Source organism: Curtobacterium sp. BH-2-1-1, from assembly GCF_001806325.1.
Classification (GTDB): Bacteria; Actinomycetota; Actinomycetes; order Actinomycetales; family Microbacteriaceae; genus Curtobacterium.
The window spans coordinates 3,168,171-3,224,252 of sequence record NZ_CP017580.1; the positions used below are offsets into that span (position 1 = coordinate 3,168,171).

At 70.1% G+C, this 56,082-nt stretch carries 54 protein-coding genes (2 of these 54 running past the window's edge); 20 read left to right on the forward strand and 34 right to left on the reverse strand.

The genetic code is table 11. The features are described 5' to 3' along the window. The 3 genes in view from BJK06_RS18330 to BJK06_RS18705 are tightly spaced (at most 28 nt apart) and all read right to left on the reverse strand, a layout consistent with a single transcriptional unit that may run on beyond the window. On the reverse strand, positions 1-806 hold the 5' portion of the coding sequence (locus BJK06_RS18330; RefSeq protein WP_181015103.1) for a DUF3883 domain-containing protein. 112 nt of this gene lie to the left of the window's left edge; the window shows 806 of its 918 coding nt (coding positions 1-806); the start codon lies at positions 804-806; its stop codon lies beyond the left edge, outside the window. A gap of 28 nt (positions 807-834) precedes the next feature. Continuing rightward, entirely contained in the window at positions 835-2,709 is a 1,875-nt protein-coding gene (locus tag BJK06_RS18335; protein ID WP_083295305.1) for a DEAD/DEAH box helicase, read from the reverse strand. Next, entirely contained in the window at positions 2,706-4,016 is a 1,311-nt protein-coding gene (locus tag BJK06_RS18705; RefSeq protein ID WP_156794878.1) for a hypothetical protein, read from the reverse strand. The genes BJK06_RS18335 and BJK06_RS18705 overlap by 4 nt, the downstream gene beginning before the upstream one ends. A gap of 1,093 nt (positions 4,017-5,109) precedes the next feature. On the opposite strand from BJK06_RS18705, the gene BJK06_RS18340 reads away from it, so the two are divergent. After that, positions 5,110-6,213 carry a DNA cytosine methyltransferase gene (locus BJK06_RS18340; protein ID WP_083295306.1) on the forward strand — a complete coding sequence of 368 codons (1,104 nt, stop codon included), beginning with the start codon at positions 5,110-5,112 and terminating at the stop codon, positions 6,211-6,213. A 229-nt stretch (positions 6,214-6,442) separates the two neighbouring features. Here BJK06_RS18340 and BJK06_RS15060 read toward each other — a convergent pair whose 3' ends face one another. The 4 genes from BJK06_RS15060 to BJK06_RS15075 all read right to left on the reverse strand — a co-directional run bounded on the left by BJK06_RS15060 (position 6,443) and on the right by BJK06_RS15075 (position 10,594). Beyond that, positions 6,443-7,951, reverse strand: coding sequence for a PTS transporter subunit EIIC (locus tag BJK06_RS15060; RefSeq protein WP_070418561.1), 1,509 nt, complete (start codon positions 7,949-7,951; stop codon positions 6,443-6,445). A 41-nt stretch (positions 7,952-7,992) separates the two neighbouring features. Next, complete coding sequence (gene murQ, locus BJK06_RS15065) at positions 7,993-8,907, reverse strand: N-acetylmuramic acid 6-phosphate etherase (RefSeq protein ID WP_070418562.1); 915 nt, start codon at positions 8,905-8,907, stop codon at positions 7,993-7,995. 10 nt (positions 8,908-8,917) lie between these two features. After that, positions 8,918-9,805, reverse strand: a complete 888-nt coding sequence (locus tag BJK06_RS15070; RefSeq protein WP_181015104.1) for a MurR/RpiR family transcriptional regulator — start codon at positions 9,803-9,805, stop codon at positions 8,918-8,920. Between the two features lie 138 nt (positions 9,806-9,943). Then, complete coding sequence (locus BJK06_RS15075) at positions 9,944-10,594, reverse strand: NUDIX domain-containing protein (RefSeq protein WP_070418563.1); 651 nt, start codon at positions 10,592-10,594, stop codon at positions 9,944-9,946. 88 nt (positions 10,595-10,682) lie between these two features. On the opposite strand from BJK06_RS15075, the gene BJK06_RS15080 reads away from it, so the two are divergent. Continuing rightward, complete coding sequence (locus BJK06_RS15080) at positions 10,683-11,627, forward strand: ADP-ribosylglycohydrolase family protein (protein ID WP_070418564.1); 945 nt, start codon at positions 10,683-10,685, stop codon at positions 11,625-11,627. Positions 11,628-11,726: 99 nt separating this feature from the next. Here the strand turns inward: BJK06_RS15080 and BJK06_RS15085 are convergent, their stop codons facing one another. From BJK06_RS15085 to BJK06_RS15100, 4 genes are all read right to left on the reverse strand, one after another. Further along, on the reverse strand, positions 11,727-12,095 hold the full coding sequence (locus BJK06_RS15085; protein WP_070418565.1) for a hypothetical protein: 369 nt from the start codon (positions 12,093-12,095) through the stop codon (positions 11,727-11,729). A 100-nt stretch (positions 12,096-12,195) separates the two neighbouring features. Further along, positions 12,196-12,672 (reverse strand): DUF4395 domain-containing protein, encoded by a 477-nt coding sequence (locus tag BJK06_RS15090; protein WP_070418566.1) that lies wholly within the window; start codon positions 12,670-12,672, stop codon positions 12,196-12,198. Next, on the reverse strand, positions 12,669-13,160 hold the full coding sequence (locus BJK06_RS15095; RefSeq protein WP_070418567.1) for a thioredoxin family protein: 492 nt from the start codon (positions 13,158-13,160) through the stop codon (positions 12,669-12,671). Before BJK06_RS15095 ends, BJK06_RS15090 begins: the two co-directional genes overlap by 4 nt. 91 nt (positions 13,161-13,251) lie before the next feature. Continuing rightward, positions 13,252-13,857 (reverse strand): TMEM175 family protein, encoded by a 606-nt coding sequence (locus BJK06_RS15100; protein ID WP_070418568.1) that lies wholly within the window; start codon positions 13,855-13,857, stop codon positions 13,252-13,254. 42 nt (positions 13,858-13,899) lie between these two features. On the opposite strand from BJK06_RS15100, the gene BJK06_RS15105 reads away from it, so the two are divergent. Together BJK06_RS15105 and BJK06_RS15110 are read left to right on the forward strand one after the other, a co-directional pair. Beyond that, positions 13,900-14,133: a DUF1653 domain-containing protein gene (locus BJK06_RS15105; protein WP_070418569.1), complete on the forward strand. Its 234-nt coding sequence runs from the start codon at positions 13,900-13,902 to the stop codon at positions 14,131-14,133. A gap of 33 nt (positions 14,134-14,166) precedes the next feature. Further along, positions 14,167-17,685, forward strand: a complete 3,519-nt coding sequence (locus tag BJK06_RS15110) for a TM0106 family RecB-like putative nuclease (protein ID WP_070418570.1) — start codon at positions 14,167-14,169, stop codon at positions 17,683-17,685. Positions 17,686-17,694: 9 nt separating this feature from the next. Here BJK06_RS15110 and BJK06_RS15115 read toward each other — a convergent pair whose 3' ends face one another. From BJK06_RS15115 to BJK06_RS15130, 4 genes are all read right to left on the reverse strand, one after another. Further along, positions 17,695-18,123, reverse strand: coding sequence for an SseB family protein (locus tag BJK06_RS15115; RefSeq protein WP_070418571.1), 429 nt, complete (start codon positions 18,121-18,123; stop codon positions 17,695-17,697). 86 nt (positions 18,124-18,209) lie between these two features. After that, on the reverse strand, positions 18,210-18,878 hold the full coding sequence (locus BJK06_RS15120; protein WP_070418572.1) for a GPP34 family phosphoprotein: 669 nt from the start codon (positions 18,876-18,878) through the stop codon (positions 18,210-18,212). 92 nt (positions 18,879-18,970) lie between these two features. Next, positions 18,971-19,774, reverse strand: a complete 804-nt coding sequence (locus tag BJK06_RS15125; protein ID WP_070418573.1) for an SDR family oxidoreductase — start codon at positions 19,772-19,774, stop codon at positions 18,971-18,973. Positions 19,775-19,895: 121 nt separating this feature from the next. Next, on the reverse strand, positions 19,896-20,717 hold the full coding sequence (locus tag BJK06_RS15130; protein WP_070418574.1) for an HNH endonuclease family protein: 822 nt from the start codon (positions 20,715-20,717) through the stop codon (positions 19,896-19,898). A 125-nt stretch (positions 20,718-20,842) separates the two neighbouring features. Here BJK06_RS15130 and BJK06_RS15135 point away from each other — a divergent pair, with 125 nt between their 5' ends. Together BJK06_RS15135 and BJK06_RS15140 are read left to right on the forward strand one after the other, a co-directional pair. Then, positions 20,843-21,388, forward strand: a complete 546-nt coding sequence (locus BJK06_RS15135) for a cysteine hydrolase family protein (protein WP_070418575.1) — start codon at positions 20,843-20,845, stop codon at positions 21,386-21,388. Between the two features lie 33 nt (positions 21,389-21,421). Further along, the gene (locus tag BJK06_RS15140) at positions 21,422-22,201 is read left to right on the forward strand and encodes an aldo/keto reductase (protein ID WP_070418576.1); all 780 of its coding nucleotides are present in this window, start codon (positions 21,422-21,424) and stop codon (positions 22,199-22,201) included. Positions 22,202-22,213: 12 nt separating this feature from the next. On the opposite strand, the gene BJK06_RS15145 is transcribed toward BJK06_RS15140, so the two are convergent. Next, positions 22,214-25,504, reverse strand: coding sequence for a DEAD/DEAH box helicase (locus BJK06_RS15145; RefSeq protein WP_156794879.1), 3,291 nt, complete (start codon positions 25,502-25,504; stop codon positions 22,214-22,216). 44 nt (positions 25,505-25,548) lie between these two features. Further along, positions 25,549-26,229, reverse strand: a complete 681-nt coding sequence (locus BJK06_RS15150) for a hypothetical protein (RefSeq protein ID WP_070418578.1) — start codon at positions 26,227-26,229, stop codon at positions 25,549-25,551. Positions 26,230-26,315: 86 nt separating this feature from the next. Between BJK06_RS15150 and BJK06_RS15155 the strand changes: the two genes are divergently transcribed. Then, positions 26,316-26,621: a hypothetical protein gene (locus BJK06_RS15155; protein WP_070418579.1), complete on the forward strand. Its 306-nt coding sequence runs from the start codon at positions 26,316-26,318 to the stop codon at positions 26,619-26,621. Positions 26,622-26,682: 61 nt separating this feature from the next. Next, the gene (locus BJK06_RS15160; protein ID WP_070418580.1) at positions 26,683-27,132 is read left to right on the forward strand and encodes a BLUF domain-containing protein; all 450 of its coding nucleotides are present in this window, start codon (positions 26,683-26,685) and stop codon (positions 27,130-27,132) included. Between the two features lie 9 nt (positions 27,133-27,141). On the opposite strand, the gene BJK06_RS15165 is transcribed toward BJK06_RS15160, so the two are convergent. Beyond that, entirely contained in the window at positions 27,142-28,569 is a 1,428-nt protein-coding gene (locus tag BJK06_RS15165) for an amino acid permease (RefSeq protein ID WP_070418581.1), read from the reverse strand. 143 nt (positions 28,570-28,712) lie between these two features. On the opposite strand from BJK06_RS15165, the gene BJK06_RS15170 reads away from it, so the two are divergent. Continuing rightward, positions 28,713-29,201: a DUF427 domain-containing protein gene (locus BJK06_RS15170; protein WP_070418582.1), complete on the forward strand. Its 489-nt coding sequence runs from the start codon at positions 28,713-28,715 to the stop codon at positions 29,199-29,201. 9 nt (positions 29,202-29,210) lie between these two features. On the opposite strand, the gene BJK06_RS15175 is transcribed toward BJK06_RS15170, so the two are convergent. Next, complete coding sequence (locus tag BJK06_RS15175; protein ID WP_156794880.1) at positions 29,211-29,546, reverse strand: hypothetical protein; 336 nt, start codon at positions 29,544-29,546, stop codon at positions 29,211-29,213. Positions 29,547-29,629: 83 nt separating this feature from the next. On the opposite strand from BJK06_RS15175, the gene BJK06_RS15180 reads away from it, so the two are divergent. The 3 genes from BJK06_RS15180 (at position 29,630) to BJK06_RS15190 (ending at position 30,977) form a co-directional block, all read left to right on the forward strand. Beyond that, positions 29,630-30,010 (forward strand): hypothetical protein, encoded by a 381-nt coding sequence (locus BJK06_RS15180; protein ID WP_070418584.1) that lies wholly within the window; start codon positions 29,630-29,632, stop codon positions 30,008-30,010. 98 nt (positions 30,011-30,108) lie between these two features. Continuing rightward, positions 30,109-30,429 carry a hypothetical protein gene (locus BJK06_RS15185; RefSeq protein ID WP_139219841.1) on the forward strand — a complete coding sequence of 107 codons (321 nt, stop codon included), beginning with the start codon at positions 30,109-30,111 and terminating at the stop codon, positions 30,427-30,429. A gap of 95 nt (positions 30,430-30,524) precedes the next feature. Then, complete coding sequence (locus tag BJK06_RS15190) at positions 30,525-30,977, forward strand: hypothetical protein (protein ID WP_156794881.1); 453 nt, start codon at positions 30,525-30,527, stop codon at positions 30,975-30,977. Between the two features lie 8 nt (positions 30,978-30,985). Here BJK06_RS15190 and BJK06_RS15195 read toward each other — a convergent pair whose 3' ends face one another. Together BJK06_RS15195 and BJK06_RS15200 are read right to left on the reverse strand one after the other, a co-directional pair. Then, the gene (locus BJK06_RS15195) at positions 30,986-31,606 is read right to left on the reverse strand and encodes a hypothetical protein (protein WP_070418587.1); all 621 of its coding nucleotides are present in this window, start codon (positions 31,604-31,606) and stop codon (positions 30,986-30,988) included. A gap of 116 nt (positions 31,607-31,722) precedes the next feature. Further along, complete coding sequence (locus BJK06_RS15200; RefSeq protein ID WP_070418588.1) at positions 31,723-33,198, reverse strand: APC family permease; 1,476 nt, start codon at positions 33,196-33,198, stop codon at positions 31,723-31,725. Positions 33,199-33,336: 138 nt separating this feature from the next. Between BJK06_RS15200 and BJK06_RS15205 the strand changes: the two genes are divergently transcribed. Next, complete coding sequence (locus BJK06_RS15205; RefSeq protein WP_070418589.1) at positions 33,337-33,762, forward strand: DUF6892 domain-containing protein; 426 nt, start codon at positions 33,337-33,339, stop codon at positions 33,760-33,762. A gap of 133 nt (positions 33,763-33,895) precedes the next feature. On the opposite strand, the gene BJK06_RS15210 is transcribed toward BJK06_RS15205, so the two are convergent. Genes BJK06_RS15210 through BJK06_RS15220 form a run of 3 tightly spaced genes read right to left on the reverse strand, consistent with a single transcriptional unit; the run spans position 33,896 to position 36,558 of the window. Continuing rightward, positions 33,896-34,513: a uracil-DNA glycosylase gene (locus tag BJK06_RS15210; protein WP_070418590.1), complete on the reverse strand. Its 618-nt coding sequence runs from the start codon at positions 34,511-34,513 to the stop codon at positions 33,896-33,898. Beyond that, on the reverse strand, positions 34,510-35,712 hold the full coding sequence (locus tag BJK06_RS15215; RefSeq protein WP_070418591.1) for a glycosyltransferase: 1,203 nt from the start codon (positions 35,710-35,712) through the stop codon (positions 34,510-34,512). The genes BJK06_RS15210 and BJK06_RS15215 overlap by 4 nt, the downstream gene beginning before the upstream one ends. A 9-nt stretch (positions 35,713-35,721) precedes the next feature. Continuing rightward, positions 35,722-36,558 carry a DUF429 domain-containing protein gene (locus BJK06_RS15220; RefSeq protein ID WP_070418592.1) on the reverse strand — a complete coding sequence of 279 codons (837 nt, stop codon included), beginning with the start codon at positions 36,556-36,558 and terminating at the stop codon, positions 35,722-35,724. 122 nt (positions 36,559-36,680) lie between these two features. Here BJK06_RS15220 and BJK06_RS15225 point away from each other — a divergent pair, with 122 nt between their 5' ends. Further along, positions 36,681-37,358 carry a G5 domain-containing protein gene (locus BJK06_RS15225; protein WP_258027646.1) on the forward strand — a complete coding sequence of 226 codons (678 nt, stop codon included), beginning with the start codon at positions 36,681-36,683 and terminating at the stop codon, positions 37,356-37,358. 45 nt (positions 37,359-37,403) lie between these two features. Further along, positions 37,404-38,423, forward strand: a complete 1,020-nt coding sequence (gene ligD / locus BJK06_RS15230) for a non-homologous end-joining DNA ligase (protein WP_070418594.1) — start codon at positions 37,404-37,406, stop codon at positions 38,421-38,423. Between the two features lie 5 nt (positions 38,424-38,428). Here the strand turns inward: ligD and BJK06_RS18710 are convergent, their stop codons facing one another. Further along, positions 38,429-38,572, reverse strand: a complete 144-nt coding sequence (locus tag BJK06_RS18710; protein ID WP_156794882.1) for a hypothetical protein — start codon at positions 38,570-38,572, stop codon at positions 38,429-38,431. Between the two features lie 82 nt (positions 38,573-38,654). Beyond that, entirely contained in the window at positions 38,655-39,704 is a 1,050-nt protein-coding gene (locus tag BJK06_RS15235) for an ATP-dependent DNA ligase (RefSeq protein WP_070418595.1), read from the reverse strand. Positions 39,705-39,824: 120 nt separating this feature from the next. Here BJK06_RS15235 and BJK06_RS15240 point away from each other — a divergent pair, with 120 nt between their 5' ends. Then, positions 39,825-40,868: an MBL fold metallo-hydrolase gene (locus BJK06_RS15240; protein ID WP_070418596.1), complete on the forward strand. Its 1,044-nt coding sequence runs from the start codon at positions 39,825-39,827 to the stop codon at positions 40,866-40,868. A gap of 155 nt (positions 40,869-41,023) precedes the next feature. On the opposite strand, the gene BJK06_RS15245 is transcribed toward BJK06_RS15240, so the two are convergent. The 5 genes from BJK06_RS15245 to BJK06_RS15265 form a co-directional block, all read right to left on the reverse strand. After that, positions 41,024-41,656: an FMN-dependent NADH-azoreductase gene (locus BJK06_RS15245; RefSeq protein WP_070418597.1), complete on the reverse strand. Its 633-nt coding sequence runs from the start codon at positions 41,654-41,656 to the stop codon at positions 41,024-41,026. 133 nt (positions 41,657-41,789) lie between these two features. Then, complete coding sequence (locus BJK06_RS15250) at positions 41,790-43,421, reverse strand: putative Ig domain-containing protein (protein ID WP_070418598.1); 1,632 nt, start codon at positions 43,419-43,421, stop codon at positions 41,790-41,792. Positions 43,422-43,621: 200 nt separating this feature from the next. Further along, the gene (locus BJK06_RS15255) at positions 43,622-44,455 is read right to left on the reverse strand and encodes a hypothetical protein (protein ID WP_070418599.1); all 834 of its coding nucleotides are present in this window, start codon (positions 44,453-44,455) and stop codon (positions 43,622-43,624) included. A 167-nt stretch (positions 44,456-44,622) separates the two neighbouring features. Continuing rightward, the gene (locus BJK06_RS15260) at positions 44,623-46,521 is read right to left on the reverse strand and encodes a hypothetical protein (protein ID WP_070418600.1); all 1,899 of its coding nucleotides are present in this window, start codon (positions 46,519-46,521) and stop codon (positions 44,623-44,625) included. A 209-nt stretch (positions 46,522-46,730) separates the two neighbouring features. Continuing rightward, on the reverse strand, positions 46,731-47,633 hold the full coding sequence (locus BJK06_RS15265; protein WP_070418601.1) for a LysR family transcriptional regulator: 903 nt from the start codon (positions 47,631-47,633) through the stop codon (positions 46,731-46,733). Positions 47,634-47,714: 81 nt separating this feature from the next. Between BJK06_RS15265 and BJK06_RS15270 the strand changes: the two genes are divergently transcribed. The 3 genes from BJK06_RS15270 (at position 47,715) to BJK06_RS18715 (ending at position 52,021) form a co-directional block, all read left to right on the forward strand. Continuing rightward, entirely contained in the window at positions 47,715-51,173 is a 3,459-nt protein-coding gene (locus BJK06_RS15270; protein ID WP_070418602.1) for a proline dehydrogenase family protein, read from the forward strand. A gap of 238 nt (positions 51,174-51,411) precedes the next feature. After that, on the forward strand, positions 51,412-51,852 hold the full coding sequence (locus tag BJK06_RS15275; protein WP_070418603.1) for a VOC family protein: 441 nt from the start codon (positions 51,412-51,414) through the stop codon (positions 51,850-51,852). A 19-nt stretch (positions 51,853-51,871) separates the two neighbouring features. Further along, positions 51,872-52,021 (forward strand): hypothetical protein, encoded by a 150-nt coding sequence (locus BJK06_RS18715; RefSeq protein WP_156794883.1) that lies wholly within the window; start codon positions 51,872-51,874, stop codon positions 52,019-52,021. Here the strand turns inward: BJK06_RS18715 and BJK06_RS15280 are convergent. After that, a complete protein-coding gene (locus BJK06_RS15280) occupies positions 52,009-52,467 on the reverse strand; it encodes a thioesterase family protein (RefSeq protein ID WP_070418604.1) in 459 nt (152 codons plus the stop codon). The two genes, BJK06_RS18715 and BJK06_RS15280, sit on opposite strands and share 13 nt — an antisense overlap. Beyond that, positions 52,464-53,039, reverse strand: coding sequence for a QsdR family transcriptional regulator (locus tag BJK06_RS15285; RefSeq protein ID WP_070418605.1), 576 nt, complete (start codon positions 53,037-53,039; stop codon positions 52,464-52,466). Before BJK06_RS15285 ends, BJK06_RS15280 begins: the two co-directional genes overlap by 4 nt. Positions 53,040-53,085: 46 nt before the next feature. Between BJK06_RS15285 and BJK06_RS15290 the strand changes: the two genes are divergently transcribed. Then, positions 53,086-54,279, forward strand: a complete 1,194-nt coding sequence (locus BJK06_RS15290) for an acyl-CoA dehydrogenase family protein (RefSeq protein WP_070418606.1) — start codon at positions 53,086-53,088, stop codon at positions 54,277-54,279. A gap of 289 nt (positions 54,280-54,568) precedes the next feature. Here BJK06_RS15290 and BJK06_RS15295 read toward each other — a convergent pair whose 3' ends face one another. After that, a protein-coding gene (locus BJK06_RS15295; RefSeq protein WP_070418607.1) for an alpha/beta fold hydrolase crosses the window boundary here: on the reverse strand, positions 54,569-56,082 show its 3' portion. It continues 598 nt past the right edge of the window; the window shows 1,514 of its 2,112 coding nt (coding positions 599-2,112); the start codon falls outside the window, past its right edge — the gene reads right to left on this strand; the stop codon is at positions 54,569-54,571.

Sequence of the window (56,082 nt, forward strand, 5' to 3'; positions counted from 1 at the left end):
TGAAAACGTGCGCTCTCTTCCCATCGGAACATCCCCGCCTCCTTGGGAGCGATTCGTTCGATATCGACGGCCATCAACACCCAAAGACCGGCGACATCGGCGCCGGTGATTGTGTCCGACATTAGAATTGAGGATCGAAACTCCACCTGGAGAAGCTTCCACTCATCGTGATTATGGCACGCAACGTCGTATTCGTTACGTGACAAGTGAAACTCTCCGCGAGTCTTAGAAGTGCACCCCTTGATCTCCCAAAAGCGGGTGTCGCCTTGGTCGCATGCAATATCGTATCCAGCAAAACCAGCTGAATCGGCGACCAGCGTAGGCATACGATGCTCAATCCGGAGGGCTTCCATTGCGACCAACTCCGCAGCGCGCCCAATCCCTAGCTCCCGCGCGCGATCTCCTTCGGTTTGAAGCCGGCGATAAGCGCCAATCAGAATCAGATCGAGATGCGGCTCCATCCAGGATAGCTGTCGGAGGTCTGCATGGGGAATTAGCTCGCGACTCACAGTCACGCCCCGTACAGCCGCCCACAACCAACTAGGTGGTTCTGCTTCAATCAGAATGGCAGCGAGTTGTAGCAGGGTGCCTTTGTCTGCCCGCTTGCCAACAGAAGCAAGCTTTGAGCTGGGGATAAACTCCCCAGCTTCCATCACAAGATTACTTCTCAACAGGTGCATGGCGACAGGGTGATGACTAATTGCGCTGGAGAGGAAAGCACTGGCTTCACTCGCGCGCCGAACCCAGTCGGCCCTGTCGATGATCCTGGAATAGCGCAGAGACGACAGAAGCAGAAACGCACTCATCGTGGCGCCGTGTGTCGGCAGCACTAGCTTAGACCGCCATGATGTGTTGGGACACAGCAGACCTGTCGTCGAGCTCGGCAGGCAGATTGTAGGTGCTTTCATCCGGAAGCGCCACCTGGACGAGCCCGTCGTCGTTCATCAGTACACTAAGGGCCTTCACCTTTTCTGTCATGCGCTCAGATACAACCTCGTCAATCGTACCTTTAGACACTAGGACGGTGAAATTCGTGGTCGTCGAAGACGCCAAGCCTAAGCGATGGATTCGATCCTGGCTTTGAAGGAATTGCCCTGCATTGAAGGTGCGATCCAGGTAGATTGCGTAATGGCACCAATGATGCAAGCTTATTCCCTCGCCGGCCGCCGCGGGATTCGCTAATAGAACCGAGCAAGAATCGTCGAACCGGAATCGCTCGAGCTCGTCGTCTCGGTTCTGCTCACCACTTTGAGCGCCTTCTCTCGTCGGAACGCCGCCGTGGACGATTGCGGGATTGTATTCTGCTAGAAGTTGCTGCAGAAGGCGGATATTGCGTACAAAAGCGGACCAAACAAGCACCTTCCTTCCATCACGAGCGGCTTGGCGCACTTCATTGAGAACGTACTCGTACTTCCACGGCAACTCATACCGAGCGTAACTCGCAAGTAGCTGTTTGAGGGACTCGTTTCCCGCCAGCTCGAGCGGGCCGTGAGACACGCCGCTCTCGTCTGCCTCGTCCGACCCTGCTGTCAGAAGTGAAGGGTTGGTGGCCGCCTCGAGTAGATACATGGTTATTCGGCCAAGTCGACGTAAGTCTCGCTCGGACTGTCGCTCTAGCTGGAAGCTCCCCCGGTACTCACCGAGCAGGGATGCGTAAATCGCTGCCTGAATCGGCCCCGGATCACGACGTTCGACGTGCCATTCTGGATCAGGGATTTCCAGTGCCGCTTTGGTCGTGCGTACGAAGAATTGACGAACGGCCATGCTAGTGTCGCGAACCACATCTTCGTCTCGCGACCTCGCTTCTTCGTAGGCCGCAGGCGGGAGAATCTGATGATCCTGTCCGGGATACAAGAACCGAATCGGAGCGATCAAGTCAGATGCGCCTTGTGGCGCCGGAGTTCCCGTCAGAACATCCCGACGATGAGCGGTATAGGCAAGGTCTATGACGGCGCGGCCGTGGACACCGCTAGACCCTCGCTTGATCCGGTGTGCTTCGTCGAGGATAACTTGAGTGCGAGTCGAGCCGACGAAACTTCTAATTCTCTCGTAGTCGGAAGCTACCCGATTGTAGTTGCTCAGAAGTAGATCGGTGTCGACAGGGATGATTCCGGAGGTGCCCTGGTGAATCTCGATTTTTGGCGCAGGGAACATTGAGTCAGCACTATCCATTCGCCAAGCCTCAAAAGAAGATAGTGGCCCGATAACGAGGAGCTTAGCGACTGTTCCGCGAGCCCGCTGAATAGCGAAATTCGCGAGAGCCACTGTGGTCTTACCGGCTCCGGGCACAGAAAAATCCGCCCCGTGAGGAAGGGAAAGAAGCTTCGCGAGGTTGTCCAGTTGGAAGGATTTCAGCTTCCGCCTGAACCCTGCTGCCTCAAGCTCAAGCGTGAGGCTTTCGACGTTCTCCTTGATCGCCCCCTGCCCAACGGCTTCTCGCGCCCGACGATCAATAGACAGTCGTCGCAGATGAATCGCGAGCTGGTCATCAAACTCGAGCTCTTCCTTGTAAAGGCGCTTAGCATCACGTACACCCGCCAGTCTGTCGAAGAAGACCTCAGCAAGGACCTCCATATTCAGACTATCGCCAGCCACGACGCCGCGGGAGAGTTCGGATTGGAGATGCGCCCACGCACCCCTGTTCGCGTGTTCGCGTTGTCTCACTGCAACGATGGGGCGCGATCCGTTGAGTAGACTGAAGCTGATCATTCTTTGCCAGTGTAGTAGGAAGCTATCAGTTTTTTCAAAGTGCTAACTCGTTGCTCCATCGCTGGCTCGTCAAAACCTTCGAATGCGCGGGCCCTCCGAAGCGCTGACAACGCTCGTTCAAATTCTGTAATAGCTTTGTCCGCCCGCGCGATGGGGTCCATCTGGGTGCGTTGATCGCGCGCGTCTTCCTCGGCTTCGGCGGCAGCAGCATCGACTGCCCCCCGGACCGTTTCCAGTAGCTGTCGCACCTCGATAGTTTCCCCGGTAGGAAGGGAGATTACGTCCTCCGATGAGCGAGTTGCGAGCGTGCGGAGCATCGTCTCGATTGGTCGAGGCGCTTGTGATTCGCCAAGAACATCGTCGAGGGGGTCAGTTCCTATGGTCTCGTCGGCGGCATCATCGACCATCAACGCTGCGATTTCCGGAGTCCGGCTCAGTTCGTTTTCCACTAAGGACTCTGCGTCCGCACGACGCAGGTGTCGCAGGCGCCGATACTGAACATTTGCGAGTGTTCCGAGGAAGTATACGGATCGGACGGCCTCGGCCTCGGCATTCTGCTTACCACGAATATGTTTTGTTAGCTCGTCAAAAGCGGACTCATTCTCATTGAATTCAAGCAGCTGTTTCGAGCCACCAGAGATTGCAACGAGCTGATGAACTTGTTGAAGCTTCTCATATTGGGTCCGCACATCGTTCAACTCGCGATGCATTCGATTTGCTACTCGTGCGAAATCTCGATTTTCGCGTTCATAAAGCTCCTCGATGAGAAGAGCCTCGTTGATCCATCCGTACCCCTGCTTGAAATCCCTGGCAATCTGGAGCTCGGTCTCGAGGTCGACGAGCTCATCGTTTGTTGCGTCACTGGGCAGCAATAGGCATTTCACATACTTTGCAGGAAGATGGTTATCCTGGAGGAAGAGGCTTCGAAGAGCTGCAGCTCGACGATTCCCATTAATCAGGATACCGTCAGCAGTGATTACGGCGGGTTCTTGCTGGCCACGGGCCGCAAGGTCGGATTTCAGTTCTTGGAAACCGTCTTGCGTTGAGAGGATTTCGAATTGGGCTTCTTGAGCTACGGGGCCAAGGGGATCTGTTCCGAACAGGTCCTCGTCGATCCTTGCGACGCGAGCCCGTTGCTCGGCTCTAGTCCGATGGTTAAGAGTCGAGAACCTAACCCATTCGACGTCGAGTTCTACAACATCGAGCCTCTTCTGAGCCCTCGGCCAGGCGGGGAGTTCTGCGTCCCCGACCCGCACCCGTGCCTGCAGGAAGTCAAATCGTTGTCCGTCGAGATATGCGTTTATCAATTTCAGGTCCGATGTGTACTGGATAGGGCCGGGCCGGCGTTGTTTGAAATGACGGTGCTTATAGTTCCGTCGCTTCGTTGACGGAAGCCTATCTGGCTGGTGAATGAGGGTGTCGATGTCGCCTCAATAGAGAAGGCCGCTAGGAGCACGCGTGGGAAGTTTGGTCTCGCATTGCGCTCCCAGTTCCAGGATGCGGATTCTGCTTTCCTCGACGTGGGCATGGCCCAGACGCACGGGGGAGGAACCATTTGACCATCGATATCGATCGCTTGGGCCTGTTTTGGGCAAAGGCGCTCTTGAGTGCCACAAAGATCATTGTGGAATACCACGCCCGACAGGGTGCCCGGAGAATCGCTAAAAAACCGGCGGCGTAAACGACTCACTCCACGAGCAACGTGTTCTCCGGGATGTGCTTTTTTGCTTGAGCAAAGCCACCAGAGGTAGGTCTCAATTGCCCACGAGGGCTCCTGCCAGAGAACACTGCTGTGTACGCCGTCAGGACAACCCTTTTGGATGATCGCCACGCTTCCAAGCTGAGGAACCTCCAGGCGGTAGACCGTATCATTCCCGTACTGGGGGATTGTGAACGAATCTATGAGTCCCCGGCGCTGCAGTTCATAAAAGATGCTTGCCAAGAAATTTCTGCGGCGGCCATTATCTGCGCTCGTTCGGCCTCGTAGGGTTTCAATCGCTGCAGGAAGTGCCCGAGCGTATTCGTCGGACGACAGGCCCGCTCGCGCGAGAGTCTCTTGATCTGTAGCCAACGTCTGCACGAGCTCGGCGACTCTGTCCACTACTGAGGCGGGTACATCTGATGCATGCCTGCACGGTGCGGCTTCCGCAGCTTCGGTCATTCGGTCACTTCCCGGTACCTTGATGCCATGTGTCCCCCAAGCTGGGCACAAGTCGAGTGATGCGTGCAGGCTTGATTACCTCGATGACCATACTTGCGGACGGATGCTTCGCGCGCAAGGCGCGCGAAGTGCTTCAACTCCGTGTAGCTCCGGGCGGAGGGTGGATGCTAGAGCGGAGGGGCACTGCGACCCGCCGTTTGTTGGCGTAGCGCGTCGGCGGCGTGGCGTAGGGTGGTTGGGTGGCGTCAGATCAGGAGAACTCCCCGCAAGCGCTTGAGTTTTTCGCCGGCATTGGGCTTGCGCGCATTGGGCTTCAGCAAGCAGGGATCGGTGTTTCATGGGCGAATGATTATGAGCCTGCCAAACGTCAGATGTATGAGCGGCAGTTTGGAGCGGGCCACTTTCATTTAGGTGATGTCGGTAAGGTTGCCGCGGCTTCATTGCCGAAAAACACGGCACTTGCTTGGAGTTCTTCGCCGTGTACCGATCTTTCCTTGGCAGGTTCGCGGGGAGGCTTGTCATCCGGGGAGTCAAACGCGTTTTGGCAATTCATTCGCGTATTAACCGACTTGGGCGTTGATCGTCCTGGAATGGTAGTTCTCGAGAATGTTGTCGGTCTCGGGACTTCCCATGGCGGTGATGACATTGCCGCTGCTATCCGCGCTTTCAACAACCTTGGGTATTCCGTTGACGTCCTTATGATCGACGCTAGAAGGTTCTTGCCCCATTCGCGACCGCGCCTGTTTATAGTTGGTTCAGTATCGGTGCCCGTTTGTGTTGAAGAAGGAGAATCGGTCCTCCGGCCGAGCTGGTTGAATTGGATATACGCTGACCCTACTCTGCGTACGCATAGGATGCCACTTCCGACTGTCCCCGACTTGCTATCTACCGGCTTTTCCGAACTAGTGAGCTCTTCGGCGGGTGCTGTGGTCGATTGGTGGAACCAGGAACGCATCTCGGCATTCGAGGACTCGCTATCTGCGATTCAACTTGAACGGATGATTCTTCTGCGCCAGCGTGAAGAAGTGGTTTATCGTACGGCGTATAGGAGGACACGCGGTGGTGTTGCAACCTGGGAGATGCGACCTGACGACATCGCTGGGTGCCTTCGGACGGCGCGTGGGGGGTCTTCGAAGCAGGCGGTCGTTGAGCTCGGCCGCGGAAGGATGAGAGTTCGTTGGATGACTCCGAAGGAATGCGCCGCTCTCATGGGGGCCTCGGAGTTCAACTTGGGTGATGCGCGAGTTAATCAGGCATTGTTCGCGTTTGGCGATGCGGTTGCGGTCCCGGTGGTTCGCTGGCTAGCTGAAAACTATCTCCGTCCCTTGATGACTAGTAATTGAATGGTATCCGGCTTAGCCGGCCGACTGTCGTGTTCCTCACTGGAGAACCGGTGCGGGCGAGCGGAGCTGCGGTCGAGCTTGCTCCCCATCGGCGTCGCGGCTTCCGCAGTACCTTCTCGCTTCCGCGAGCGCCGTCGCTCCGATTCCGGTCCGATTGTTGCCCGGCCCGGGAACGGAGGTGATTACGTGAGTCGGTCCTCGGGACACGACGGTGCGGCGGAACAGCGGATCAGCGTAGATTCGTTCCCGTCCGTCCAGGCGGCATAAAGGCAACATCGAGAGATGCTCGCAGGGCCACGGTGTCATCGGTCGACGTCGCCGCCTGCGCCTCGAGATCAGCCCGCACCGACGCCGACACGCCAAAGAACATCGTCGCCACGAACCCCACGACGTACGCCACCACGAGCCCCGACCCGTACCCGAGCAACGCCCAGCCGTAGCCGGAGGACCCGTTCAACAGCGGGATGAGCGACAGATCCGACGCCCCGATGGCGATCGCCCCCACGGAGTGCCCGAGCTGGTCGAACAGCCCGACGACCCCGCCACCGAACGCCCCACCGATGCACGCCGTGATGAACGGCCGCCCGAGGGGGAGCGTCACACCGTAGATCAGCGGCTCGCCGACCCCGAGGAACCCTGCCGGCAGCGCCCCGCGGATCGTCCGCACGAGCGGGGCGTTCGACCGGAACCGCACCCACAGTGCGATGCACGCACCGATCTGCCCGGCACCGCCCATCGCCAGCACGGGCAGCAGCACGGTCCACCCGGTCTGCTCGATGAGCGTGGCGTGGATCGGGATGAGCCCCTGGTGCATCCCGGTCATGACGAGCGGCAGGAAGAGCCCGCCGAGGATGAACCCGGCGAAGGCCCCGCCGTTCGCGAGCAGCCACGTGGCAGCCGTACCGATGGCGACCGAGACGACGCCGGCGACGGACATCAGGATGCCGAGCGTCACGGAGCCGGCGACGAGGATGGTGACGGTCGGCACGACGATGAGCGCGATGACGTCGGGCGTGACCTTCCGCATGAAGCGCTCGACGTAGGCCGCGAGGATGCCGCCCGCCAGCGCTCCGAGCACACCGCCCTGCCCGGGCGCCAGGGTCTCACCGAACACGGTGACGTTCGCGACCCCGGCCGCGACGATGATGCCGCCGACGGCACCACCGAGGATGGGCGTCCCGCCGAACTCCTTCGCGGCGTTCATCCCGACGAACACGGCGAGCAGGGACAGGAACCCGGAGGACAGCACGCCGAGGAACGGCGTCGCCCCGGGCAGCCACCCGAGGTTCGTCAGGATGCCGTTGATCCCGGCGATGAGCCCACAGGCGATCAGCGCGGGGATGAGCGGGATGAAGATGGCCGAGATGCGACGGATGGCACGCATGGTGCGGCCGTCGGAACGGGCACGGGCGGATGCCTTGATCGACGCGCCCCGCGCCGCCAGCTCCTCGGGCGACACCGAAGCCGAGGACGCACCCGGAACAGGAGCATCACGCAAGGACTCGAGCGAATCAGCCACCCGGTCCACCAACCCCGGCCCGAGCACGATCTGCAGGTTCGAGCCGGCCGCGATGGCGGCCATGACGCCCTCGGTGGCCTGGAGAGCGGGCAGATCCACAGAGGAAGGAGAAGCCACCTCGACCCGCAGCCGGGTCATGCAGTTCTCCACGTCGGCGATGTTCGAGGACCCGCCGACGGTGTCGAGGATCTGTTGTGCGAGTTGCTGTGCATCGGTCATTGATGGTGCTCCTCGGGGGAAGGAAGGACGAACGAGAGAAATCAGGAAAGGACGGCGCGCAGGGAACCGTCAGCAGCAGCGAGCCGAGAACGGACGACGGAAGCGGACGACCCGGTGAGGATCATCGCGATGGCCGTCTTGACCTCGCCGTCCGCGGCATCGAGGGCTGCGGCGACATCGGCCGGAGCAGCCCCGGTCACGTCCTGCACGAGCGAGAACGACCGTGCGACGAGCTTCTCGTTCGTCGCACGCACGTCGACCATCCGGTTGCCGTACGTCTTGTTGCTGCGCACCATCGCCAGCGTGGTGAGCATGTTGAGGACGAGCTTCTGTGCGGTCCCCGCCTTCAGGCGGGTCGACCCGGCGATGAACTCGGGACCGACGACCACGTCGATGGCGATGTCGGCTTCCCGCCCCGCGGCCGAGTCGGGGTTGCACGCGACGGAGACGGACAGGGCGGACCTGCGCCGCGCCTCCAGGATGGCCGCGATGACGTAGGGCGTCCTGCCGGACGCGCTGATCCCGACGACCACGTCGTCGGCCGTCAGGCCGAGCGCGTCGAGGTCGCGGACGGCGGCTGCTTCGTCGTCCTCGGCGCCCTCGACGGCGGTGGTGAGGGCGACGGAACCGCCGGCGATGACGCCGACGACCTGCGAGGGGTCGGTGCCGAAGGTGGGCGGGCACTCGCTGGCGTCGAGGACGCCGAGCCGGCCCGGCGTGCCGGCGCCGACGTAGATCAGGCGGCCGCCGCGCGAGAACGCTGCGGCGATCGAGTCGGCAGCGAGGGCGATGGCCGGGAGGCACGGCTCGAGCGCCGCGGGCACGCTGCGGTCGAGCGCGTTCATGCGCTGGGCAGCCTCGAGGGTGGAGACGAGGTCGATGTCGTCGAGGGACGAATCGGTGGCCTCGGTCGCGAGGTGCTGCAGCTCCTCGCGGAGGTCGTCGTGGTGGTGCATGGTGCTCGATTCAGGAACGGTGGTGCGTGCGGACCGCGTGGCGGCTGCGCGCGAGGAGCGGGCGGGAGCGTTCGTCGGTGCGCTGGGCGACGACGATGAACAGGGCGTCGACGATGGCGAGCTGGCTCATCCGGCTGCCCATCGCGGCGGGGCGCAGATCGCTCTCGGCGCCGGCCACGCCCAGCAGGACGTGGTCGGTGTGGTGGGTCAGCGGCGAGGTGGCGTGGCCGGTGATCGCGACGACGGTGGCCTCGTGCATCTTGGCCTCGGTGGCCACCTCGAGCGCCTCGACCGTGGTGCCGGAGTGGCTCGTGATGACGAGGACGTCCTTCGGGCCGAGGACGCTCGCGAGGGTCAGGGCGTTGTGCGGGTCGTCCGCGATCGAGCTCGCGATGCCGATGCGTTCGAGCTTGAGGTGGAGGTCGCGGGCGACGATGCCGCTCGCGCCGACGCCGTACAGGACGACCCGCCGGGCCTCGCTGATGCGGACCGCTGCGGCTTCGAGGGTGAACGGGTCGAGCGTGGCGCGCGTGTCGCTCATCACGGCGCGGACGTCCTCGGTGACCTTCGCGATCACGGTGGTGACGTCGTCGTCGACGCTGACGCCCGCGTGGATCTCGGTTTCGCGCCGCTCATGGATGCCCCGCTCGACGGCCCGGGTCATGCTGCGCTGGAGTGCGGCGAAGTTCGCGAACCCGAGGTGCTGGGCGAAGCGGGAGACGGTCGCGGGGGACACCCCGGCGCGGTCGGCGAGTTCGGCGGCGCTCGTGGTGGCCGCGGTGCCGGGGTCGTCGAGGACGGCATCGGCGATCGCGCGCATGCTCGTCGGCATCGAACCGGACTGGGTCCGGACGAGGGCGAACGCGTCGGCGCGGTCGGTACGGTCAGCGATCGTCATGCGCTCCATGAAAGCGCATTGCACCGACAGTCGCCAGTGCTGCAAGTTACTTTCGTGTTTCGTCGACGCGTTCCGTGAGCAGAAAGTGTCGGGTCGGCGCCTCGGACCCGACCGTTTCTGCTCACCAAGCAGGCGACCTCAGGCGCGCCGGTACCGGGTCGCCGGCTTGCCCGGGCCCGCGGCAGCGCGCGACCCCGTGTCGACCAGCAGCGGCAGCATCGCCCGGCGGAACGAGTCGGGCAGGAGCCGCTCGCCACGGACGGCCTCGTGCGCGTGCCGCAGCTCCGACATCGTGAATGGCTCGGCCAGGAGGCCTCGCGGATCGGGTGCCGCAGCGTACGACGCCCGCAAGGAGGCCACCGCGAACGCCACGATGTCGTCGTGCCCGTGCACCATCCCCGTCGCGGTGTCGACCGGGACCAGCCGCGCCTGTGACGGGTTCAACGACGACGACAGCGCTGAGAAGGGCACCACGTCGAGGTGCGCCACCGACAGCACCCATCCCCGGTCGTCCCGCGCGGGGTCGTCGAACACGTGCAGCTGCGTCGGCGCCAGCCCCGTCACGCCGGCCTTGTCGGACAGTGACCGCAGGACCGCCGCCGCCAACCGCTCGCCCTCGTGCACGAACGTCCCCGGCAGCCGCCAGTCGCCGTCGGTCGCGTCGCACACCTGCAGGACGGAGAGATCGCCCCCGGTCGGCACCGTCAGCACCGCGGTGTCGACGGCGACGGACGGCCGCGGGTAGTCGGTCAGCCGCTTGCCGCTTGCGTCGCGGTACTGGTTCGCCATGGCAGCGAGTTTACGCACACTTGCGCAAACTGCGACGATCGTGCAGACTCGGGTTTACGCAATTCCGCGCAAACCTGAGGAGGCGGCCATGCTGACCACCGAACAGACCGACCGGGCGATCGGCGCCGTCATCGGCTCCGCCGCGGGCGACGCGCTCGGCGCGGGCTACGAGTTCCGCCCCGCCGTCCCCGAACCCACCCCGATCCGGATGGCCGGCGGCGGCTCGTTCGGCTGGGCTCCGGGGGAGTGGACGGACGACACGAGCATGGCCGTCCCGATCCTCCGCACGCTCGCGCGCGGCGGCGACCCGGCATCCGAGGAAGCGCTCGACGGCCTCGTCGCGGCCTGGGCAGCGTGGGCCGTCACCGCGCCCGACGTCGGCATCCAGACGCGCAACGTCCTCACGGGTCTGGAGGCGCGGGTCGCCTCCCACGCACGCGCTGCGGCCCGGCAGGAACACGAGTACAAGGGGCAGTCGGCCGGCAACGGATCGCTCATGCGGACGGCACCGCTCGTGCTCGGGTACCTGACCGGTGCGGCCGACGAGGAACTGCGGCTCGCCGAGGCCGCCCGGGCGATCAGCGACCTCACGCACTACGAGTCGGACGCCGGGGACGCCTGCGTGCTCTGGTGCGTGGCGATCCGGCACACGGTGCTCACCGGCGAGCTCGACGTGCTGCGGGGCCTCGACCTGCTCGACCTCGAGAAGCGTCGGCTGTGGGTGGACCGGCTCGTCACGGCGGAGCACTCCGAGCCGGTCGACTTCACGGACTCGAACGGGTGGGTGGTGTCCGCGATGCAGGCCGCGTACTCGGCGGTCAAGCGGAGTTCGTCGCTCGAGGACGCCCTCGTCCGCGCGGTCCGAACCGGGAACGACACCGACACGGTGGCTGCGATCGCCGGCGGGCTCGCGGGTGCGCTGTACGGCGCGGCTGCGCTGCCGGCCGAGTGGCGCGAGCTCTTGCACGGGTGGCCGAGCCTCCGCGCGGACGATCTGGTCGCGCTGAGCGAGCAGGCGCTCGCGACGCACTGAGCCGTCGCGCTCTCGAGTCGTGGCGGCGGAGGATGTCGTGGGGGGATCCTCCGCCGCCACCTGTGGGGCGGGGGCGAGCCGCGCCTCCAGTCCGTCCGTTCAGAGCGCGCTGCGCGCCCGCTCCACCGCCTCGATGAACCGGGGGATGCCCCACATCAGGAAGGTCGGCTCGATCCCGCTCCGCAGGGTGATCCGGACCTTCTTCCGCAGGCCGCTCGACACGTCGTCGAGTCGGGCGATCTCCTCGACGGGGATCCCGAAGTCGGAGCGGGCGAAGTTGAGCGGGTGGGCGTGGAACCAGATGACCTCGGGCGTGAGGGTGAGGCGTCCGCCGACCTCGATCCGGCGGCTCGGGCGGGAGCTGGTCGGGGGCGCGTAGCCGGGGATGATGTCGGCCGCGCCGGAGTTCTCGTGGTCGGCGAGGTAGGTCGCGACCTTCTTGAGCAGTGGTGTGGTGTGGTCCCCCATGCGGTCAGCCTACGAGACGGGGCACGGATGCCAGGAGGCGCGGATCACCTCGACGACGCGACCTGCGTCGCGGAGGTGGGTCGCGCCTCCTGGCCCGTGATCAGACCGCGGATCGCTGCCGGAAGACGCCTGCGCGGACCAGCCACACGTAGAGGAGGCAGCCGATGCAGACGTCGAAGACGGCGTTGAGGAACGCGGCGACGAGCGCGATCGCCGCACCGACGGGGGCCGCGTACGGGACCCAGACGAGCGCGAGCACGAGGGCGAGGGCCGTGATGACGAGGCCGACCTGCTGGGCGAAGGTCGGGGGTTCCGGGGCCTCGAGCTCGGCGGGCGGGCCGAGCTTCGGGCGGACGAGCCGCCGGAACAACGCGCCGTAGGGGTGGCGGCGGATGCCGGCGATGCCGCCGATGGCGAAGAGCACGACGATGACGGCGAGCAGTGCGATACCGATCGGCCACGTCGTGGGGATCAGGGTGAGGACGACCGTCGCCGCGAGGAGGACGGTCGTGATGGCGGCGCCGAACCTCGGGGAACGGGGGTCGATGCCGCGGGCGGGGTCGTTCGTGGCGGTCATGGGGACTCGTCTCCGGGAGTCGTTGCTGGTGCTGCTGCTGTTGGTGCTGGCAGGACGGCGTCGAGGGCTGCGGTGAGCTCGGCGGGTCGTGGCGGACCGCCGAACCGGGTGTGCACCGCGCGGCCTCGGTCGAGGAGCAGGACCGTGGGGGTCTGCATGACGGCGAAGCGTCGGGCGAGCTCGGGGCGTTCCGCGAGGTCGATCTCGAGACGGGTGACTCCGGGGTGCTCGGCGGCGAGGGTGTCGAGCTGGCGACGGGTGGCCGGGCAGCGGGCGCAGGTCGGCGTGGAGAACTGGACGAGGGTGGCCTCGGTGCCGAAGGCCTCGGCGGGGGCGAGGTCGGCGGTCGTCGGATCGGTGGTGGTGGTGCGGGTGTCCTTCGTCCGCGTGGGGCGGGCTCGGCCGGTCCGGGCGCGCAGGAGCAGGCCGATAACTGTGGCGAGTGCGAGGACTCCCACGAGGACGGCGACTGCTGCGGCGACGGTCATGTCGTGACGGTACGTCCTCGGACGCTCGGGAGCGCCGACATGACCGCGTGTGACGAGCCGCGGCATCCGGGCGGCGTCCGGTCCGGTCGGGTCAGGTGCGGGGCTTCGGCAGCAGTCGGCCCAGCGTGCCCTGCAGGACCAGGAGGAGCACCCAGTACAGGCCGATCGACGGGAAGATCATCGAGAGGACGAGCGCGAGGGCGAGCAGCACGGCGGCGATCGGACCCTTCCGCCAGTCGCCGAGCGGCGAGGACAGCAGCTCCGGGGAACGGCGGAGCTCCCACTCGATCGCAGTCAGCGTGAGGCTCGTCACGACCATGCTGCCCAGGTAGAGGGCGTGTGCGACCCGGTCGCCCTCGACCTCGGTGTTGAGCAGGTTCGCGGCGAAGGGCAGGAACGCGATGCTCACGAGCCACACGAAGTTGAGCTGCATCACGCGGATGTTGTACGAGCGGACGTGCTCGAACACCTGGTGGTGCAGCGTCCAGAAGCGGGCGATGACCCAGAACGTGATGAAGAACTCGAGGAGCGCCGGCCAGTGCTCCTGCAGGAGGTCTCCGGCGCCCCGACCCCCGCTGAGTTCGCCGGCCAGGTCGACGAGCGGGAGGATCAGGATCGTGATCGCGATGGCGACGGTCGCGTCGGAGAAGTTCACGAGGCGGTCGAGGCCACGTTCGGTGCGTGCCGGCTCGGTCATGGAGCCGAGTCTAGGGACCGCGACGGCCCTAGCATCGGGAGGATGGTCGACGATGTGACGCCTGGACGGTACCGGCACTTCAAGGGCGGCGAGTACGAGGTGGTGCTCGTGGCGCGGGACGTCGAGACCGAGGAGCCGGTGGTCGTCTACCAGGCGCTGTACGGGGAGCGCGGGCACTGGGTGCGGTCGCTCGCGGACTTCACGGCGTGGGTGTCGCGTGACGGGTATGAGGGTCCGCGCTTCGTGCGGACGGACGGTGTCGGCGGGCGGGCCTAGGCTCGCAGGGCACCGAGGAGACGGGGGAGACGCATGCAGATCGGCGGCGACGGGCAGGTCCTGCTCAGCCCGAGCGACCTCTCGACGTGGGCGGCCTGCGAGTGGGCGTTCCTCCGGCGCATGGACGTGAAGCTCGGCCGGGGCGAGCCCCTGCCCGAGTCGCACGACGACATGCTCGAGCGCACCGCACGCCTGGGGGACCAGCACGAGCTCGACTACCTCGCCATCCTGAAGGACACGCGGGACGTCGTCGAGTTCGACCGACCGGCGCCGGCCGAGTACCCGTCGGCAGCGGCGGCCGCGCTGGACGCGATGCGCACCGGCGCGGACGTCCTCTACCAACCGACCTTCTTCGCGCCGCCGACGGCAGGGGCGCCCGGCTTCATCGGCTTCGCGGACTTCATCATGCGGAACGAGCGCGGCCGGTACGAGGTGTACGACACCAAGCTCGCGCGCCACGCCAAGATCAGCGCCCTGCTGCAGCTGGCCGCGTACGCCGAGCAGATGCAGGCGCACGGCATCCCCACCGGCGAGCAGGTCCACCTCGTGCTCGGCGACCGGACGACCACCACGCACGACCTCGCCGACATCGCGCCGGTGTACCGGACGCAGCGCGCCGAGCTGCAGCGGGTGATCGCTGAGCGCCTGACCGAGACCGAGCCGCTGCAGTGGGCCGACCCGCGGTACTCGTCGTGCGGCCGGTGCGACGTGTGCACGACACAGGTCGCCGAGCACCGTGACCTGGTCCTCGTCGCGGGCATGCGACTCGACCAGCGGACGAAGCTCATCCGGCAGGGGGTGCGGACGATCGACGAGCTGGCTGACCGGACCACGGCCGTGCCCGGTCTCCCGCGCGGGACGCAAGCGCGGCTGGTGCGTCAGGCGCGCCTCCAGGTCGACACCGAGCACGCGCGGACCGCAGCCGACGGTGCCCAGGCGACCGGGACGACCAAGCCGCTCTTCGAGGTGCTCGACGCCCGCGCGCTCGACGCGATCCCGACGCCGGACCCGGGCGACGTGTTCTTCGACTTCGAGGGGGACCCGCTCCACACCGAGGACGGCGTCCACTGGGGACTCGACTACCTGTTCGGGCTCGTCGACCCCGATGCACGCTTCACGGCGTTCTGGGCGCACACGATCCGCGACGAGCGCCAGGCGCTGCTGGACTTCCTCGCCTTCATCGAGGTTCGGCGGCAGCAGTACCCGGGGATGCACATCTACCACTACGCGGCGTACGAGCGGACGCACCTGCTGTCCCTCGCTGCCCGGCACGGCGTCGGGGAAGAAGCCGTCGACGACCTGCTCCGCGCCGGGGTCCTCGTCGACCTGTACCCGATCGTGCGCAAGGCGCTCGTGGTCGGCAGCCGCAGCTACTCCATCAAGAAGCTCGAGCCGCTCTACATGGGTTCGGACCTGCGGCTCAGCGATGTGACGAACGCGGCGGACAGCATCACGGCGTACGTCGACGCGATCGAGGAGCTCCGGAACGGCGACGCCGTCGCCGGGCAGCACATGCTCGACGAGGTCGCCGACTACAACGCCTACGACTGCCGGTCGACCCTCCGTCTGCGCGACTGGCTCCTGTCGCTCCGAGCGACAGCTCGCGCGTCCTCGTCCGCGCCCGTCGCTGCCGAGCCGGACGAACTCCTCCCGCCGATCCCGGTCGACCGCGAACCGAACCCCGTGTACACGGCGCTCGCCGCGCAGCTCGACGGGGTCGACGCCCTCGACCGGACGCCCGACCAGACGGCGTTGGCGCTCGCCGCAGCCGCGATCGACTACCACCGGCGCGAGGCGAAGACCTTCTGGCAGGACCACTTCGACCGCCTGCGGAACCCGGTGGACGAGTGGGCGGACACCCGCGACGTGCTGGTCGTCGAGCGGGCGTCGGTCGAGCGCGACTGGGACACGCTGCCGCGCGCCCGGTCGCAGTCCCGAGAGATCCGGCTGTCGGGGACGCTCGCGCCCGGTTCGCGGCTCCGTCCAGGAGGCACGCCCCACCTCGTCTACGACGACCCGCTCCCGCCGTCGATCGCCGCTCCGGCGCCGGGTTCGAAGGGCGCGTCGGCCCGCGCGGTCGTGCTGGACGCGTTCGAGGACGGTGACGGCTTCGAGGTGCTCATGAAGGAGAGCCTGCCGGTCGGCGGCTCGCCGCACGAGGACTTCCCGGCCGCCCTCGCGCCGGCAGCACCACCGCGAGCGAAGCCCCAGCCCGAGGCGATCGCGGAGTGGGGACAGGCGGTCCTCGACGCCCTGCCCGCGATGCTGCCCGATCCGGCGCTCGACCTCCTCCGCCGGGTCCCGCCGCGGGGGCCGATCGTGCCCGTGCAGGGGGACGACACGGTGTCGGCCGTGGTCGCGACGCTGCTCGGCCTCGACCGGTCGTACTTGGCGATCCAAGGCCCTCCGGGGACGGGCAAGACGTACGTCGGGTCGAACGTCGTCGCGCGGCTGGTGCGCGAGTACGGCTGGCGCGTCGGGGTCGTCGGGCAGTCGCACGCGACCTCGGAGAACTTCCTGGCGTCGGTCGTGCAGGCCGGGGTGCCCGCCGACCGCGTGGTGAAGGTGCCCCGGGCGGGAGCGGACCCGGACGACGTCGAGTCGGCACCGTGGACGCCCGTGAAGAACAACGCCGCCGTGGCTGCGTTCCTGTCGTCCTGCGCCGAGACCGGCACGGGCGGGGTCGTCGGCGGGACCGCGTGGACCTTCGCGAACGAGGGCACGATCCCGCGCCGCTCCCTCGACCTGCTCGTGGTGGACGAGGCCGGGCAGTTCTCCCTCGCGCCGACGATCGCGTCCTCGATCGCCGCGACGCGCCTGCTCCTCCTCGGGGACCCGCAGCAGCTGCCGCAGGTGTCGCAGGGGTCCCACCCGGAGCCCGTCGACGAGTCGGCGCTCGGCTGGCTCGCCGACGGCCAACACGTGCTGCCGGAGGCGTTCGGCTACTTCCTGGCGCGGACCCGGCGGATGGAGCCGGCACTCACGGCGTCGGTGTCGGCGCTGTCCTACGACGGGCAGCTCGCGTCGATGGTGTCCGGGCGACACCTCGACGGCATCGGCGCGGGCGTCCACCCGGAGCCGATCGTGCACGCCGGCAACACCACGTCCTCGGCGGAGGAAGCGGCTCGGGTCGTCGCCCTCGCGCAGGACGTCGTCGGTCGGCGGTGGGTGGACGGTGACACCGAACGCGTGCTCACGGACGAGGACGTGATCGTCGTCGCGCCGTACAACGCCCAGGGAGCGGTGATCCGTGACGCCCTGGACCGTGCAGGACTGCGGGGGACGCAGGTCGGCACGGTGGACCTGTTCCAGGGGCGCGAGGCCGTCGTGTCGATCGTGTCGCTCGCGGCGTCGAGCGCAGCCGACATCCCGCGTGGGCTCGACTTCCTGCTCATGCCGAACCGGTTGAACGTGGCGTTGTCGCGGGCGAAGTGGGCGGCGTACCTCGTGTACTCGCCGGCGCTGGCGACGGGCCTGCCGCCCTCGATCGCCGGGCTGTCGCTGCTGTCCCGGTTCATCGAGCTCGTCGAGCCGGGTCCGAGCGGCCGCTAGGCGACGGGGTCAGCCCTGGTCGGGGTCCTCGTCGAGCTGGACACCGCTCTGCATCTGCGCGCGCATGCCCGCGAGGACGTCGGCGTGCAGGAAGTTCGCCTCGGCGGCACTCGTGGGGTCGACCACGATGCCGAACTCCTCCGGCAGCGCCGTCACGAGCTCGGACATCGACACCGGACGGCCCTCGGTGTCGGGCAGGCCGGCGGCGAGTTCGGCGGGGTCGGTGAACACCGGGACGAACGGCTTCTCGCGGATGACCACGTGCGCGACGCTTCCGCCGTCCGGAGCGTCCGCGGGTCGCCACGGCACCCACGCGGCGCTGCGGAGGAAGCCGGCCGGCGAGGTCGCCATGCGCCGCCGGAGTTCGGCGGCGGCGGTCGGCGGGGTCTTGTCGACGCCGCGGCCGAAGGCGGATCCGGTCTGGTCGTTGGTGCTCATGCGGTTCCCTCCCGGGGGTCGTCGACCATGCTGTCACGGCCGGCGGGGTCGTCACGACGTCGCAGCACGGACGTCGGCGGTCGGGCTCAGCTCGAGGAGATCGTCGCCGTCGTCGCCGCGGTGCTCGCCGCCACCGTCGCCATGATCGCCGCCGTCTGGATGTCCTCGAGCACGGCCTTGACCGCGGGGCTGGCCCAGCCGCCCGAGGTGACCTCCTTCACGAGGGCCCGGTCGACCTTGCCGAACTGCTTGCGGAGCGTGCTGGTCGCGTCGAGCAGGCCGATGACGGCGGCGGCGAACGGCGTGGGTTCGGCGCGCCCGGCGAGGACGTCGCCGATGCCGGCGCGGAGGAGCGCCTCGGGGCCACCGTCGCGCTCCGGGTACTTCGTCGTGGGGAAGATGCCGAGCGTCTTGCCCTGTTCGAGCGTGATGAGGCCACGTGCGATGAGCCCGGCGAACACGTCGTCCCGCAGCGGTCGCTTGCCGATGCGGGTGATCCACCACTTCGCCTTGCGGGGCTTGTCGGCGGCCGCGATGGTGCCGACGACGCCGTCGAGGACCGGGTCGCCGGTGGCCGCACCGTTCACGACGGTGACGAAGCCGTCCTGCAGCGAGACGACGCCGCGCAGGGCGAGGTCCGCGAGGACGGCACCGGCGAGCCCGGCGTCGAGGGTCTGTACGTCCGTGGACTTCCGCCCGTCGGACTCGATCTGGAGGAGCGCGAACGCCTGCGGGACCGTGAGTTGCTCAGCCATGTCCGCAGCCTGCCACGCGGGGCGGGGGTGCGCCGCGCCTCCAGGCCGATGCCCAGCGCACGTCGAGGTGGCCGCGCGCCGGGCTGCGTGACTCAGTACGCGGCGGACTGCCCGCCGTCGATCGGGACGACCGTGGCGTTGACGTACGAGGCGTCGTCGGACAGCAGGAAGGCCACCACGGCGGCGATCTCGGGCGCCTCGCCGTAGCGCTTGGAAGGGTTGACCTGGATGAACTCCTCGGCGGCCTTGCGGGGGTTCTCCGGGTCGAGCTGCTTCATCGAGTTCTCGACCATCGGCGTCCAGATCGCGCCGGGGGCGATGGCGTTGATGCGGATGCCGTAGCGGCCGTACTCGATGGCGGAGTTGCGGGTGAGACCGACGACCCCGTGCTTGGCGGCGGCGTAGCCGGACTGGTTGCCGATGCCGCGGATGCCGCCGACGCTCGCCGTGTTGACGACCATGCCGGAGCCCTGCTCGCGCATGATCTTCAGGACCTTCTCGAGGCCGAGGAACACACCGCGCAGGTTGATCGAGACGACCTTGTCGAACTCGGCGGCGGTGAACGACTCGGTCGGGTTCTGCTTGCCTTCGATGCCGGCGTTGTTGAAGAAGCCGTCGATGCGGCCGAAGCGCTCGGTGGTGGCGGTGACGTAGGCCTCGACCTGGGCCTCGTTCGAGACGTCGGCGACGGTGGTGAGGACCTCGGCGTCGGGAGTGGTCTCGAGCACGGCGGCCTTCGAGGCCTCGAGTCCCTCGGCGGAGACGTCGACGAGGGACAGCTTCGCGCCCTCGGCGGCGAGACGGACGGCGGTCGCACGGCCGAGGCCGGAGCCGCCGCCGGTGATGAGGACGACGCGGTCGCTGAAGCGTGCCGTGGGGGAGCTGGTTGCGGTCATGGGGGAGGCCTCCTGAGGTCTTCGACGGTGAAGGGCTCGGGGTCCGCGGTGGAGCAGCGAGTCCGAACGATGCATTCGCATCGACGGGAGATAGGCTACACCTGTTGTCTTGCGGCCGCGCTCAGCAGGTCCGCAGGATCCGCACCATCGCGTCGTGCTCGGCCGGGGCCACCCACAGGCGGTACTTCGTCTTCACCGCCACCTGGTGCTCGATGTACGTGCACCGGAACGACTTGTCCGCCGGCAGCCAGGTCGCGGCGTCGCCGGAACGCTTCTGCGCGTTCGAGTGCTGGTCCACTGCGAACAGGTTCGCCGGATCGTTGGCGAGTGACTCCCGCTCACGCTGCGAGAGCTGCTGGGCCCCGGTCCGCCAGGCGTTCTCGAGCGCGACGACGTGGTCGATCTGCACGAGGGTGGAGGTCGTCTCGCCGCGCACGAAGCCGATCGTCGCCCCGGTGTACGGCGACACGAGCGTCCCGGTGAGCACCCGGCAGGGGCCCTGGCGAGTGGTCGCCGAGAGGTCCCGCGCCAGCACGTCGTTCCGCGTGTCACAGCCGTTCCGGTCGACGTCGAGCCACGCGGTGCCGAAATCACCGACCCGGTCGTACCCGGTGGCGGGGGCCTTGCCCTTGACCGGCAGGGCGGCGAGTTCGGCCCGCGCGGTGGCTGCTGTTGCGGCGTCGGCGTCGGTCGCGCTCGGCGCGGTCGTCGCGCTCGGCGCGTCGGTTCGGGAGGCGCGGGTCGTCCCCGGCGCGCCCGGTTCCGTCTCGATGGTGGGGGCGTCGGTCCCCGTGGGCGCGCTGGTCGTCGCCGGTGCGGCTTCGGCGTCGGGCGCGATGATGCCCGCGGTGTGCAGGGCGTACCCGCCGACGGCGAGTGCGAGGACGACGAGGACGGACGTGAGGCTGGTGCGGGTGCGGGTGCGGCGTCGGCGGGACGTCATGCGTGGGTGGAGCTCCTGGTGGTGCGGTGGTGCGGTGCACCGACGATGATGCCGGACACGTCGGACATCGCCCCGGACCCCGGCGGAGGGTCGGCCTCCCGGCCAGCCGGAGTAGCGTCCACGAGGTGGGCACCGCACTCCTCGTCATGGACTACCAGAACAGCATCGTCGAACGACTCGGCACGGACGAGGCCCTGGCTGCAGCGACGGCAGCGGTCTCGGCCGCCCGGGAGCGCGGCATCCCCGTGGTCTTCGTCCGCGTGGCGTTCCGGCCGGGCGCCCCCGAGGCCGCGCGCACGAACAAGATGTTCGGCGGGATGCGGGAGCGCATCGGGTCCCAGACTCCGGGGTCGACCGACGTGCACAGCGCGTTCGGGGTCGGGGACGACGACCTCGTCGTGACGAAGCTCCGCGTCAGTGCCTTCGCCGGGTCCGACCTCGAGGTGCTGCTCCGCGGCCTCGAGGTCCGCGACCTCGTGCTCGCCGGGATCGCCACGAGCGGCGTCGTCCTCTCGACGCTGCGCCAGGCGGCCGACCTCGACTTCGGGCTGACGGTCCTCTCGGACGCATGTGCCGACGGCGACGCGGAGGTCCACCGAGTCCTCACCGAGAAGGTGTTCCCGCGGCAGGCCGAGGTCGTCACCGTCGCCGAGTGGACCGCCTCGCTCTGAACCGTTCCGCGGGCACGGCGTAGACACGGGTGCATGACCGATTACGCGAACCCGTCCGTGTCCGTCACCGGTGGGTCGATGCCGCTCCTCGGCTTCGGCACCTGGCAGATCCCTGACGCCGAGGCGCCCGCCGCCGTCGGCGAAGCACTGGCGGCCGGGTACCGCCACATCGACACCGCCACCGGGTACCGCAACCAGCGCGGCGTCGGGAAGGCCGTCGCCGAGTCCGGACTCGCCCGCGACGACGTCTTCGTGACGACCAAGCTGCCGCCGGACAACGCCGACCGCGTGCGGGAGACCATCGAGGAGAGCCTCGACCAGCTCGGCCTCGACCACCTCGACCTCTGGCTCGTGCACTGGCCGCCGAACGGCGAGGCACGCCCGGACGTGTGGGAGCAGGTCGTCCAGGCGCAGTCCGACGGCCTCACGAAGGCGGTCGGGGTGAGCAACTACTCCCTCACGCAGATCGACGAGATCACCTCTGCCACGGGGACTGCCCCGGCCGTGAACCAGATCAAGTGGAGCCCCGTCGAGTTCGACCGCGCCGTGGCCGACGGGCTCGCGTCCCGCGGGGTCGTCCTCGAGGGCTACAGCCCCTTCAAGGCGAGCAACCTGCAGGACCCGACGCTCGTCGACATCGCGACCGCACACGACGCGGACAGCGCGCAGGTCATCGTTGCCTGGCACGTCGCGCACGGGTTCGTCGTCATCCCGAAGTCGTCGAACCCCGAGCGCATCCGGTCGAACGCCGCCGGTGCCCGGATCGAGCTGTCGTCCGACGAGGTCGCCGCGATCGACGCCCTCGCCCGCTGACCCTCGGCCGCGTCAGGCCAGCAGGGAGCGGATGTCGTCGGCCGTGAGGTCCTCGGCGAAGAGGGCGTCGTCGTCGATCATCGTCGCGAACAGCTCGACCTTCTTCGCCGCGAGCGCGAGGACCTTCTCCTCGATGGTGTCCTCGGCGATGAACCGCTGCACGTTCACCGAACGGGTCTGGCCGATGCGGTGCGTCCGGTCGACCGCCTGGTTCTCGGCGGCGGGGTTCCACCACGGATCGAGCACGAACACGGTGTCCGCCTCGGTCAGGGTCAGCCCGAAGCCACCGGCCTTGAGCGAGATGAGGAACGCCGGGGCGGTGCCGTTCCGGAAGCGGTCGATGACCTCGGGACGGCGCCTCGTCGAGCCGTCGAGGTACTCGTAGCCGACGCCCCGGTCGTCGAGGGCGCTGGCCACCATGCGGAGGAACGAGGTGAACTGGCTGAACACCAGGGCGCGGCGACCCTCGGCGGCGAGCTGTTCGAGTTCGTCGAGCAGCAGGTCGAGCTTCGCGGAGGACAGGTCCTCTCGCGAACCGTCGACCAGCGCCGGCGACAGCGCGAGCATCCGCAGCAGGGTCAGCGACCGGAACACGATCATCCGGTTCTTCGCGAGGTCGTCGATGAGGTCGAGGACCTTCAGGCGCTCCCGGTTCAACGTCGTCTCGTACAGGGTCCGGTGCGCGGGATCGAGCGTCACCCGGACGACCTGCTCCTGCTTCGGCGGGAGGTCGGCGGCGACGCTCTCCTTCGTCCGCCGGAGCATGAGCGGCCGGATCCGCCGTCGGAGCCGCGCGGTGAGCTCCTGACGGGCGGCGCCGCGGAGGTCCGGCGAACCGAGCGGCTTCACGTAGTCGTCCCCGAACCGCGACCACGACGACAGCAGCCCGGGCGCGACGATGTGGAACAGCGCCCAGAGGTCCGTCAGCCCGTTCTCGAGCGGTGTGCCCGTGATCGCGAACTTCACCGGCGCGCGGAGGTCGACCGCCACCCGGTGCGTCTGCGACTGCGGGTTCTTCACGAACTGCGCCTCGTCGAGCACGAGGGCCGCCCACGGCAGGTCGGTGTACGCCTGCGCGTCGAGCCGGAGCAGCGCGTACGACGTCACGACGATGTCGGACGCAGCAGCCGCGCGTGCGACGAGCCCGGGGTCCTTCAGCGTCGTCGCGCCGATCGTGGTGACGCGCAGCGACGGCGTGAACCGGGTTGCCTCCGCCGCCCAGTTGCCGACGACCGAGGTCGGCGCGACGACGAGGAACGGCGGCGCGTCCGGAGAGGACTCGCGCGCGGCGGCGATCGTCGTGAGGACCTGCAGCGTCTTGCCGAGACCCATGTCGTCCGCGAGCACCCCGCCGACCCCGTGCGACAGCAGGAACGACAGCCAGGCGTACCCGGTGTGCTGGTACGGCCGGAGCTCGGCGTGCACCGAGTCCGGCACGAGCACCGACTCCGGTGGCGTCGCCCCGAGCAGCCCCGCCGCGATCGCCTCCCACCGCTCGTCGTGCGAGGTCTCGTCGGCCAGCTGGTCGAACTCGGACCACAGCCCGGCCTGCAGCGGCGTCACGGTCATCGGCTGGTCGGGCTCCCACTCGTCGAGGTCGCGCGCCTCGTCGATGAGCTCCTTCAGTCGGTCGAACGCGGGGTCGGACAACGAGAGGTAGGAGTTGTCGATGAGCTTCATCCGCCGGTCCCGCTTCGCGAGCGCCCGGAGCAGCGGCGTGAACGGCACCTGCTTGCCGTTCACCGACACGAAGATGCCGAGGTCGAACCAGTCGTGCTTGTCCGACGGCATGGTCGTCACGCGGATGTGCGGCCGACCGGTCAGCCGTTCGTAGTCGACGCGTTCGCCCTGCACGACGGTGCGGACGCCGAGCGCCGGCAGCTCCGGCAACAGCTCGTTCGCGAACACCGCGACGTCGGCGCCGTCGATCGTGCCGTCCTCGAACCACGCGAGTCCGCCGCCGGGTCCGGTCGGGCCGGCCGTGTCGTCGGCCGCGCGCAGCCCGGAGAGCTCCGGGAGGGGGCCGTGCAGCGCGACGGGGTCCTTCCGCCCGTCGACGTGCCAGCGCCACTGCAGGTGCACGCGGTCGTCCGTGCGGGGCGCCCGGGCCGGCTCGAAGGTCGTCGTCAGCACGAGCTCGGGCGGGGTGCGCTCGGGCAGCTCGACGGAGCCGTCGGCGCTGACGAGGCCGAGCGCGCCACGGAGTCGCGGGGACCAGTCGGCGAGGAACTCGGCGACCTCGGGCTCCGGAACGGTGATCCGTGCGCCGTCGACGAGCATGCGCCGCTGGTCCTCCGGCACGGGGGTGACCGTCGGGGCGAACGCGACGTGGAACTCGGGGCTCTCGCGGAAGACGTAGACGCCGTGGTCGCCGATCGTCCGGGCCGTGCCGGGAGCCGCCGGTCGGCCGTCGAGGACCGCGCTCGCACCGATCACGAGTCCGCCGTCCTGCCGGGCGACGTCGAGGAGCACACGTGCCTCGGCTCCGAGCACGGCACCGCCCTCGCGCTTGCCGGTGACGAACGCGATGCCGAGTGCCGGTGCCTGCGTGAGGAGCGGCCAGAGCAGCGGACTGCCGAAGTCGTCGAGGTGGATCCAGTCGGCCTCGCCCGGGAGCCCGGCGAGCTGCCCGGCGCGGTGGAGCGCGGCGAACTGGACGAACCAGGCGTGCTGCTCGGGGGAGAGGCCGAGCCGGTTCATCGAGTAGGGGAGCGTGCCCCACGTCAGCTGCCCTCGCACCCAGTTGTCGGCGTCGCTGCGGGTCACCGGGCGGACGCCGAGCCGCACCGACCGCGAGGCAGTCGGCAGCGCGCGACCGGCGGCTCGCGCACGCGAGGCGAGCCGGGCGGAGACCGCGTCACGCAACTCGAACTGCAGTCCCATGGGGGTGCCCTGCGGCTCGGCCACCTGCTCGTCGTCGCCGGCGAGGCGGGCGAGGTCGTGCCTCCAGTCCGAGGGCGGCGGAGCCGGCTGTTCCGGCTTCGGGCCGGCGGCTGCGGCGAGTGCGCGGGCGTTGATGGTGAGCAGGGCTGCGGCGACGTGCTTGCAGTCGCCGCCCAGCGGGCAGGTGCAGGTGCTGCGGACCGGACGGACGAACTCGCCGCGGGCCGGGCTGGTCTCGATGCGGAGTTCGTACGGGTCGTCGGCGGAGCCCGACACCGCGCCGGTGACGGTGCCGTCGTCGTCGTGCCAGACGGCGTCGTCGACGAGGCCGGCCCGGACGAGGTCCCGCGCGCGGCCGAACGCCTGTGGCCCGACGAAACGGATGACGTCGACGGCGTCGATCATCGGGGCGGCTGGCACGGGTCAATCGTGCCAGGTGCCACCGACCTCCGGCGCTCGCCGGGTCAGCGGATCGACCACGTGCTGCCGGCGTTCAGCTGCAGGACGGACGGGCCCTTCGACAGGGTGATCCGCTTCGAGAGGTCCTTGCCGGAGCCGTCGTCGCTGGCGGGGATGGTCTCGTAGTCGTTGCGGAGCAGGGTTTCGCGGAGCATGCACGTCGCGACACGAGTCGTCGTGCACCGGAACTGCCGGGCGGCGGAGGAGCCCCAGTAGAGCATCACGTTGTCGCCGTGCCCCGACGTCGTCAGGGCGGGGGCGCTCGAGACCTGGCTGAACCGCAGGGTCCACTGCCCCCTGGCCTCGACCTTGAGCGCGGCGGGCTTCCGCCACGAGTCGGTGCCGTAGGCGACACGGCCCGTGTACTTGCCGCCCTGGCCGATGGGGTTCGAACCGGTCGGGCCGCCCTTGCTGTTCAGCTCGTGCACCTCGAACTCGGTGTGCTCGGCATCCGCCGGGGTGAACGTCGCGACGATGATCCCGCTGCGGGCGTTCTGCGGGAGCACGATCGTGGCGTTCCGGCTGCCCGACTTCGTGAACGGGGTGAACGTGCCGTACTGGTGGTCGTACTGCGCCTTCATCGCTGCGGGCATCCCGGCGGCCTGCGCCGGCGCGACACCGACGAGGGACGACGCCACGGCGGCGACGCTGACGACGAGTGCTGCGGTGAGGGTGGTGCGGCGCATGGAACTCCTCCGGATCGGCGTTCCCGATGATGGCGTGCGGCACCCGCGTGCGACAGACCCTGTCCGGGGGCCGCGATACTGGGTGGGTGACGACACTGCGAGGAGAACTGCGCTCGACCGCGACGACGGAGGCCGAGGGCAGCGGCGAGAACATCGAGGCGGCGCGCACGGCGGCGGTCGAGGCCCTGGACCTGCACGGGTTCGAGCTGCAGCAGGTGAACGCGGTCACGAGCAAGGCGACCGGCGAGACCACCGTGCGTGCGATCGCCCGTTCCAAGGAGACCCGGCCGCACGAGGCGACCGGGCAGACCTACGAGGAGGCGCTGCAGGCCTTCCGCGCATCGATCCCCGAGGGGTGGCAGGCCCAGAACATGCGCGAGATCCGGTCGTAGGGCGGCCGTCGTCCCGTTCTGGGGGAGTCGCGGGCGCGCGGGAGCGGGCAGGATCGACGGCATGCTGCAGTCACTCGTCTACATGAGCGCGGCCACGGAGCCGTTCGACGACGACGCCCTCGACGAGGTGCTCGCCCACGCCCGTGCCCGGAACACCGCCGACGGTCTGACCGGGCTGCTCGTCCACCGCAACGGGCGGTTCATGCAGCTGCTCGAGGGACCGTACGAGCAGGTGCTGTCGACGTACCAGCGGATCCTCGCGGACGAGCGCCACGACGAGGTGCGGCTCCTCGCCGAGGAGTCCATCCACACCCGGCGCTTCCCGGAGTGGTCGATGGCGTACGACCGCGACGTCGAGGGCGCTGCGACGCCGGAGGGCTTCAGTGACTTCCTCACCTCGGGCGACCAGAGCGCCGACTCCGGCCGGTCCCGGGAGCTGCTGCGGTGGTTCCGCAACCACCCGATGGCCGACCCGACGGCGGCGAAGGGAAAGCACCGCCGGGACGCGTAGCCCGTCCGGTCAGACGATCGGCTTGCCCGTCGCCTCGCCGGTCGCCAGCTTGCTGTGCCGACGGGAGTAGCCGAAGTACACGCCGAGGCCGATCGCGAACCAGACCGCGAAGCGCACCCACGTCTCCCACTGCAGGAACGTCACGAGCCACAGCGACGCGATGACGCCGATGATCGGGATCACCGGCATGAACGGCAGCCGGAACTGCCGGTCGAGGTCGGGCTGGCGGTAGCGCAGCACGATCACGGCGGAGCAGACCACCACGAAGGCGAGCAGGATGCCGATGTTCGTCAGCTCGGCCACGACCCCGATCGGAAGCACGCCGGCCAGGATCGCCGACGCGATGCCGAGGATCCACGTGACGCGGGTCGGCACGTGGCGCTTCGGGTCGGTCTTCGCGAACCACTTCGGCATGAGGCCGTCGCGGCTCATCGAGAACCAGACGCGGCTCGCACCGAGCATGAAGGTCACGAGCACGGTGATGATGCCGACGATGGCGCCGATCGCGATGATGTTGGCCACCCCGCCGAGGCCGACCGAGGCGAACGCCGACGAGAAGCCTGACGCGGGATCGATGTCGGTGTACTTCTGCATCCCGGTGAGCACCAGGGTCGCGAGGACGTAGAGGACCATCGAGATGCCGAGCGACAGCAGGATCGCCTTCGGCATGTGCTTGCGGGCGTCGGTGGACTCCTCGGCGGCGGTGGACATCGCGTCGTAGCCGAACACCGCGAAGAACACCGTCGCGGCACCGGTCATCACGCCGCCGAACCCGAACGGGAAGTACGGCGAGTAGTTCGCGCTGTTGATGTGGAACACGCCGAGCACGACGATGAGCACGACGAGGGCGACCTTGATGCCGACGGCGACGAACTCGAACCGTGCCGCGCTGCGGATGCCGCGGGTGAGCACGAACGCGGTGAGCAGGCAGAGGATGATCGCGAACACGTCGATCACGTGGCCGTCGCCGGTGCCCGGTGCGCCGAGCATCCAGGCGGGCAGGTCGATGCCGAACTGGCCGACGAGGAACCCGACGTAGCCGGAGATCCCGATCGCGACGACCGCCACGATCGCGGTGTACTCGAGCAGCAGGTCCCAGCCGATGAACCAGCCGACGATCTCGCCGAGGACCGCGTAGCCGTACGTGTACGCGCTGCCGGCCTTCGGGATGAGGCCGGCGAACTCGGCGTACGACAGGGCAGCGGCGGCGCTCGCGACACCGGCGACGAGGAAGCTGATGAGGACCGCGGGGCCGGCGACGCCGTTCGCGACCGTGCCGGCGAGGGTGAAGATGCCCGCGCCGATGATGCCGCCGATGCCGATCGCGGTGAGCTGCCAGAGGCCGAGGTGCCGTTTCAGGCCGCCGTCGCCACCGGTCTCGTCGTCGATCGTCTCGATCGGCTTCCGTCGGAAGAGGGTGCGTGTCGTCGTCGTCACGCGCCCACTCTGCACCCTGCGGGCGCCGCGCGTCCGCCGCGCCCGCGCCCTGGGCGACCACGGACGGGCCGGGCCGGGGGGGGGGGGCGGGGGCGAGCCGCGCCTCCAGGCCCGCGGGCAGGGAGGCGGCGTAGACGTGACCCATGCGCCGACCGAACCGTACCGAGCCCGCCCCCGGCCAGGAGTCCGTGTGGGACTACCCGAGGCCTCCCGCCGTGGAGCCGGTGCCCGAACGCGTGGTCGTGCGGCTCGGCGGCGAGGTGGTCGTGGACACGACGGACGCGGTGCGGGTGCTGGAGACCTCGCACCCGCCGGTGTACTACGTGCCGATGGCCGACCTCGACCTGCGGCCGGCCGAGGGGTCGAGCATGTGCGAGTTCAAGGGGCGCGCGCGGTACTTCGACGTGGTGGGCGGGGACGTGGTCGCTCCGCGGGCGGCGTGGAACTACCCGACGCCCGAGCCGGGCTACGAGCAGCTGCGCGACCGGGTGGCGATCTACCCGTCGGCGATGGACTCGTGCGAGGTCGGCGGCGAGGTGGTCCAGGCGCAGGAGGGGGACTTCTACGGCGGGTGGATCACCTCGCGGGTGGTCGGACCGTTCAAGGGTGCGCCGGGCACGCTCGGGTGGTGAGGGTCCGCGTCAGCGGTGGGCGTACGGCGTCCAGAACGGGGAGGGGAAGGCGCCGTCGGTCACGATGACGAGCAGCTGCCACACGAGCATCACGAGCCCGAGCACGCCGAGGACGATCCCGATCCACGACCAGACCCGCACGCCTCGTTGGGTCCGCCGTGCGATCGACAGTGCGCGCCAGCCGCTGGCGATGCACACGATGCCGAACACCGCACCGAGCACGACGTGCCGCCCCATCGAGGCCGCGGGGACGATGAACCCCATGTAGAGCGCCATCGGACCGAGCAGCGCGGCCACGACGGCGGGTGCTGCGGGTGGCTCGTGGTCGCGGGAGGCTGTTCCCATGCGTCCGAACCTAGCGGGGCGGAGGCGGTCCGGCACGCCGTGCGGCGCGTGCGGTGGCCGTCCGGCACGGGCACGATGGAGGCATGCGATCCTTCCTCCGCGTCCTGCTCGGCCTCGCGCTCGTCTTCGCCGGCACGAGCCACCTCACCTTCGCCCGGCAGGACTTCCGCGCCCAGGTGCCCGACTTCGTCCCGCTCGACGAGGACACCACGGTCCTGGCCTCCGGCATCGCGGAGATCGGCCTCGGCAGCGCCCTCGTGCTCGCACCCCGTCGCTCGCGTCGCTTCGTCGGCACGGTGGCGGCGCTCTTCTTCACCGCGATCTTCCCCGGGAACATCTCCCAGTGGCTGAACCGTCGCGACGCCTTCGGGCTCGACACGGACGTCAAGCGCATCGGCCGCCTGTTCGGTCAGCCGGTCCTCATCGCCTGGGCCCTCTGGTCCACGCGCGGGCGGCGAGGGTGATGGAAGCCCCCGTGGTCGCGGATCCGCTCGGGTCCGGTCCGGCGGCCTTCGGACGGGAGGCGCGACACCCCCTGGCAGGCGGCCGTCGCGTCGCGGACGTGGTCGCGACGGTCGTGCTGCTGGTGCTGTTGGCAGCGGAGTCGGTGGTCGCCGGCGGCGGGATCGTGTTCCTGTCGCTGGCGTTCAGCTCGTGCGGCGCTCCCGGCAACTCCTGCGACGAGACGCTCGGCGGTGCGGTCGTCTACGTCGGGCCGGTGCTCGTCGCCCTCGTGCTCGTCGCGGCGCTCGTGGTGTGCGTGCTGCGACTGGTTCGGCGGCGGCTCTCGTGGCCGTTCGCCCTCGTCGGCATCGCGGCCGTCGTGGCGGTGTTCTTCGGCGCGATCCTGCTCGTCGACAGCGCGATCACCCACGGCATCTGAGGGTCGTTCCTCCACAGGGCGGCCCCGCGCGGCGGTCGTCCACAGATGTGCGTCTGGTCGCGGTGCGGTGCAGTGGTCTCGGCGACGCTGAGGGCATGCCAGACACCGACATGCTCGACCGCCTCATCCGCACCCCTGCCCGCACCGACGACGACGTGGTGGACCTCGTGACCGCGCTCGTCGAACGCCCGATCACCCGGCAGTGCTGGGTGCTCTTCCTCGACGAACGGGCCGTGCCGGTGTCGTTCGTCATGCCGATCTCCGACCTGCCGTGGCGACCCGACGAACACGTCGAGGACTTCGCCGCGCTGGTCGGGGACGTCCTCGTGCAGGTCGGCGCGGCCGAGGTCGTGCTGGTCTGGGAGCGCCCGGGGGAGTCCCGGCTGTTCCCGGTCGACTGGGAGTGGGTCGACGCGTGCGCCTGCGCGTTCGAGGAGCACCACGTCCGGCTCCGTGCGCAGGTGGCAGTGCACACCGGCGGGGTCGCGATCGTGTCGCTCGACGACGTCGAGCCGGTGGACGACGGTCCGCTCCCGCTCGCCTCGTGATGTGCTGGTCAGCCCTGGGGTGCGGTGTCGGGGACGGTCTCCCCGGTGAGGCCCTCGACGACGGACTTCGCCTCGGGCCAGAACTTCGCGTAGTGGTCGGGGTCCGAGTTGATCTGGACGGCGTGCGCCATCTGGGTCGGGGTCATGGTCTTCCACCCGGGGATCTTCACGAGCTTCGTGTAGAACATCGACGCCGCGGTGTACGGGTCCATCCGCTGCTCGTACGTGCCCCAGGCGCCGTTGTCCCGCTGCTGGAAGAGCCCGCGGCTGTCGGGTCCGGCAGCGTCCCCGTGGTCGAGGTTCACCAGGCTCGACTCCCCGATGGCGGTCATCACGCCGACCGCCTGGGTGTGCGGTCCGATGCCCATGGCCTGTGCGGCGCTGATGACGTACGCGGCGTTGACCAGGCGGTCCTGGCAGAACCCGCCGACGGGGCCCGCGGGGACGACGATGCCGCCGATAGTCCTCGTCGCGACGTCCGGGCAGGTGGGGGTCGGGTCCGCGACGACACCCTTGGCGGCACCCGTCAGCGAGTTCACGGCGATGACGATGACCACCACGACGCCGATGCCGATCGCGACGACGCCCGCGCCGAACACCGACGCGAGGGTGATGCCGACGCGGCGCATGGCGGGTCCTCTCGAGCGGGGCGGGTCAGGCGGAGCACGAAGAGGCTACGTGCGCCGCCTGGGAACCGCACCCGCCCGATCGGGGGTGTCCGAGGACCGGCTCGGTCGTTTGCGGGTCAGACGTCGCGGTGGTCGTGGTCGCGGGTCTGCGTCGGCTCGTTCGGGCGCTGCACCTTCGTCGGTTCGGTGACGAGGCCGGTGGGTGCCTTCTCGGTCTGCTTCCGCCCGTGGGTGAACCACGTCACGATCCACAGCAGGATCCCGAGCGCGAGCAGCGCGCCCGCGATCTGGTACTGCTGCGGGTCGCGGCCGGACGAGAACGGCAGCACGAGCCACAGGCAGGTGACGACACCGATGATCGGCACGATGACACCGGCCCGGAAGTGCTTGTGGTCGACCTTGTCGCGGCGCAGCACCAGCACCGACGCGTTCACGACCGCGAACACCGACAGCAGCAGGAGCGAGGTGGTGCCGCCGAGCACGACGACGATGGGGGAGTCGGGGTCGAGCGAGACCCACCCGATCAGCAGCAGCGAGATGAGCGTCGTGAAGACGATCGCGGTGGACGGGGTGCGGCGGGCCGGCGAGACCTTCCCGAGGAAGCCGGGCAGGACGCCCTGCTTGCTCATGCCGTACAGCAGCCGCGACGCCATCATCATGTTGATCAGCGCGGTGTTCGCCACGGCGAACATCGAGATGAACGGCAGCAGGTCAGCGATCGGGAAGTCCGGCGCGGCCGTCTGCACGACGGTGACGAGCGGCGTCTCGTTGCCGGCGAGCTCACCGATCGGCACGACCGCCACGGCGCAGATGGACACGAGCACGTAGATCACGGCCGTGATGCCGAGACCCGTGAGCATGACCTTCGGGAAGATGCGGGAGGGGTCCTTCGTCTCCTCGGCCATGTTCACCGAGTCCTCGAACCCGACCATGGCGAAGAAGGCCAGCGACGTGGCGGTCGACACCGAGAGCAGGAGCGACTTGTCCTCCGGCGTGTCGAACATGACCACGCGCGAGAAGTCCGCGTTGCCGCCGGCGATCGCCCAGAAGCCGATGAGGATCACCATCACGAGACCGGACAACTCGACCAGGGTGAGGACGACGTTCGTCTTCACGCTCTCGCTGACGCCCCGGAAGTTGATCGCCATCACCGCAAGCATGAAGCCCATCGCGATGAGCATCACGACCGCGTTCGGCAGCTCCAACCCGAAGCCGGCGCCGAGGTTCGCCGCGAACGCCCGCGAGGCCGTCGACGCCGAGGTGATCCCCGAGCACATCACGATGAACGTCACGATGAAGGTGACGAAGTGGATGCCGAACGCCTTGTGGACGTACAGCGCCGCACCGGCCGTCTGCGGGTACTTCGTGACGAGCTCGAGGTACGAGAACGCCGTCAGCAGCGCCACGGCGAACGCGATGAGGAAGGGGAGCCACGCTGCTCCGCCGACCTCTGCCGCGACCTGACCCGTGAGCGCGTAGACGCCCGTGCCGAGGATGTCCCCGACGATGAAGAGCAGGAGGAGTTTGGGACCGATGACCCGCCGGAGCTCTGGCTGCTCCTGTTGCGGGCGCTCTGTGTTGGTGGTGGCCATGCGTCAGCCTGTTCCGCTTCGGGTCATCCTGTCCAGTCTCACAGGCAAATCGCCGCAGATCGCAACATGCTCGTGCTCCGTCGGACACGTCCCACTGCCCCCGGGCGCTCTCGGGCGGCGACGGCTACGCTCCGAGCCATGCACGACGAGACGAACACGACCGAGGAACCCGTGGAGTTCGCCGACTTCAACGCGAAGCTCCTCGTGCTCGACGTGCTCTGCTACGACCTCGACGTCCTCCAGCCCTACGCCGGGGACGACGACGAGAGCGACGAGGACCTCGACGTCGAAGGGCAGGACGACCGTGCGCGCGAGTACTACGACGACCTCGACCTCCTGCCGTCGCAGCTCTCGCTCGTGACGGAGCTGACGGTCGACTCGGACCTCGAGGTCCTGCAGGACGTGCACCCGGGGTGGGACGGCTCGGACGACCGGTACGACCCGCAGAACTGGGACGACGTGCTCGACCTGCCGGCCCTCGGCACCGTGTACGCCGCGGCACCGCTGCCCGCGCACGTGGTCGAGCGGCTCGCCGCGAAGGGCGTCGAGATCCGCTCCGCCTGAGCCGCGCCGAGCCGCGCCCCGCCGCGCTGCCGGTTCCGTTCGTCGCCGCACAACGCAAGTGCGTCCGAACCACGCCGATCCCCGGTTCCGATGCACTTGCGTTGTGCGAACGCGCCGCGCCGCGGCCGCGCGGTCAGCGGCGGAGCGCCAGCACCTGCTCCGTGAACTGCGCGGCCCCGCCCTGCGCCGGGTGCCGCACCGCCACGGCGTCGATCCCCGCCAGCGCCAACGCGCCCTGCGCCTTCCGCCCCACCGCGACGACCTGGACGTCGTCGCTGCCCGGACCCGCCCGCATCGCATCGAGCAGCGCGAGCGCGACGGGGGCACCCTCCCGGACCTCGGTCGGCCGTGGCGTTCGGTTCGTCAGCCGGTCCGGGGCGGCGAACGGGTGGTGCGGGAAGATCGCCCACGTCATCGGGAGCGCACCGTGCCACGACGCCAGGGCAGCCTGCACGACGCGGGACGAGGCCTCCCACGGGGCGGTCGGCTCCGGCGGGACGAGGTAGTCCGGCCCGAGCTCCCGCATGCTCGTGAACGGCACGCCGGTGTTCGTCATGCCGCGCCACCCCGGGGCCTCGGCGACGAGCACCGTGTCCGCCCGGGCCCCGACGGTCGAGAGGTACCGCTCGAGGTTCGCGCGACGCAGCAGCCCGGCAGGAGTCGACACGTTGTACAGCGCCTCGGCGTCGTCCGCGACCGGCACGGCGTCGAGCGCTGCCCAGAACGCGTCGAACCGCCCGCCCCCGCTCACGCGCGTCCCAGCACCCGGCGGTACACGTCCTCGAGCCCGGCGGCCGAGCGCTCCCAGCTGAGGCGCTCCGCGTGCTCCCGGCCGGCCGCGGCCAGCGACGCCGCGTACGCCGAGTCCGTCAGGATCCGCTCCGTCTCCGCCGCCCAGACGGCCGGGTCGCGGGACTCGAGCACGACCCCGGTCTCGCCGTCGACCACGGCCTCACGCAGTCCTCCGGCAGCGGCGGCCACGACGGGCACCCCGGACGCGGAGCCCTCGAGCGCGACGAGGCCGTACGTCTCCGAGTGCGACGGGACCAGCACGGCTGCCGCGCCGCGGAACAGGAACGCCAGGTCGGCCCGCGACTGCGGACCGACGAACGTCACGCGGTCGGCGATCCCGAGGCGGGCCGCGAGCCGACGCAGTTCGTCCACGTAGTCACCCGCCTCGCTCGAGGCGTCCCCGGCGATGACGAGGGTGGGTCGCGCCTCCTGGCTGATGCCGGCGATCGCCTCGATCGCGAGGTCCAGCCCCTTCAACGGCTGCACCCGCGCGGCGGCGACCACGTACGGGACGTCCGCGCGGCGGGCACCGGCTGCGGACGGACGGAACACCGACCCGTCGACGCCCGGCGGCACGATCCAGATCCGGCCGGTCTCGCCGCCGAGCCGCGTGCGGACGGTGTCGGCCTCGGCCGAGGACACGACGACGACCGCGTCGGACTCGTGCGCGAGCATGCGCTCGCCGGCCATCCGCCCGTCGGACTCCGGGCGTTCGCCCTCGGACAGGGGCGTGTCGCTGTCGGCGGCGATCGAGTGGAAGGACTGCACATGGGGGATGTCCCGCTCACGGGCCACGGGGAGTGCGGCCGCGCCGGAGAACCAGTGGTGCGAGTGGAGCACGTCGAACGGACCGAGGTGCTCGAGCTCGCGGCGGAACGGCTCGATGAACGCGTCGTGCTCGCCCTTGGGCACCGGCTCGGCCGGCCCCGCCGACAGGAACCGCAGGCAGACGCCCGGCACGAGCGACACCGAGTCCGGCTGCGTCGGCGACGAGCGGCGCGTGATGATGTCGACGTGGTGGCCGCGGTCCGCGAGGGCCTCGGCCTGGTGGCGGACGACGACGTTCATGCCGCCGACCTCGCCGGAGCCGGGTTCGTCGCCGGGGGAGGTGTGCAGCGACACCAGCCCGATGCGCAGGGGTTCGGTGGTGGTGCTCACCGCGCAAGCCTATCCGCGCGTCGGCCGCTGCGACGGGCGCGCGGGCGCCACCACGACGGGGTGGCGGCCCGCCTCGTCCACAGCGTCGGACGGGAGGCGCGGATCGCCTCCCAGGATCTGCACGCGGTCGTCGCCGTGTCGCTCCCAGAACGCGGCCGTCCAGGCGCAGAGGGCTCCGTCGAGCAGGTCCTCCCGGTGCTTGTGCGTCGGCCCGTGGATCCCGGAGGGCTCGGCGAGCGCCCGGGTGAGCGGATGCGTGTCGAGCCGGAGCGGAGGGTCCAGCGGCGTCTCGCGCAGCCGACGCACGAGCTCGTCGAACGCCTCCGCCCGTCGTGCCCGGGCCGTCGCCGGCGCGACGTGCAGGTCGAGACGCTTGTACCGCGGCCGCTCGACGTCGTAGCCGAGCTCCTCGACCCCGACGAGGGTCGTGTACGGGTAGCACTCGAACACCGCCGGACCGGTGCGCTCCCGCATCGCCGCCGTCGACGACACGTACCCGACGCCCAGGGCCGTCAGCCGCTCGAGCAGTCGGGCCCCGGCGCTCGCCGCCGACGCGAGGTTCGTCGGGTTCGCCGCGACCTTCCACCGGCCGTAGCGCTGTCCCACCTGCCGTTCGGCCTCGCGGATGCCGGTCGGGTTCGTCACGACGAGCGAGGCGTCCACGGCGATGAGGGAGCGCTCGCCGAGGTGTCCGGCGATCCAGTCGGTGACGGCGTCGACGCCCCGGGCACAGCCGGCGTCGGTGACCGCTCCGTCGGGGTCCATCGCGACGAGTCCGGTCTCGTTCGGTGCGCGGGTCGCGGTGCCGAGTCCCCATGCCAGGTCCACCCCGAGGTACGCGTTCACCCGTCCATCGTGCACCCGGCGGCATGGTGTCCCCGCAGCGCGGCGATCCCGTTCTGGGGGTACGGGTGGTGTGTCCCCTTCCCGCAAACTCGGACGTCGGATCGATCGGAGAGGGACTCGAGATGCGCTGGGGAACGATGACGACCAAGGCGAGGGCCACCCTGGTGGTGGCGATCGCTGCAGTCGTGTGGGTGGGCGGGGTGGGTTCCGCCGGAGCGCTGGTGAGCGCGGCGGTGTCGAACGCGCCCGCTGCCGGTCCCTCTGCGACGGCCGAGGCGCAACGCTTCGTGCAGACGCCCGCGCCGAGCCGCACGACCGAGCCGACCCGGACGCCGACCGCCATCCCGACGCCGGAGACCGTCGTCACCGAGGTCTCCGAACGGACGGACGTCCCGTTCGCGCGGACGACAGTCGAGGACGCGACGCTGCCGAAGGACGAGTCGCACGTCACGACCGCAGGGGTCATGGGCGCGAAGACCACCGTCTACCGGGTCACGACGGTCGATGGTGTCGAAACGAAGCGGGAGCAGGTTCGCGAAGCACTGAACCGGGCTCCCGTCACCGAGGTCACCACAGTCGGCACGTACGTCGCGCCCGCCCCTGTGACCGCCCCGGTGCCCGCCCAGCAGGCTCCTGCCGCACCAGCACCGTCGACCCAGCAGCAGGGCCTGATCACGCCGGGCGCGTTCTGCGCCGACGCGCAGAACGGCGCTGTGGCCCAGGCGGCGAACGGGCGTTCGTACCAGTGTGGCGGCAAGGGGCCGGACGCGAACGGCCACCTGCACTGGAACACGATGTAGCCGGACCTGGCGCGCCCTGCCAGCGGCCCGTGTACGGTCCGCTGCATGGCGAGCGAAGCGACGACGCTGACGGTCCCGGGGCCGGACGGCGACCGGGAGGTCCGGATCAGCAGCCCCTCCCGCGTGCTCTGGCCCGAGCCCGGCATCACGAAGCTCGACCTGGCGGAGTACCTCGTCGCCGTCGGCGACGCGTTCGTCCGGGCCAACGGCGACCGCCCGATCTCGCTGCAGCGGTTCCCGGGCGGCGTCGACGGCGAGCAGTTCTTCTCGAAGAACCCGCCGAAGGGCGCGCCCGAGTACGTCCGCGCGGTCACGGTCACCTACCCGAGCGGCCGGCAGCACCCGCAGCTCGTGGTGGACGAGCCGGCCGTCGCGGTGTGGGCCGCGCAGATGAACACCGTCGTGTTCCACCCGTGGGCCTCGCGCGCCGGGGACCCCGACCACCCTGATCAGCTCCGCATCGACCTCGACCCGCAGCCCGGCACCGACTTCCACGACACAGTCCCCGTCGCGCACGAGCTCCGGAAGGTGCTCGACGAGGTCGGGCTGACGGCGTGGATCAAGACGAGCGGGAACCGCGGGCTGCACGTCTTCGCGCCGATCCTGCCCGAGTACGAGTTCCTCGACGTCCGGCACGCGGTCATCGCCGCCGCACGCGAACTCGAGCGACGGATGCCGGACCGGGTGACGACGGCGTGGTGGAAGGAGGAGCGCGGGGAGCGCGTCTTCGTCGACTTCAACCAGGCGAACCGCGACCGGACGATGGCCGGTGCCTACAGTCCCCGTGCCCTCGCGCACGCGGCCGTGTCGACGCCGATCGCGTGGGACGAACTCGACGACGCCGATCCCACGGCGTTCACGATCCGGTCGGTGCCGGAGCGGCTGCGGACCGCGGGCGACCCGTGGCAGGCGATGCACGACGAGCCCGCGAGCATCGCACCGCTGCTGGCGTGGTGGGAGCGCGACCTGGAGAACGGCGAGGGCGAGCTGCCCTTCCCGCCGGACTTCCCGAAGATGCCGGGGGAGCCGCCGCGCGTGCAGCCGTCACGCGCGAAGAAGGCCTGAACGGGTCAGACGGCGGCGCAGCCCTCGGCGCGGCCCTCGGGCTCGGCGACGCGCGTGGTGTGCGTCGGGAGCGAGACGCTCGCCGTGTGCAGGCGCGTCAGCCGGGACCAGGTCCCGCGGTGGGCGTCGCTGATGCCGTCGATGATCATGTCCCGCTCCCGTCTGCTCGATGCGGATGCATCCGCATGGAAGAAGTTACCTAGTTAGCCTAACTACATCAATCGTCGAGCGTCAATCGGACAGCAGCACGTTGTCGAGGTCGTACGCCGCCGGGACCTCGAGCTGGTCGAAGCCGCACGAGGCGGCCTCGCGGTCGGGACGCCACCGCTCGAACTGGACCGTGTGCCGGAACCGGTCGCCCTCCATCTGGTCGTACCGCACCTCCAGGACCAGCGACGGCGCCAGCCGGACGAACGACGTGTCGCGACCCGACGAGAACCGCGAGCGTTCCCCGTCACCGGTGACGGGCCTCCCGTCCGCATCCCGGAGGACCACCCGGTCGAGCTCGTCCACCAACTCGACCCGTCTCTTGTCGGAGAAGGCGGACACGCCGCCCACCTGCCGGAGCTCGCCGTCGTCGCCGTACAACCCGACGAGCAGCGAGCCGACGCCGGTCCCGCTCTTGTGCACGCGGTACCCGATCGCGACGACGTCGGCCGTGCGGTGGTGCTTGACCTTGAGCATGGTGCGCTTGTTCGGCTCGTACGGCTTCGCCCGGGGCTTCGCGACGACACCGTCGAGCCCGGCGCCCTCGAACGTGGTCAGCCACTCGCGGGCGAGGTCGACGTCGAGCGTGGTGCGCGTGACGAACAGCGGGTCGGACATGTCCTGCGACAGCGTGTCCAGGCGCGACCGACGCTCGTCGAACGGCCGGTCCAGGAGATCCGTGCCGTCCACCGCGAGCAGGTCGAACGCCACGAACTGCGCGGGGGTCTCGGCGCTGAGCTTCGCGATCCGCGAGGCCGCGGGGTGGATCCGCTGCGACAGCGCCTCCCAGTCGAGCCGTTCCGCGCCGGCGTCCCCGGAGCGCAGGATCACCTCGCCGTCGAGGACCACGGGGTGCTCGCGGCCGCCGAACTGTGCGCGGAAGGCCTCGACGAGCTCGGGGAAGTACCGGGTGAGGGGCTTCGCACCGCGGCTGCCGATCTCCACGTCGTCGCCGTCGATGGTCACGATGCCGCGGAACCCGTCCCACTTCGGCTCGTACCGGAGTCCGCCGCGCACGCTGTCGGGTTCGGGGACGGTGGGGACGGCCTTGGCGAGCATCGGTGCGATCTCCATGGGTCCTGTCTACTCGGGCGGCCGCGTCCGTCCGGCAGGTGTCGGTCCGTCGTCCGGTGGCCGTGGCCCTGGAGGCGCGGCTCGCCCCGGTCGCGACGGGCACCTCGGTAGAGTGGTCGCGTGACGACCGTGCCCCCGCCGGCAGCGCCGGCACCGGAACCGATCAGCCCCGTGCAGGCCGCCGCGCTCCGCGACGGCGTCCTGCCGCCAGTCGAGGAGATCCGCCCGGGCATCTGGACCCTCGCCGTGCCCTTCCGCTTCGGGGTGCCCAACGCGACGCTCGTGTACGTCGTCGAGGGCTCCGACGGCTCGCTCGCGCTGATCGACCCCGGGTGGACCGCCGACGGCGGTCTCGACGTGCTCCGCGACGGCCTCACGGCGATCGGGCGGTCGCTCGACGACGTCGGGCTGGTCGTCGTGACGCACCTGCACGCGGACCACCTCGGCGCCGCGGCGGCGATCCGACGGTCCACCGGCGCCCGGGTCGCCATGCACCGGCTCGAGGTCGAGGCGCTGCACCGGGAGCGGGCGGACGCCGCGGTGAACGACGCCGACATCGCGACGTGGGGACTGCCGGAGCACCTGCGCGCCGGCGTGGTCGAGGCCTGGGGGAGCGGACGACGGATCGGGCTCGGTCGGACGGCGGAGCCCTTCGCGGACCTGCTGCTCGAAGACGGCGACGTGCTGCCGGTCGCCGGTCGGACGATCCGGACGCTGTGGACCCCCGGGCACACCGCCGGGCACTGCTGCTTCGTCGACGCGGAGGACGGCCTGCTGTTCACCGGCGACCACGTCCTGCCCCGCATCAACTCCGGGATCGGGCTCGGGGGCCGAACCGCCACGAACCCGCTCGGCGACTACCTAGCGTCACTCGGGCGGCTCGACGGCTACGCGGACCTCGAGGTGTGCCCCGGCCACGAGTACCGCTTCCGCGACGTCGTCGGTCGTGCCCGCACCCTGGCGCGGCACCGCGAGGAACGGTCGCGGCACGTCGCCGAGGCACTCGACGCCCTGTCCTCGCCGACGCTCTACGAGGTGGCGTCCCGGGTGCCGTTCAGCGGGGGCATCGAGTCGATGACGGGGTTCCTGCTCGCCAGTGCGCTGACGCAGACGGCGTTCCACGCGGCGCTGCTCGGTCGCGCGGACGAGGTCCGCCCCGCCTGACCCGGCCGGTCGCGGCGGCCTCGGCGGTTGGGCCGGTCGTACCGCCGAACGGCTTCGAACCACGTTCCCGACGTCGAACCAGGCAGCGGCGGTGGTTCGACGTCGGATTCGTGGTTCGGTGAGGTGCGGGCCGCCGCGGCCGCCGGCGCCCCGCGTCAGCCGAGCGTCGCGGCGAGGCGCTCCAGCGTCGTCTTCGCGTCGGCGAACTCGGCGGCGGCGTGGTCGGCGAGCGGCGCGAGGTCGGGCAGCCGGTCCGCCAGGGTCGCACTCACGGTGATCGGGTACGGCTTCATGCCGAGCGCGGTCCCGAGGATGAGGTGCAGGACCGGGGAGCCGTGGTCCCAGCCCTCCGTCGGGGTCCCGGCGTCGTACGTGGCACCCCGGCTGACGACGGTGACGACCGGACGCCCGGCGAGCGGCTGCACGGCACCGGCGAGGACACCCGGCACGTGGATGCGGTCGATCCACGCCTTGAGCGTCGACGGCACCGTGTAGTTGTAGAGCGGCGCGCCGACCACGACGACGTCGGCGCCGAGGAGTTCGTCGATCACCTCCTGCCGGAGCGCGTCGGCCTCGGGGGCCACGACCTCGTCATCCGTGCGGTCGGCGGCGGCCCAGTGCAGCGCCGAGGTCTCGAGGTGGGGGAGCTGGTCGACGTGCAGGTCGCGGCGGACGACCGTGTACTCCGGGCCACGTGCGCGCCAGGCGTCCGCGAAGGCCGCGGTGAGGGCGCGGGAGCGGGAGTGCGCGAGGTCGGCCGAGGAGTCGATGTGCAGGAGCGTGGGCATGGTCCCCACGCTACCGACCGACACCCGCCGGATGACGGGAACGGCCCCGCCGCGCCGGTGAGGGGCGAGGCGGGGCCGAGGTGGGCCTCCCGTCAGTCACGCGGGCACGCGACTGGCGGGAGGCGTCTGGGCGTCAGCGCTGGGCGTGACGGCGGCGCAGCGTGCGCACACCGATCAGACCGGCGCCGGCGATGACGAGTGCGAGGGCCCAGGGGAGGGCACCCGTCGCGTCGGAACCGGTGTAGGCGAGCTGGCCCTTCGCGGTGGTGGGCGTGACGACGGCCACCGTCGGGGTGGTCGGACGCACGTCGACCGCGAACGAGAGCGGCTGCAGCGCGCCGCTCGCGACCGTGAGGGTGTGGATCGACGCGTGCGGGAACGTGACGCCGAAGACGCCCTGCCCCTCGGCACCGTTCTCCTCGTACGGCGCGACCACGTCGGTGGCGACGTTCGAGGTCACCGTCGGGACGAACGTGGGGTTGCCCTCGTCGTCGAAGTCCGACGCGTCGTTGCCGAAGCGGTCGACGGGCGAGCCCGACACGATGAGCGTGCCGCCCTGCGCCACGGTGGGACGGCCGGTCGGCGTGAGGGTGAGCTCCTCGGGGAAGCCGTCCTCGTCGGTCGACAGGTCGACGGTGTAGATCGAGCCGTCGGGCTGGATGAGCCAGATGCGCTTGTCCCGCGCGGTGATCGACTTCTCGTCGGTCGTGAACGCGGTGATGCCGAACGCGGCGGCGTGGTCGACGGTCAGCTCGACGTACTGCGTGGTCGAGACGTCACCGCTCGTGGCCGTGACGGCGAAGTCGTAGAACGACGCGAGGGTGGCGGTGCCGCTCAGCTCGCCCGTGGTCGGGTCGAACGTGATGCCCTCGGGGAGCTGGTCGTCGACGGTGAAGTCGTCGTCCTCCTCGAAGCCGTACCCGATCGCGATGGAGTCCGCCTGCGACTTCGACTCGACGATCGAGTCGGCGGAGTCCTCCTCGTCGCCGTAATACCAGTCGAGTTTGTAGGTCGGCGCCGGGTACCCCTGGGCGCGGAACGTGTACGAGAACGGGTCACCGGCGGTGGCCTCGAGGGGCAGCACGTCGACGTCCGCCTCGGTGCCCTCGGTGATGGGCTTGCCGTCCGCGTCGACGAACACCGGGTCCTGCGTGATGACCGCAGAGGGGTCCGAGGTCACGGTCTCCTTGCCGCCGCCCGGCAGGTCGCCGGTCACGGTCACGACGAGCTGCTTGCCCGCCTCGGTCTGGTCGACCGTGAAGGTCTTGGTCTTGGCGATCGTCGTCGGCGTCGGGCCGGCGTCGGCTTCGGTCCAGACGTACTTGAACGAGCCGTCCTCGTCGAACCCGGTCGTGTCCGCCGTGAGCTGCGAGCCCACCTTGGTGTCGCCGGAGACGGTGACGGCGGGGTCGGCGGCCAGCGGCGTGACCGGTGCGTCCGTCGACGCGGCCGACGGCGTCTGGTTCCGTGCGGGAGCGGACGGTGCCGTGGTGCTCGTCGGCGTGCTCGTCGGCGCGTCCGTCGCGGTGTCGGTCGGCGCGTCCGTCGGTGCCGGGTCGGTCGGCGCGTCCGTCGGCGTGGTGTCCGTCGGCGCGTCGGTCGGCGTCGGGTCGGCCGGCGCGGTCTGCGTCGGGACCGACGTGTCGGCGCCCTCGGCGTGTGCTGCCGTCGCGGTCGCGATGCCGAGACCGGTCGTCAGCGCGATGAGCGCGGCGGTGGTCCCGAGCGCGCAGGCGCGTCGGACGGTGGAAGTGCTGCGGCGCACGTGTTCCCCCAGGTGTTCAGGTCCGGTCGGGTGCCGGATCGTAAGAATCTGCCGAGAATCCTCGGCCTGATCGGATCGTAGGGGTACGCGCGCGTGATCGGGAGCACCGAGCACGGAATGTGACCTGGGTTGGGGGTGAGTGCGGGAAACCGCGGGTGGCGTGCTGCTCAGCGCGCCAGCCGCGGCTCCCCGTGGTCGACTCAGTGCGCGGCGTGCGCCACCGAGACCGTGAACGACGTGTGCGCGTGCTCCTGGGTCACGGTGAGGCGGTGCGACCACGCACCGCTGATCGTGATCGTGTCCTGGGCGCCGGTCCGGGTGACGTGGTCCGACGTGACGTTGCTCGTGACCGTGGACACGTCGCCGCCCTCGTCGGGAGCCTTGATGACGTTGCCCTCGGCGTCGACCGCGACCCCGGTGACGATGAGCTGCTCGAGCCGGACCGCCGGGACGGTCTTGACGACCGTTGCCTTGCTCGTGGGGGTCAGCCGCTGCCGGATGACACCGTTCGGCGCGATGTACCAGATCGGCGCGGTCGTGTTCGGCTGCGAGACGTACGTCCGCACGCCGACTGCCGCCCCCGGGAGCACGGTGAGCTGCACGTACGCGTGGGCCTCGACGCCGTTGCGGAGGGCGACGACCTGGAAGTCCCAGATACCGCTCTCGACCCCCGTGCCGGACAGGACGCCGGTGTTCGTGTTCACCGAGAAGTGGTCGGACGCGCGCGGCGAGTCCGGCGTCAGCCCGGCCGGCTCGTCCATCGCGTAGGCGACCGACCCCGCCTTCGCGTTGGTGGTGAAGGTGTGCGCGAACGCCTTGCCGGCGGTCGCGGTCAGCGCGATCGGGTGGGCGGCGGACGAGCTCTGCGTGAAGGCGAGCGGCGCCGGCGTCGCCGCGGCGTGCTGGCTCGTGACCGTGGTGCTGGCGGATGCGGCGTCGACGCCGAGGACGGCGGTCGAACCGGCTGCGGCGACGGCGACCGCGACGGCGGTGACGATGGCCGCGCGACGGCGCGACGGAGTGGTGGCGTTCATGAGATCCCCTGGTCGTTCTGTGCAGGGCGGCGATCCGCTCCTGTCAGTGACGACGGTACGACCGCAGGCGTCCCCGGGGCATTCCGGTTCGCTCAGGCACGCCGACGATGACGGGAGGCGCGGTGCCAGCTGGCACCGCGCCTCCCGGTCCGCCGGACGGTCGCGGCTCAGGCGCGACGGCGACGCAGCCGGTGGACCAGCAGTCCACCGCCGGCGGCGAGCAGTCCGAGCGCCCAGGCGAGGGGACCCGAGGTCTCCGCGCCGGTGTAGGCGAGACGGCCGGAGCCCGTGTTCGTGGTGGCTCCCGCCGTCGCCGCGGTCGGGGTGACGTCGAACCGGATGTCCTGCGTGCGGTCCTGGTACGCGACGGTCACGACGTGCGGCGAGGCGTGCTCGAACGTGACCCAGGTCGCGGCGGTGCTCGGGTCGTAGGCGATCCGGTCACTGGCGACGTCGCTCGTGATGGTCAGGTCGTCGTGGTCGGCGACCGCGTTCCCGTAGGCGTCCACCGGCACCGCGAGCACGAGCATGCGCTGCCCCTGTCGTGCGGGGACCGCGTCGACGACCTCCGAACCGCCGTCCGGGTTGATGTGCGTGATCGTGTCGCCGTCGACCGACCAGGTCTCCGACTCCGGGTCCCGGTCGGACGGCAGGACCGCGACGACGAGCTTCGCGAAGGCCGCGGGCGAGACGGTGACCTCGACGTTCGCGACGGCCTCCTGCCCGCCGCTCGTCGCGACGACCTGGAAGCGGAACGACGTGGCTGCCGTGCCGGTCCCGGTCAGCACGCCCGTGGTCGGGTCGATGGCGAGGTCGAGCCCGTTCCGGGCGTACGTCTCGTCGAAGGGTTCGCCCTGGACCCCGCGGAGCTCGTAGCGGAGGTCCGACGGGTCGGTCGCTCCCGACACGTCGAACGTCCGCGTGAACTGCTCGCCCGCGGTCGGGGCGATGGCGATCGGGGCGTCGGCGGACGACGGGTCGACGAACGCGAACGGCTCGTCGGTGACCACGACCGTGAAGGACGTGGACACGCCGCCCTCGGAGACGGTCACCGTGCGGGTGCCCGCCTCGGTGAAGGTCACGAGGTTCGCACCCGCCGGGTCCCACACCGCACGGTCGGACGCCACGGTGCTCGTGACGGTCGACCGGGGGTAGTCGTCGTCCTGGTCGCTCCCGGTCACGCGGTTGCCGTAGGCGTCGACCGCGAGACCAGCCAGCGAGAGTGTCGTCCCGGTCGCGACGGGGACGTCGGAGACGATGCGGACTCGTCCCTTGCCGGCTGCTTCCTCCCAGATCGTGCCGTCCGGCTCGACCTGCCACAGGCCAGCGGTCCCCGGCGCGGCGACCGAGAAGGTGACACCGACCGGGGCACCGGGCTTCACTGTGAGCTCGACGTACTCGATGGCGGTCTCGGAGCCGCTCGTCGCGATGACCTGGAACGTGTAGGTCCGCAGGGCGTACCGAGGCGAGCCGGACAGCGTGCCGGTGGTCCCGTCGAACGAGAAGTCGCTGTTGAAGTCGCCCTGGCCGATGACGGGGCTGCCGTTCGCGCCGCGCACCTCGTACGTCACGGTGCCGGACCCGCCCGTCGCGGTGAACGTCCGGGACACGGTGTCGCCCACCGTCGCGGTGAGGACGAGCGGGGCGTCGGCGCTCATGCCCTCGGGGAAGGCGAGGGCCGCGGCGGCGGACTGCTCCGGAGCATCTTCAGCCGGCGCGCTCGCCGCGGGTGCGATGGCGGGAGCGGACGGCTCCGGTGCCGCTGTGGGGTCCGTGGTCGGGTCGGACGTCGGGACCGGCTCGGGCGACTCGGCGGGGTCGTCGGTGACCACGGGGGGAGTCGTCCCCGTCTCGTCGGCGGTGGCCGACGTCAGGTCGCTCGCCGCGCCTCCCGAGCCGTCGGACGTGCCGGTCGTGACGGTGGTGGCGGGCGTGAGCTGTGTCGGAGCCTCGTCGGCCATCGCGCTCGTCGCGCCGATGCCGAACGCCGAGGACGCGGTCACGATGGCGACGGCTGCGCCGATGGCGGCGCCGCGTCGGACACTGGCGGTGCAGGACTGCTTCATGGGATCCCCCTGGACGCTGTGCGGGGCACCGGGAGGTGCCCTCATCCTGGAGGTGTCGCGGCGCCGACGATCCTGACGACCCGGTACGTCTCGGTCCGGTAACGGCGACGGAGCGACCGGTCGGTCGCGATCGGGTCGGCCGCGCTCGAGTCGGTCGCGTTCGGGTCAGTCGCGCTCGGGTCGGTCGCGCTCGGGTCAGTCGCCGACGGTCAGTCGCCGACGGTCGCGGCAGCGCGCTCGAGGGCCGAGCGGAGGGCGCGGACCGCCGGCGACGAGGACCCGGCCGCGCGGACCACCGTGAAGATCGTCCGCCGCGGGTGCTCCGGCAGCTCCACCAACCGGCACGTCGTGGTCCGGCCCGTCCACATGAGGTCCGGCATGAGGCTCGCGGCGTTGCCGGACTCGACGAGCCGGATCTGCGTCTGCAGGTCGGCGGTCTCGTACCGCACGTCGGGCTCGAAGCCCCAGCGACGGCAGACCTGCTCGGCGAAGTGCCGCGACGCGGTCCCTCGAGGCTCCATCACCCACGGCAGCGCCGCGGCGTCCTCGATCGACGACACCGGTGCGAGGGCCGTGTCGACCGGGGGCAGCGCCAGACGGACGGCGTCGGTCGTGAGGTCCTCGCGCTGCAGTCCGGGGAGCCTCGGTGCCGCGTGCGCGGGGTACTGCTCGGCGATGACCATGTCGAAGTCCCGGATCCACGTCTCGTGCAGTGCGGTCTCCGGCTCGCGCTGCACCATCTCGATGCGGACGTCCGGGTGCTCCGTCGCCATCGCGTGCAGGGCGTTCGGCATCAGGGCGAGCGCCGCGGACTGGAACACCGCCACCCGGATCCGACCCTGCACGGTCGGCATGGTCTCCTCGACCTCGGACTGCGCCCGCTCGAGGACGTCGAGCACGTGCCCCGCGGCCTGGACGAGCACCTCGGCCTGCGGGGTGAGCTGGAGCCGCCGTCCGGCCTTGCGGAGCAGGGGCACGCCGGCCTCGCGTTCCAGGGCGGAGAGCTGCTGCGAGACGGCCGACGGCGTGAAGTTCACGGCCTCGGCCACGGCGGCGATCGTGCCACGGATCGAGAGCTCCCGGAGGAGGACCAGGCGGCGGACGTCGAGCATGCCGACACTTTAGTGTCGCTGATGGGTACCCGTCACGAAACGTTGCTTCCGCTTCAGCATGGCGGGCTCCACACTGATGCCATGACGACCCTGCACGAGCACCCCGCCACCGACCACGACGCCCTCGCGGACCAGTCCGTCGCGCTCGTGCGACAGTGGCTCGCCGAAGCCGAGACCTACCCGGTCGACGGCTCGGCGAAGCAACTCGCCGGAGTGCTCGCCGACCCCGCCGGCCTCGACTTCGCCGTCGGGTTCGTCGACGGCGTCGTCCGCCCCGAGGACCTCGGCGTCGCCGCACGCAAGCTCCGTGCGATCGCGCCCGGTGCGCCCGGCTTCCTGCCCGCCGCACTCCGCGGGCTCGTCCGACTCGGCGGCGGGATGGCACCGGCACTGCCCGGCGTCGTCGTCCCGATCGCCCGCCGCGTGCTCCGCGACATGGTCGGCCACCTGATCGTCGACGCGACCGACGCCAAGCTCGGGCCGGCCATCGCGAAGATCAAGCGCGACGGCGTCCGGCTCAACGTCAACCTGCTCGGCGAGGCCGTCCTCGGCGAGGGTGAAGCAGCTCGCCGACTCGAGGGCACGCACAAGCTCCTCGCCCGCGACGACGTCGACTACGTGTCGATCAAGGTCTCCTCCACCGTGCACCCGCACTCCCCGTGGGCGTTCGACCACGCGGTCGAGGACATCATCGAGAAGCTCCGCCCGCTGTTCCGCCGGGCCGCGTCGGCGTCCCCGGCGAAGTTCATCAACCTCGACATGGAGGAGTACAAGGACCTCGACCTCACCATCGCGGTCTTCACGAAGCTCCTCGACGAGCCGGAGTTCCTCGGCCTCGAAGCCGGCATCGTGCTCCAGGCGTACCTGCCCGACGCGCTCGCCGCGATGGAGCACCTGCAGGAGTGGTCCGCCGCCCGCCGTGCCCGCGGCGGCGCCGGCATCAAGGTCCGCCTCGTCAAGGGCGCCAACCTGCCGATGGAGCAGGTCGAGGCGTCGGTGCACGGCTGGCCGCTCGCCACCTGGCACACCAAGCAGGACTCCGACACCAACTACAAGCGCGTGCTCGACTGGGCGCTGACGCCGTCGCGCATCGAGAACGTCCGCGTCGGGGTCGCCGGCCACAACCTCTTCGACGTCGCGCACGCCTGGCTGCTCGCCGGGGAGCGCGGCGTCCGGGACGGCATCGAGTTCGAGATGCTGCTCGGCATGGCGCAGGGGCAGGCTTCTGCGGTCAAGAACACCGTCGGATCGCTCCTGCTCTACACGCCCGTCGTGCACCCGCAGGAGTTCGACGTCGCGATCGCGTACCTGATCCGCCGCCTCGAGGAAGGCGCGTCGCAGGAGAACTTCATGTCCGCGGTGTTCTCCCTGGTGTCCTCGCCCGCCCTGTTCGCCCGCGAAGAGGAGCGCTTCCGCACGTCGCTCGCCCCCCTCGCACAGCCCGGTGGGCTCGATGCCCCCGCATCGCACCGCGTCGCCGACCGCTACGCCGCCGTCGGTCGCCCCGGCCCGGGGCACTTCGAGAACACGCCGGACAGCGACCCGTCGGTCGCCGCGGTGCGATCGTGGGGTGCGGCCATCACGGACCGGGTCGCCTCGTCGACGCTCGGCGTCCGTGCCGTCCAGGAGGCGCGGGTCGACTCCGCCACGGCGCTCGACACCGCGCTCGGTCGCGTCCGGGACGCCGGTGCCGTCTGGGGGACCTGGTCCGGTGCCGCGCGTGGCGCGGTGCTCCACGCCGTCGGCGACGCCCTCGAGGCGAACCGGGCGGCCCTCGTCGAGGTGATGGCGTCGGAGACCGGCAAGACCATCGACCAGGCCGACCCCGAGGTGTCCGAGGCGATCGACTTCGCGCACTTCTACGGTTCGCTCGCGTCCGAGCTCGACGAGGTCGACGGTGCGTCCTTCACCCCGGCCGCCCTCACGCTCGTCGCGCCGCCGTGGAACTTCCCGGTCGCGATCCCCGCCGGGTCCACCCTCGCCGCGCTCGCCGCCGGGTCCGCCGTCGTGCTGAAGCCCGCGCCGCCCGCCGAGCGCTCCGGTGCCGTCCTCGCGTCGATCATCGAGACCGCGCTCGACGCCATGGGCGCACCGGCCGACGTGCTCGCGTTCCTGCAGGTGTCCGAGAACGACCTCGGGCAGCAGCTCGTCGCGTCGCCGCTCGTCGACCGGGTGATCCTCACCGGGGCGTACGAGACCGCTTCGCTGTTCCGGTCCTTCCGGCCCGACCTGCCGCTGCTCGCCGAGACCTCGGGCAAGAACGCGATCATCGTCACCCCGTCCGCCGACCTCGACCTGGCCGTGAAGGACGTCGTCGCCTCGGCCTTCGGGCACGCCGGTCAGAAGTGCTCGGCCGCGTCCCTCGTCGTGCTCGTCGGCTCCGTCGCCACCTCGCGGCGCTTCCGCTCGCAGCTCATGGACGCGGTGTCGTCGCTGACCGTCGGCTACCCGACCGACCCCACGACGCAGATGGGCCCGGTCATCGAGCCCGCCGCCGGCAAACTCCTGGACGGCCTGACGACGCTCGGCGCGGGGGAGTCGTGGGCCGTGCAGCCCGCGAAGCTCGACGACTCCGGCACGCTCTGGAGCCCCGGCGTCCGTGACGGTGTCCGCCGCGGGTCGGCGTTCCACCGCACGGAGTACTTCGGGCCGATCCTCGGCATCATGACCGCGCGCACGCTGGACGAGGCGATCGACATCGTCAACGAGGTCGACTACGGCTTGACATCCGGCCTGCACTCCCTCGACCGCGCCGAGATCGGCACCTGGCTCGGGCGCATCGAGGCGGGCAACCTCTACGTCAACCGTGGCATCACGGGCGCGATCGTCCGACGCCAGCCGTTCGGCGGGTGGAAGAAGTCGGCCGTCGGTGCCGGGACGAAGGCCGGTGGGCTGAACTACCTGCTCGGGCTCGGGTCGTGGGCGCCTGCTCCGGCCGTGTCCGGTTCGTCTCCGTCGTCTGCGGTCGCCGCGTTCGTCCGTGCCGCGGGGGTGGAGTCGCCGTCGCTCGACCGGGCCGTGGCGTCCGACGAGCAGGCGTGGGCGTCGCTGTTCGGCACGGCGACCGACGTATCCGCGCTGACGGCGGAACGGAACATCGCGCGGTACCTGCCGTACCCGGCGGTGCGGGTGCGCCTGGCATCGTCGTCGGCCGACGGGGTCGCCGATCTCGTCCGTGTGATCGCAGCGGCGGTCCGAGCCGGCACCACGATCGACGTCTCGACCGTGTCGACCCTGCCGACCGGTGTCGCATCGGCCGTCCGGGCGCTGCCGAGCGTCCGGTCGCTGACGCAGTCGCACTCCGACGCGGCGTTCGCCTCGGCGGTGGCGAGTGGTCCGTCCGGGCGCGTGCGGCTCATCGGTGGCGACACGTCGGCGCTGTACACGGCGATCGGTGGTCGGCCGGACGTGGCCGTGTACGGGGAGCCGGTGACCGAGGCCGGGCGCCTCGAGATCTTGCCGTTCGTGCGGGAGCAGGCGGTGTCGATCACGGCGCACCGCTTCGGCACGCCGAACCACTTGACGGACGACCTGATCTAGTGCGGCGGCCGCGTGCCGCCGGGCGCCGCCGGCCGCACTCGGTCGTCGTGCGGGCGATCTCGCTTCGAACCACGGAACCGACATCGAACCAGGGCACTGGCCTGGTTCGATGTCGGATTCGTGGTTCGACGCGGCGCGCTGTCCGGTGGCCGCACGGCCGGGGCGTCCGGTCAGGTTGGGCGCGTTGCGTCGGGGTGGTGCCGGACCCTGCCGGCCCCTTCCCTGAGGAGCACTCCCCGTGACCGAACCGTTCGCCCGACCCACCGCACTCGCCCACGTCCGTGTGACCGTGACCGACATCCACCGCAGCAAGGCCTTCTACCAGCAGCTGCTCGGGACCGACCCGGCGATCGACTTCAGCGACCAGGTCGACGAGCCGGGCGTCCGCGAGGACCGGGAGCGCTTCTACGGCGGCAGCGTCTTCCGGCTCGGCGACCAGGTGTTCGGGCTCCGTCCAGTCGCGCCGGCGGGCCAGCGGTTCGACTCGGAGACGGTCGGCCTCGACCACGTGAGCTTCGTCGTCGGGTCGGTGGACGAACTCCACGAGGCGGCCGCGCGACTCGATGCGGCGGGGGTGGAGCACGGCGAGGTGACCGACCTCGGTGACGCGGGCATGGTCATCCTGTCGGTGCAGGACCCCGACGACATCAACCTCGAGCTGGCGGCGCTGAAGGGCTGACGCGAGCTATCCTCGACGCATGCGCATCGTGCGGGTCATCGGTCGGGGGATCGGCTTCGTGCTGTCGACCATCGTGAAGGTGATCGGCACGCGCAACGGCCACGACCCGGCCGGTGACGACCTCGCGGTGCGGCTCAACAACCCCCGCCGCGAGGACTACCGCCCCTGAGGCTCGGGCTCGGGTGACGGCGCGGGCGTCGCCATCGTGGCGGTGACGAGCTCGCGCAGGTCGTTCGGGAGGGGGATCGGCCGACGGGCGCCCTCGCGGTCGATGATGACGTGCGCGAACTCCCCGGTCGCGAGCAGCGCGCCGTCGGACTGCCGGAACAGGCCGAACTCCCACGACAGGCTCGTGTTCCCGAGGTGCTTCGACCGCATCCCGACCTCGATCACGTCGGGCCACACCGCCGACTCGACGAACCGGCAGCTCGATGACACGAGCACGGCGATCCACTCGGACGCGAACGGGTCGAGGCCGGCTTCCTCGCGGAACCAGTACGTCGCCGCGTTGTCCATCGCGCTGTAGTAGATCGTGTTGTTCACGTGCCCGAACATGTCGTTGTCGTTCCACCGGGTGGGGTAGAGCCGGACGAAGGGGTAGTCGGCGATGGTCATCGGACTCCTGTCGTGGTCGGTCGGAGGACGTACTCGAACGTGGCTCGTGCGCGCTCGGGGTCCGGCGTCTGGCCGGAGATGAGGTCGGCGTACGTGAAGGACTCGGAGATCCGGACGAGCAGCCGGGCGAGCTCCTCGGCGGAGAGTGGCGTCGGGTCGAACGCACCGGCGACGCGTTGCTCCTCGACGAGGGCGGTGACCCGGCCGACGAACCGGCTCTGCACGTCGCTCTCGGTGGTGGTCAGCAGACGGAGTGCCCGTGCGGGCTCGCGGGTGAGGAAGGACCGGAAGTAGGGCGCGTCGATCAGGTCCGCCGTGAACCGGTCGAGCACGTCGATGATGCGCGGGGCTCCGGCGGGAGCAGCCGCGGCGGCGGCCGCGTCGAACGTCGGCACGGCGAGGGACCAGAGGACCTCGGACAGCAACCGGTCACGGTTGCCCACCCACCGGAACAGCGACGTGCGGTCCACGCCGAGCGAGGTGGCGAGCGCGCCCATGTCGATGCGTGAGCCGGCGATGAAGGTGTGTCGCGCCTCCCGGAACGCGCGCAGCGCAGAATCCGATGTGTACACGCGCTCCTCCCTTGCAACGTTTCGCAGAATGATGCACGATCAGTGTATGTCACTGACGACGGCCATCCCCGTGCTCCTCGAGTCCGACTTCTACCGGTTCCAGGAGGGGTTGACCGACCAGGAGCGCGAGTCACTCGGACGGCTGCGCACGTACCTCGAGTCCGACGTGCGCCCGATCGCGGACGAGTACTGGGCGCGCGCCGAGTTCCCGATGCAGGTGATCACGCCGCTGTCCGAGCTCGGCATGTACGGGCCGGGCATCCCGCTCGTCCGGCAGTTCGAGAACTCGGCCGTCTACCGCGGGTGGGCGGCGCTCGAGCTCGGGCGTGTGGACGCCAGCGTCGCGACGTTCATCGGGGTGCAGTCCGGGCTGGCGATGAACTCGATCGCGGTGGCCGGCAGTGACGAGCAGCAGCAGGAGTGGTTGCCGCGGATGGCCTCCGGCGAGCTCGTCGGGGCGTTCGGGCTGACCGAGCCGCTGTCCGGCAGCGACTCCGCTCGGGGGCTCCGTACGACGGCCCGGCGCGAGGGCGACACGTGGGTGCTCGACGGCGAGAAGCGCTGGATCGGCAATGCGACCTTCGCGGACGTCGTCGTGATCTGGGCGAAGGACGTCGCCGATGGTCAGGTGAAGGGCTTCCTCGTCACGACGGACACGCCGGGGTTCACGGCGACGAAGATCGAGGACAAGATCGCACTCCGCGGGGTGCAGAACGCCGACATCGTCATGACCGGCGTCCGGGTGCCGGAGTCGCGCCGGCTGCAGCACGCCGACTCGTTCCGCGCGACCGCCGAAGTGCTCCGCCTGACCCGCACCGAGGTGGCGTGGCAGGCGATCGGCATCGCGGTCGGCGCCTACGAGGCCGCGCTCGACTACGCCCGCTCCCGCGTGCAGTTCGGCAAGCCGATCGCAGCGCACCAGATGGTGCAGGACCTGCTCGTGAAGTCCCTCGCGAACATCACCGCGTCGATCGCACTGTGCACGCAGGCGTCGGCGATGCAGGACGCCGGCACCGGTGCCGACGAGCACTCGGCGATGGCGAAGGCGTTCGCGACGGCGAAGATGCGCGAGACCGTGGGGTGGTGCCGCGAGGTGCAGGGCGGGAACGGGATCGTGCTCCAGAAGGGTGTTGCGCGGTTCTTCGCCGACGCCGAGGCGATCTACTCGTACGAGGGGACGCGCGAGGTGAACACGCTCATCGTGGGGCGGGCGATCACGGGGCAGGCTGCGTTCGTCTGAGGGCCGGTCCGGGCGGGGCTGGGCCGGGCCGCAGCGGGGGAAGCGTTCGGGTGCCGCTGCGGAACGACACGATCGTTGTCGTGCGACAGCGGACGTGTCGCTGGTTGCGCGTGCAACGGTTGCGGGCGCGCGAGTGCGACATCGCCGAGGTCGTACGACAGCGACGATGTCGTTCGTTGCGCGTGCAACGGTTGCGGGCGCGCGGGTGCGACATCGCCGAGGTCGTACGACAGCGACGATGTCGTTCCGGCTCGGCGCCCTCCCACTGACGCCGCGCGCCAGGGCCCCGCTACCCGAGCAACTCCGGCCGCCGCCACTCGCCCCCGAGCACGTGCTGCTCGAGGAACGCGAACACCGTCTCGTACCAGACCACCGAGTGTTGTGGCTTGAGCACCCAGTGGTTCTCGTCCGGGAAGTACAGGAACCGGTGCGGCATCGTCCCGTCGTCCGCCGCGTGGTGCTCCGCCAACTCCGACCAGAGACGCAGCCCCTCGCCGATCGGCACCCGGTAGTCCTTGTCGCCGTGGATCACGAGCATCGGTGACGTGATGTCCGCGACGAACCGGTGCGGGTCGTTCTCGTGCAGCCCGGTCTCGTCGAAGATCGACTGCCAGTACTGCGACATGTCCGTCGTGCCGTTGAACTGGTCGAGCGCCCAGAGGCTGGCGTGCGTGACGATCGCCCGGAACCGGTCGGTGTGCCCGGCGACCCAGTTCGCCATGTAGCCGCCGAAGGACCCGCCCATCGCGGCCGTCCGGGTCTCGTCGACGTCGTCACGGGCGACGACCACGTCGGTGATCGCCATGAGGTCGGTGAACGGCGCCTGCCCCCACGCGTTCCAGCCGCGGTTGATGAAGTCGAGTCCGTACCCGGTGGACAGTGCGGGGTCCGGCAGCAGCACGGCGTACCCGCGGGCTGCGGCGAGCTGCGGGTTCCACCGCCAGGACCACTGGTTCCACGAGTTGAGCGGACCGCCGTGGATCCAGAGCAGCAGCGGGTGCGGGGCGGTGCCGGCGTCGTCGTTCGGCAGGAGGAGCCAGCCGCGGACGCGGGAGCCGTCGGCCGCGGTCGTCTCGACCTCTTCGAGGTGGCCGGGCACCTCGGGCAGCTGCGCCGGGGTCGCCAGGGTCGTCACGGTGCCGTCGGCCTCGATCCGGACGGGGTGCAGCGGCGCGGCCCAGGAGGCACGGAGCGCCACCACGGTCCCGCTCACCGCCGCCACGCGCAGGCTCGAGTACGCCCAGTCGTCGTGGGTGAGCTGTTCGACGGCGCCGCCGTCGAGCGGGAGCCGGAACACCGGCGCGCGACCGTCGTGGTCCGCCGTCGCCAGGAGCGCACCGTCGTCGCGCGCGAACACGAGCTCGTTCGGCCAACGGTCCCACTCGACCGCGATACGCCGCGCGTCGGACAGCGCGGACCCCTCGAGCCGGGCGACCCAGATCTCCTGCTCGGTCGCACCGCGGGGTGTGAACCGCTCGGTCCGGACCCACGCCAGCGTCCGGCCGTCGTGGCTGATCGTCGGCATCTCGTGGTCGACATCGGGGTCGTCGAGCAGCACGGTGCGCGTGCCCGTCGCGACGTCGAACGCGACGATCGTCGAACGGGACCCGCGGGCTTCCTGCACGCCGACCGTGGTCACGACGACCGAGCCGTCCGGCGTGACGACCCCGTCGACGTGTTCGAGCGAGCGGCCCGGAGCGGGGGTGAGGTCGGTGAGCACGGGGAGGTGCGTCGGGTAGGACGGCCCGGCCTCGTCATCGGAGGGATCGGCGGCGGTCGCTGACGGTGTGGTCGCCTTCTCCT

Excerpts from the sequence above, each read along its gene's own strand:
- BJK06_RS15100 (WP_070418568.1), bottom strand. The coding sequence starts at position 13,857 with ATGACCGAGCCGGCACGCACCGAACGTGGCCTCGACCGCCTCGTGAAC.
- BJK06_RS15175 (WP_156794880.1), bottom strand. The coding sequence starts at position 29,546 with ATGGGAACAGCCTCCCGCGACCACGAGCCACCCGCAGCACCCGCCGTC.
- ligD (WP_070418594.1), top strand. The coding sequence starts at position 37,404 with ATGGCGAGCGAAGCGACGACGCTGACGGTCCCGGGGCCGGACGGCGAC.
- BJK06_RS15130 (WP_070418574.1), bottom strand. The coding sequence starts at position 20,717 with ATGACGTCCCGCCGACGCCGCACCCGCACCCGCACCAGCCTCACGTCC.
- BJK06_RS15110 (WP_070418570.1), top strand. The coding sequence starts at position 14,167 with ATGCAGATCGGCGGCGACGGGCAGGTCCTGCTCAGCCCGAGCGACCTC.
- BJK06_RS15160 (WP_070418580.1), top strand. The coding sequence starts at position 26,683 with ATGCTGCAGTCACTCGTCTACATGAGCGCGGCCACGGAGCCGTTCGAC.
- BJK06_RS15090 (WP_070418566.1), bottom strand. The coding sequence starts at position 12,672 with ATGACCGCCACGAACGACCCCGCCCGCGGCATCGACCCCCGTTCCCCG.
- BJK06_RS15120 (WP_070418572.1), bottom strand. The coding sequence starts at position 18,878 with ATGGCTGAGCAACTCACGGTCCCGCAGGCGTTCGCGCTCCTCCAGATC.
- BJK06_RS15150 (WP_070418578.1), bottom strand. The coding sequence starts at position 26,229 with ATGCGCCGCACCACCCTCACCGCAGCACTCGTCGTCAGCGTCGCCGCC.
- BJK06_RS15235 (WP_070418595.1), bottom strand. The coding sequence starts at position 39,704 with ATGGAGATCGCACCGATGCTCGCCAAGGCCGTCCCCACCGTCCCCGAA.
- BJK06_RS15180 (WP_070418584.1), top strand. The coding sequence starts at position 29,630 with ATGCGATCCTTCCTCCGCGTCCTGCTCGGCCTCGCGCTCGTCTTCGCC.
- BJK06_RS15170 (WP_070418582.1), top strand. The coding sequence starts at position 28,713 with ATGCGCCGACCGAACCGTACCGAGCCCGCCCCCGGCCAGGAGTCCGTG.
- BJK06_RS15070 (WP_181015104.1), bottom strand. The coding sequence starts at position 9,805 with ATGACGATCGCTGACCGTACCGACCGCGCCGACGCGTTCGCCCTCGTC.
- BJK06_RS15190 (WP_156794881.1), top strand. The coding sequence starts at position 30,525 with ATGCCAGACACCGACATGCTCGACCGCCTCATCCGCACCCCTGCCCGC.
- BJK06_RS15225 (WP_258027646.1), top strand. The coding sequence starts at position 36,681 with ATGCGCTGGGGAACGATGACGACCAAGGCGAGGGCCACCCTGGTGGTG.
- BJK06_RS18710 (WP_156794882.1), bottom strand. The coding sequence starts at position 38,572 with ATGATCATCGACGGCATCAGCGACGCCCACCGCGGGACCTGGTCCCGG.
- BJK06_RS15125 (WP_070418573.1), bottom strand. The coding sequence starts at position 19,774 with ATGACCGCAACCAGCTCCCCCACGGCACGCTTCAGCGACCGCGTCGTC.
- BJK06_RS15195 (WP_070418587.1), bottom strand. The coding sequence starts at position 31,606 with ATGCGCCGCGTCGGCATCACCCTCGCGTCGGTGTTCGGCGCGGGCGTC.
- BJK06_RS18715 (WP_156794883.1), top strand. The coding sequence starts at position 51,872 with ATGCGCATCGTGCGGGTCATCGGTCGGGGGATCGGCTTCGTGCTGTCG.
- BJK06_RS15205 (WP_070418589.1), top strand. The coding sequence starts at position 33,337 with ATGCACGACGAGACGAACACGACCGAGGAACCCGTGGAGTTCGCCGAC.
- BJK06_RS15200 (WP_070418588.1), bottom strand. The coding sequence starts at position 33,198 with ATGGCCACCACCAACACAGAGCGCCCGCAACAGGAGCAGCCAGAGCTC.
- BJK06_RS15075 (WP_070418563.1), bottom strand. The coding sequence starts at position 10,594 with ATGGCGAACCAGTACCGCGACGCAAGCGGCAAGCGGCTGACCGACTAC.
- BJK06_RS15265 (WP_070418601.1), bottom strand. The coding sequence starts at position 47,633 with ATGCTCGACGTCCGCCGCCTGGTCCTCCTCCGGGAGCTCTCGATCCGT.
- BJK06_RS18335 (WP_083295305.1), bottom strand. The coding sequence starts at position 2,709 with ATGATCAGCTTCAGTCTACTCAACGGATCGCGCCCCATCGTTGCAGTG.
- BJK06_RS15085 (WP_070418565.1), bottom strand. The coding sequence starts at position 12,095 with ATGGGGGACCACACCACACCACTGCTCAAGAAGGTCGCGACCTACCTC.
- BJK06_RS15115 (WP_070418571.1), bottom strand. The coding sequence starts at position 18,123 with ATGAGCACCAACGACCAGACCGGATCCGCCTTCGGCCGCGGCGTCGAC.
- BJK06_RS15260 (WP_070418600.1), bottom strand. The coding sequence starts at position 46,521 with ATGAAGCAGTCCTGCACCGCCAGTGTCCGACGCGGCGCCGCCATCGGC.
- BJK06_RS15280 (WP_070418604.1), bottom strand. The coding sequence starts at position 52,467 with ATGACCATCGCCGACTACCCCTTCGTCCGGCTCTACCCCACCCGGTGG.
- BJK06_RS15095 (WP_070418567.1), bottom strand. The coding sequence starts at position 13,160 with ATGACCGTCGCCGCAGCAGTCGCCGTCCTCGTGGGAGTCCTCGCACTC.
- BJK06_RS15270 (WP_070418602.1), top strand. The coding sequence starts at position 47,715 with ATGACGACCCTGCACGAGCACCCCGCCACCGACCACGACGCCCTCGCG.
- murQ (WP_070418562.1), bottom strand. The coding sequence starts at position 8,907 with ATGCACCACCACGACGACCTCCGCGAGGAGCTGCAGCACCTCGCGACC.
- BJK06_RS15255 (WP_070418599.1), bottom strand. The coding sequence starts at position 44,455 with ATGAACGCCACCACTCCGTCGCGCCGTCGCGCGGCCATCGTCACCGCC.
- BJK06_RS15140 (WP_070418576.1), top strand. The coding sequence starts at position 21,422 with ATGACCGATTACGCGAACCCGTCCGTGTCCGTCACCGGTGGGTCGATG.
- BJK06_RS15290 (WP_070418606.1), top strand. The coding sequence starts at position 53,086 with ATGTCACTGACGACGGCCATCCCCGTGCTCCTCGAGTCCGACTTCTAC.
- BJK06_RS15105 (WP_070418569.1), top strand. The coding sequence starts at position 13,900 with ATGGTCGACGATGTGACGCCTGGACGGTACCGGCACTTCAAGGGCGGC.
- BJK06_RS15060 (WP_070418561.1), bottom strand. The coding sequence starts at position 7,951 with ATGACCGATGCACAGCAACTCGCACAACAGATCCTCGACACCGTCGGC.
- BJK06_RS15245 (WP_070418597.1), bottom strand. The coding sequence starts at position 41,656 with ATGCCCACGCTCCTGCACATCGACTCCTCGGCCGACCTCGCGCACTCC.
- BJK06_RS15080 (WP_070418564.1), top strand. The coding sequence starts at position 10,683 with ATGCTGACCACCGAACAGACCGACCGGGCGATCGGCGCCGTCATCGGC.